We start from the raw sequence: 55,204 nt of genomic DNA, 5'->3' as shown, positions 1-55,204 counted from the left end.
GGTGCTGCACCGCGTTCTCGACGAGGTTCCACGTCGCGGTCGCGAGCAACTCGTCGGCGAACCCGGTCGTGCAGTCGTCGACCTCGACGTCGACGTCCGCGTCCGGGAAGCGCGCCTCGGCGCGAGCGCCGACCTCCTCCGCGACGTCGCCGACGTCGACCGGGCGGCCGCCGTGGTCGGTGTCCGAGAGGGTCCGGTCGACGCCGCGCACCCGCTCGCCGAGCGTCGCGAGCCGCTTCGCCGCCCGCCGGATGTTGTCGCCGTACTCGCTGAGCTGCTCGTCGCCCTCGTCGACGATGACGTCTGCGTAGCCGAGCACGACGTTCAGTTCGTTCCGGAGGTCGTGCCGGAGCACGCGGGTGAGCACGCGGAGCCGCTGTTCGTACCGGTCGTTCGTCGTCGTGTCCCGGAGCGTGACGAGGTAGCCGGCGACGTCCGGGTCGTCGAACCGGTTGACGCCGACGCCTTCGAGGGTGCGCCAGCCGCCGTCAGCGTGCCGCGCACGGAACGTCACCTCCACGCGTTCGCCGGGGTTGTCGAGCGCCTGCGCGAACGGCTCGGCGACGCCGCGTCGGTCGTCCGGGTGGACGTACTGCAACAGCGGGTCGCCCTCCATGTCGGGTCTCGCGTAGCCGAGCGCGCGCTCGACCGCCGGGCTGACGTAGTCGAGGTTGCCGTCCGCGTCGCTGACGACCACGATGTCGTCGGCGTACTCCACGTACGCCCGGTAGCGCCGCTCGGCGCGCCGCCGGTCGGTGACGTCGCGGAACGACAGCAGGCTGCCGTCGGTCCCGCCGGGCAGCGGTTCGCGCTGCGGTTCGAGCACCCGGTCGTCGCCGTCGTCGCCCGGAATCGTGAGCGGTTCGTCCTCGTCGACGCCGCGGCGGGTGAGCGCCGCTGCGTCGTCCGGCAGCACCTCGTCGGCCGGCGCGCCGACGTCGGCGTCGTCGACGTCGAAGGCGGCCCGCGCGGCGGCGTTCGTGTCGACGATTCGGTTCGCGCCGTCGACGACGACGACGCCGTCGCGCATCTGGTCGAAGACGGCGTCGCGCGCCATCGACTGCTCGCCGAACAGGGCGTACCGCCGCGACGCCGCGAACAGGCAGGCGGCGGAGACGGCGAGCGCGATCGGCGTGTGGTTGACGCCGAAGACGCCCGGAAGCGGTAGCCACCAGAGCGCCTCCGTCACCGTCGGTACCGCGCCGGCGACGAACAGCAGCGCGTACCGGCTCCGGTCGCGGCCGTTCGCGCCGACCGCGCCGCGAACGAGTAGCGCCGCGGCGAACAGACACAGCGCCGCTGTGTAGACGCCGTGAACGCCGAGCCACCGGCCGGGGACGAGCACCAAGACCGGCGTCCCGGCGACGTCGACGCCGCGGTAGCCGGCGAACACGAACCGCGGGAAGCCGAGCGCGGCGGCCGCGGTGACCGCCGGCTCGGCCGCGAGCAGCAGCGCGGCGCCGGCGGGGAGCGACCAGTTCGGACGGGTCTGCGTGACCACCAGGACGGCCCAGCACGTCGCCGTCGGCGCGCCGAGCGCGACCGCGATGCGCGCCCACGTGAGCTGTGCGGCCGGCGCCGTCGCGGTGAGGTGAAAGCCGTGCGCGGTGGCCCACAGCGCCGCCACCACCGCGGCGCCGCCGACGAGCAGCTGCGCCTCCGAGCCGTGGCCGCGGGTCGCGCGGTAGAGAACGGGCCCAATCCCGAGACAGGCGGCGCCGGCCAGAAACGAGCAGGCCGCGAGCACCGGAAGTGTCGGGAGGGCCACCATCGGCTGTCTGCGGTTACTGTCTACCCACCGGGTATAAACGCACCTCCAAAATTATCAGCCGAGATACCGGACCGCGGCGTCGGCGGTCGCGGCGCGCCGGCGCCGACGCGGCCGGCGGCTTACAGCCCGAGTTCCCGGCCGATGACGACGTGCTGAATCTCGCTGGTCCCCTCGCCGATCTCCATCAGTTTCGCGTCGCGGTAGAACCGCTGGGGCGCGAAGTCGGTGGTGTAGCCGTAGCCGCCGAGCACCTGCACGGCGTCCTCCGCGACCTCGCGGGCCGCCTCGGAGGCGTCGAGTTTCGCCAGCGCCGACTCGCGGGTGACCGAGTTGCCGGCGTCGTACTTCGCGGCGGCGCGGTGCGTGAGCAACCGGGCGCGCTCGGTCTTCCGGTGCATGTCGACCAGTTTGTCGCGGATGGCGTCGAACTTCGAGATCGGCTGGCCGAACTGCTCGCGGTCGCCGGCGTACTCCCTGGCGGCCTCGAAGGCGCCCTGCGCCAGCCCGGTCGACAGCGCCGCGATGGAGACGCGGCCGCCGTCGAGCGTCTTCATCGTCTGCGTCCAGCCGTCGCCCTCCTCGCCGAGCAGCCGGCTCTCCGGGACGCGGACGTCGTCGAACTGAATCTCGCAGGTCGGCGAGCAGTTCAGCCCCATCTTGTCCCACACCGTCGTCACCTCGAAGCCGTCGTCGTCCGGGTCGACGATGAACGTCGAGATGCCGTCGTAGCCCGCCTCCGGGTCCGTGACGGCTTTCACCAGCACCGAATTCGCGACCGACGCGTTCGTGATGAACTGCTTCGTCCCGTTGATGACCCACTCGTCGCCGTCGCGCTCGGCGGTCGTCTCCATGTTCGAGGCGTCCGAGCCGGAGCCGGGTTCGGTGAGCGCCCACGCGCCCATCCCGTCGCCCTCAGCGAGCGGCCGGAGCCACGTCTCCTTCTGCTCGTCCGTCCCGAACAGCTCGATAGGCTTCGAGCCGAGCGACACGTGCGCGGCGTACGACAGCCCGATGCCGCCCGACACCCGGCCGAGTTCCTCGGTGACGAGCGCGTACATGAGCTGGTCGCCGCCGAGCCCGCCGTACTCCTCCGAGACGGGGACCCCGAGCATGTCGAGGTCGGCGAGCTGGTCGAATATCTCCGCCGGGAACCGGTGGTCGTCCTCGACGTCCTGCGCGATCGGCGCGATTTCCGCCTCGCAGAACTCCCGGACCTGGTCCCGAACCATCCGGTGCTCCGCGGGGAGGTCGAACTCCATGGGCAAAACTTGCGGAACATCCATGATAAAGGGCGCGGAGTGTCCCCCGCGAATCCCTGTCGCTGCGTCGCCCGACGCCCGGGCGACGATTTAATGCGGTACGGCCCGAATTTCTCGGTAGTGGAGCTTCGCCGACTGGTCCGCGGCAGCGTCGACTGGCCGCGGCTCGAAGCCGTCGTCAGCGACCTCGGAGAGCGGTACGGCCGCGGCGACGCGCACGTCCGGTTTCTCGACGCCGACAACTGGCTGTCCACCCCGTTCGTCCTCCGCGCCGGCGACGAGGAGTACTTCGTGAAGGTCATCACGAAACAGAACTCGCTGGTGCACGCGCTGTTCACCACGGGCCGGAACATCGGCGCGTTCACCTCCGGCACGGAGGGCTTTTTCGAGCACTTCGGGACGCCGTACCAGATGGCGGAACACGAACTGGAGGCGACCGAGCGGATGCGCGCCATCGGTCTGAACGCCCCGGAGCCGGTCGAGGCGCTCGAAATCGACGGCCTCGGCGTCCTGGTCTTGGAGTACCTGCCGGCGTTCCGGCCGCTCGACGAACTGGACGCGGACCGCGAGCGGACGCTGGCGCCGGCGATGTTCGACGCGCTCGCGACGATGCACGAACACGGGCTCGCCCACGGCGACCTCCGCGCCGAGAACGTCCTGATTCTCGACGGCGACCTCTACTTCATCGACGCCACGAACGTCCGCGCCGACGGCCAGGAGGGCGCCCGACTGTACGACCTCGCGTGCGGGCTGGCCGCGCTCGCGCCGCTCATCGGCGTCCGCGACGCCGTCGACGCCGCGCTCACCGCCTACCCGACCGGGGACGTACTCGCCGCGCGCGACTACCTCGACTTCGTCGCCATCCGCCCCGACCACGACTTCGACGCGCCCGGACTCAAAGGCGAAATCGAGCGCCGCGCCGCCGCCGACGAAGACGCCGCAGACGCCGCGGACGCTGCCGCCGCAGCGACCCCCGCGGACGGCTTCGTGGACGGAACTACCGACGAGGGCAGCGGCGATGCAGCACCCAACCGCGACGACGACGTCGCCGACGAGCGTCGGAACGCCGACTCCGACGACGGTTCCCGGCCGACCGCGGGCGACGACAGCTGACGAAGGCGCGCCGCGCCGCCGGAGGCCACACCATCGTCGGTCCGTCGGTGTCGGGCCGATGACACGCCGACGTCCAGCGGGTGCTGCGAAACCACTCGGGGTCGCGGCGCGGTCCGACCGGCCGCGTTTCCCGCATCTATTTCACCTCCGCAGCGCAAGTTTTGCCCATGAGTTCAGGCTCCGACGGAGTGTTCCAACACTACATCGACGGCGAGTGGGTCGACGGCGCAGGCGCGGAGACGTTCGAGAGCGTGAACCCGGCGACGGGGGACGTGCTCGGGGAGTTCCGGCGCGGCACGGAGGCGGACGTCGACCGGGCGGTCGCGGCGGCCGACGACGCCTTCGAGGAGTGGCGGGAGCTCAGCCACATCGACCGCGCGGAGTACCTCTGGGACATCTACCACGAGCTGAAAGAGCGGCACGACGAGCTCGGCGAAATCGTGACGAAAGAGTGCGGCAAGGAGATCAGCGAGGGGCGAGCGGACGTCACCGAGGCGTGGCACATGGTGGAGTGGGCCGCCGGCGACGCCCGGCACCCGAAGGGCGACGTGGTGCCGTCGGAGATTCCGAGCAAGGACGCGTACATGCGGCGGAAGCCGCGCGGCGTCGTCGGCTGTATCACGCCGTGGAACTTCCCGGTCGCCATCCCGTTCTGGCACATGGCCGTCGCGCTCGTCGAGGGGAACACGGTCGTGTTCAAGCCGGCCGAACAGACGCCGTGGTGCGCGCAGATTCTCGCGGAGATGTTCGACGACAGCGGCATCCCGGACGGCGTGTTCAACCTCGTCCAGGGGTACGGCGACGCCGGCAACGCCGTCGTCGAGGACGACCGCGTGGACACGGTGCTGTTCACCGGCTCCGCCGAAGTCGGCCACGAGATCGCCTCGAAGGTCGGCGGCGAACCCGGGAAGCTCGCCGCCTGCGAGATGGGCGGGAAGAACGGCATCGTCGTCACGGCCGAGGCGGACCTCGACACGGCGGTCCACTCGGCGGTGATGTCGAGTTTCAAAACCACGGGGCAGCGCTGCGTCTCCTCCGAGCGACTCATCGTCCACGAGGAGGTCTACGACGAGTTCAAAGAGCGGTTCGTCGACGTCGCAGAGGACGTCGCGGTCGGCGACCCGCTGGACGAAGACACGTTCATGGGGCCGCTCATCGAGCCCGAGCACCAGCAGAAGGTGTCCGAGTACAACCAGTTGGCGAAAGACGAGGGCGTGAACGTGCTCGTGGACCGCGAAGCGCTCGACCCGTCGGAGATTCCGGACGGCCACGAGGACGGCAACTGGGTCGGCCCGTTCGTCTACGAGGCGGACCCCGACGCGGACCTGCGCTGCACCCACGAGGAGGTGTTCGGGCCGCACGTGGCGCTCATGAAGTACTCGGGGGACATCGAGGACGCGGTCGAGATTCACAACGACACGGACTACGGGCTGGCGGGCGCCATCATCTCGGAGGACTACCGCGAAATCAACTACTACCGCGACAACGCCGAGGTCGGCTTGGCGTACGGGAATCTGCCGTGCATCGGCGCGGAGGTGCAGCTGCCGTTCGGCGGCGTGAAGAAGTCGGGGAACGGCTACCCGTCGGCGCGGGAGGTCATCGAGGCGGTGACCGAGCGGACGGCGTGGACGCTGAACAACTCGAAGGAGATCGAGATGGCGCAGGGGCTCTCCGCCGACATCAAGACCCGAGACGAGTAGCTCCGAGACGAGAGTTCGGCTCCGTCGTCGTCGCCGGCGGCCGGTTTTTGTCGTCGCTGCCGGGGGTCCGTCTCCGTCGCTGCCGCTGCCGCTGTTCTTCGGTCGGTTCGGGAGGAAGGCGTCGCGTTCGTGCAGAACCGTGAGTCGGCGCGCCGGGCGGGAGTGGGAGCGGGAGTGAAGCCCGGCAACGCCGCGGTGGGCGGCCGGTCCGGCCACCCTCGCGGGGCCGACCCAGGTTCGCGTCGGGGCGTGGGGAGCCCCGGAATCCGCGGCACGGACCGGTTCGGACCCGGAGTGGGTTCGGGGGCAGCGCCCTGTGGGGCGCCGTCCCGGTGCGGAGGGGTGCCCCGCAATGAGACGGTTCGGGCCGCGGTACACGGAGGAGCACGGCACCGTAACTTCAACGTAGCGCCCCGATTTTCGCGGTTGATTCTCGCCGAGCCGCCGGTGTTTTCACGCCGACACGCGCAGTTCGGTGCATGCTCGACGACTTCTTCGACGACGCCGCACGGCGCGACTGGGAGGACGCCGAGGCCGCGACCGCCGGCACCGCCGCCGGCGAACCGCACCGAACCGCGGGGTCGACGCAGCCGACCGGGACGGTCCGGCTGGCGCTCGTCGGCTGCGGCGGCTACGCCCGAACGGTGTCGCTCCCCGCGATGCAGGCCGCCGACTACGCGGAGCCGACGGTCGTCGTCAGCGGCGACGCCGACAAGCGACGGCGCCTCGCCGACGAGCACGGCGTCACCGCCATCGGCTACGACGAGTACGGCGACGGCGCCGCGACCGACGAGTACGACGCCGTCTACGTCGCGACGCCGAACCGGCTCCACCTCCCGCAGGTGGAGACTGCGGCGGCACACGGCAAGCACGTCATCTGCGAGAAGCCGCTCGAAGCCACCGTCGACCGCGCCGAACGGCTGGTCGAGGCGTGCGACGCCGCCGGCGTGACGCTCATGACCGCCTACCGCGTCCAGACCGACCCGGTGACGCGGCGGCTCCGCGAGTTCGTGCGCGCCGGCGGCATCGGCGACCCGGTCCGGGCGTTCGGCGAGTTCTCCTTCTCGCTGCTCGGCGGCGACAGCGGCCCGGACCAGTGGCGCCTCGACGACGAACTCGCCGGCGGCGGCGCGCTGTACGACGTCGGCGTCTACCCGTTGAACACGGCGCGGTTCCTGCTCGACGACGACCCGGTCGCGGTGTCCGGGTCGACGCGGTCGTCCGGGGACGCCTTCGCGGACGTCGACGAACACGTCGACTTCACGGTCGACTTCGGCGACGCGGTCGGCCACTTCGCGGCGTCGTACTCCGGGCGGCAGCACGCCCACCTGTCGATTCACGGCTCGGACGGCCGGCTCACGGTCCGGTCCGCCTACCAGCCGAACGCGGCCCGCGAGGTCGAACTCGACACCGCCGACGGCCACGTCGAGTTCTCGGGCGTCGGCGTCGACGACGCGCGCGAAGAGTTCGACTACTTCGCGTACGCGGTGCTGACGGGCGCGGCCGTCGAACCCGACGGGGCGGACGGCCTCGTCGACATGCGGACGATGGCCGGCGTCTACGAGTCGGACGAGACCGGGCGTACCGTCGAACTCTGAGGAGACGGCCGCTGCTGGCCGGGTTCCGAAAGCGAGAGGCGAAAGGTGTGGCGGAGGCGGGAGGCGGATGCGCAGTGTCCGGCCACGATGGACCCCTGATCGTGGGGCGGACGATGCGCGGTGGCGGCGTGGTGGCGCGGAGTTGATTTCGCCGACTCACGACGAGAAAAGCGTCGGTTCGTCGGCACCAGTTGCTAGTGCGGTCTGCGTGATAAACCCTCCGGCACCGGCCGCCCGGCACTGGCCACCCGGAACCGACCTACTGCCGCCCCACCGCCGCCTCTCCGACCCCCTGCGACAGCCCGGTTCGGCCGCCGACCTCGGCGGGCCGGCCGGCCCGTCCCGCCGGACCTGCAACCCCTACCGCCGACGCAACATCTATACCGCCCCGACCGAACCATTCGGCCATGCCGCAGGTGCGCGCGGAGGCCCTGCTCGGCGGTGCGGACGAACTACTCGAAGAGCCGCGCCGCGTCGTCGACCCGAACCGGCTCGGCGACCCTGGCGACGTCCTCGGCGACGGCGCCCGGCTGGTCGCCGTCGAAGAAGTCCCGCTCGCACACCTCGACCTCGCGCCCGACGAGCGCGAGCGGCTCCCGCATCTCCTCGGTGATCGACGCACCATCTACGTCCACCACGTCGAGTAGCCGCGTCGGCGGCGCCGACCGCGGACGCGACGACGCCGACCGCCGGATGCTCGACTCCTTCGAATCGCCGGGGCGGTCGCGGCCCGCTTCTCCGTCAGTCGTCCCGCCGGTCGCGGAGCGCCGGGAAGTCGTCGCGGACGTCGTCGACGCGGCCCGGGTCGACGTCGGCGGTGACGAGCGTCGGGTCGTCGGCCGCCGAGGCGAGCGTCGTCCCCCACGGGTCGTAGACGGTGGACCGCCCGACCAGTTCGGCGTCGCCCTGTTCGCCGGCGCCGTTCACCGTCGCGACGTACCCGAGGTTCTCGACGGCGCGGGCGCGCGGCAGCGTCTCGAAGTGCTCCACGCGCGGATACGGCCACGCGCTCGGCACCACGGTGAGCGTCACACCGGCGTCGGCGAGCCGCCGGTACAGCTCGGGGAACCGGAGGTCGTAACACGTCGTCACGCCGACCGTGAACCCGCAGACGTCGGCGGTCTGCAGCGTCTCGCCGGCGGTGAGTAACTCCGTCTCCGCGGAGTCGTAGCCGAACAGGTGGTGTTTCCGGTAGACGAGTCGGCGGTCGCCCGCCGCGTCGAACAGCACCGCGGTGTTCGCCAGCCCCTCGTCCGCCGGAACGGCTTCGCCGGCGTCGGCGGACGCTTCGAGGTCCTCGACGACGCTGCCGGCGAGCAGCGCCACGTCGTTGTCGGCGGCGACGTCCCGGAGTTCGGTGAGCGTCGGGCCGCCGAGCGGCTCGGCCTGCCGGCTGTACGCGTCGAACGCGAAGTAGCCGACGTTCCACAGCTCCGGGAGCGCGACGAGGTCCGCGCCACGGTCGGCGGCCGCCTCCACGGCGTCGACGGCGCGCTCGCGGTTCGCCGCCGGCCGCGCCGCCTCGACGTCGAGCTGGGCGAGCGCGAGTTTCACGCGTCGAGCGCCTCCTCGAGCGCCGCTTTCAGGTTGTCGAACTCCGCCTCGAAGTTCCGCTCGAAAAAGCGCTCGACGCCCGGGAGCGACCCGTCGATGACGAACTCGTTCCGGAGCCGCGTCCGGCCGTCGTCCGTCGGCTCGACGACGTGTTCGCCGGTGACGCGGAACGCCTTCGACCGGCCGACGAACTTGACGTGCCGCGGCGGGTCGCGCTCCACCTCCTCGGTCTCGACGGCGATCGTGGACCGGACCATCGGCACCGGAATCTCGACGTGCCACGTCGCGGCGCCGTCGCCGTGGAGGTCGTAGCTGTCGACGACGCTGATCGCGCCGGCTCGTTCGGCGGGGTCGGCGATGAACGCCCAGACGTCCTCCGGCGACGCGTCGACGACGAGTTCCCGGCTCACCCGCACGGTCATTACTGCACCCGAATACGAACCGCCGGCGAAAAAAGCGGGGGGTTCACGGACGAGTTCAGGGGAGTTCGACGCGCCACGTCGTCGACCGGGCGCGCCCCCACTTTTCGATGTCGACCTCCTCGGACTTCTCGGCGAGCCGCGGCAGCCGGCTGCCGACCTGCTTCGCCGACAGCCCGATGGCCTCGGCGATGTTCTTCGCGCGGAAGTACTCCTCCCCGCGGGAGACGCTGTCGCGGAGGTACGCGACGATTCGTTTCTCCTCGTCTGTGTAGTCCGTCATCGCTTCTACAGTGAATTTGGTTCCCTGTGGCTTAACGCTTTACGCGTTCGAGCGCCGCTGTGACACTCCTGCAGGTCGACGTCGACGCCGCGTCGTGCGGCGGGTCGGCGTCGGCGCGGCCGGAGGCGTGCGGGCGCGGCTCAGGTGTCGTAGACGTGAATCGCGGTGACCGCCAGCACGGCGGCGACCATCGCGAGCGCGAAGCCCCACGCTTTCAGTTCCTGGGTCGCGCCGGCGAGCATCATGCCGGCGCCGACCGTCGCCGCGGCGCCGAACACGAGCGCCAGCCCGACGCTCTTGTCGGTCGAAACGGTGTCCGTGGCCATACGCGACGGTTCGCCGGTACGCACGTAGTTCTTCCGAAACCGCCAACCGCGCGAGCGACGCGCCCCGCCCGGGCGAGCGACCTTGTGCAGGCGACCCGGGGGGAGACAACCCGGGGCAGGCGCCCCCACCGGCCGACACCGCGTCTGTCGGACGGGAGTCGGCCGGCCGCCGACCGAGGTTGTCAGACTTAACTGCCGCCGGGCCGACCGTCCCCCAATGGCTGGGACACGCGGGCTCGCGAGAACCGTGAAAGTCGTCGCCGCGGTCGCCGTGCTGCTCGTCGGCGCCGTGGGCGGCGCGTACCTCCTCGGCGTCGTCGGCGCGCCGAGCGTCGTCGGCGTCCAGAACCGGTTCGGCGACGTCTCGGAGGAGCACACCGTCATCCGGAGCACCCTCGTCGTGAACAACCCGAATCCGGTCGGGGTTCGGCTCGGCGGCGTCTCGGCCGACTACGCCGTCTCGCTGAACGGCATCCGGATGGCGAGCGGGAGCAAGTCCGGGCTCGCGGTCGAACAGGGGAACTTCTCGGTGCCGTTCCGCACCCGGATGAACAACTCGAAGATTCCGGCGTGGTGGGTGAGCCACGTCCGAAACGGCGAGCACACGACGCTGCAGGTGGACGCGTCGGTGCACTCGTCGCTGCTCGGCCGGTCGTTCAGCCCGCAGATCACGCGCGACGTCAACACCAGCATCATCTCGGCGTTCCGGTCGTCGGAGACGCGGCCGCTGAACGCGAGCAGTCCGCTGGTGTCCGACCCGGTGTTGTACCTGAACCGGACGGAGGCGCAGTGGGGGACGGTCGACAACGACACGACCGAGGTCGAGATGACGCTGCACCTGTACAACCCGAAGTCGTACCCCGTGACGCTGTCGACGGTCGGCTACAACATCACGATGAACAACATCTCGATGGGCGGCGGCGAGGCGGGCGAACCCACGACGATTCCGCCCGGTGAGACCGTGGCGGTCCCGGCGACCACCGTCATCGACACGCAGAAACTCGACGAGTGGTGGGTGTCCCACCTGCAGCGGAACCAGGTGACGCAGCTCCGGGTCAGCTTCTATCTCGTGTTCGACCTGTCGACGGCCGGCGCCGGCGAGCAGCGCATCGACCTCACCGACGTCACCCGGACAATCGAGACGGACATGTTCGGAACGAAAAACGAGTCGGAGACCGGGACGTCCGGGTCGGCGGCGGCCGGGTCCGGCGGCGACGGAACCGCGACTGCGACGCCGTCCGGTGCGGGAACGGACACGCCGGCCGGGACGGCCGCCGGCGGCGACACCGCGACGCCGGGGACGACGCCGACTCCGACGCCGGCGCCGACCGAGACGCCGGGCGGCACCGCGACGCCGAGCGGCGGGACGACGACCACGGACGACGGATTGTTCACGGTCGACCGCTCGGGTCTGCAGTAGTCGCGGACGCCGACAACGCTTTAGGGACCGCGGTGTCACGGTGAGGTATGCCTCGGAGTATCTCTGCTCCTGGTCGAGTTCTCGGACGGTAACGTGACTGTCTCGACCGACACCGACGGTGACACGATTCTGGTCGACATCGACGGCGACGCCTGCGAACTGAGCAGGGACGCCGCCGCCGACCTGCAACAGGCGCTCGGCGACGCCCTCACGGAGCGCCGGGAGTTCTTCCGGACCGTCGGCGAGTACCGCGCGGACGGCAGCTACGTCGTCTCCCGGAAGGCCGCCGACTCCGCCGGCAACGCGAAGGTGTTCGACTCCTTCGAGGAGCTCCGCCGGCTGTACGACCGGCTCCCGTCGGAGTTCACCGCCGACGAAATCGGCCGGACCGGAATCACCGGCTCCCGGCGACACATGCTCGTCCGGCACTTCGCCGAGCACCCCGCGTTCGACTGCTCGATTCACCGCCGGAATCCGTTGACGGCGAGGAAAACCGCGTCGGAGTCCGACGCGGAGGAAGCGGAGGAGTAGGCGGAGGGACCGAGTTCGGCCGGCCTCGGCCGATTTCGGCCGAATCCGCCCGCGTTCGGCGGCTCTCGGTTCGGCGGTCCTGTGTTACTCGATGGAGACGTGTTCGTTCTCCTCGTTCAGCGCGAGGTTCGCGGCGACTTCGGCGATACGCATCGCGTACTGCGCCGTCTCCTGGAGGCTCACGAGCACTTCGCGTATCTGGAGGAGCTGCTGGTTCTCCATCTCGGGGAGGTCGTTGAGGATGTCGCGTTCGCGGTCTTTCAGTTCGCGGAACAGGAACTTCACCTCGATGGTGAGCGAGTAGTCGCGCTGCACCGCGGCGTCGACGGCCATCTCGGTGACCTCGTCGACCTGGTCGGTGAAATCGCGGATGCGGCGCATCGTCGAGTCGTCGATGTCGAGCGTGTTGTCGTCGGCTTCCAGCGCGATTTCGCCGATGTCCTCGGCGTTGTCCGCGATGAGTTCGAGGTTCTTCGCGATGGAGCGGTAGCCGATGAGCGGGAACCCGGAGTCGAGGCCGACGGCGCGCGCCAGGTTCGGGTTCTGGTAGGCGGTGAAGATGAGCCGGAGCAGCAGCACGAAGATCTTGTTCGCCTGCCGCTCGCGGTTCAGCGCGCGCTGGGCGAGGTCGGCGTTGCCGTGTGCGAGCGCCTTCACGGCTTCGCCGCGCATCGTCGACCCGGTGTTTTCGAGCCGCTTGAGGAGGTTGTCGAGCGTGAAGTCCTCGGGGTCGACCGAGCACCGGATGGCGATGTTCTCCGGGGTTTCCTCGATGACGCCGAGCCCCATCAGTTGCGTTTCGGCCTTGTAGACGGCGTTGATGTGGTCGGAGTCGAGCGCGCCCTCCTCGGTGGTGATGTTGATGACGCGCCGCCCGAGGACGTACTGGGCGAGGATGGCGCGTTCGAGCGCGTCGGCGTCGAGGTTGTCGGCGTGCAGCGTCGCCTCGGCGTCTTCGCGGCTCGCGGACTCCGGCAGCACCGTGAGCGTCCCCTTGCCGCCCATTCGGAGGGACACCTCGTCGCCCTTCTCCACGTCGTGTTCTTTCGCCCACTCAGCCGGCAGCGTCATGGCCAGCGTGGACGGCCCCAACCGCTGAACTTTCCGAGTCTCGACCATATCGGAGGGATGTGTCCATATGACCTTAACCTTGTCTCCGTTCCCATAATACACGTTTAGTGGGTGGGGTTACCACGCCGGATTCGGTCGGTTCTGGTCGAGCGGAGGAGCTGGGAGGGGAAACGAGCAGCGCGGAAGGGACGAGCAGCGCGGAAGGGACGAGGAGAGGAGAGGAGAGGAGAGGAGAGTGTGGCGCGGTCGGTTCGCGGCGGGTCAGACGATTTTCATCATGCGGCGCTCGAACTTGCCGACTCTGACTTTCACCCAGCCGCGGAGCCGCTCGTCGAGTTCGGGGTCGTCGGTGTCGACGCGGAGCGTCCGGATGTCGTCGAGTTTCGCGCGGGAGGCGACGACTTCGATGTCGCAGCGGCGAATCACGGCCGGAGAGAGCTGCGGGTTGCCGCGGCCGAACACGAAGCCCTGTCCGCCGATGGGCGAGACGACGATGACGTTGTCGTCGCCGAGCGCGTCCAGGATTTCCTGTTCGGTGGCGTCGGCGACGAGGAGGTCGCCGCCGCGGTAGACGTCGACGCCGATGGCGGTGCCGTCAACGCCGAGTTCGTCCTTGACGGCGCCGACGGTCGACCCGGGGCCGAGCACCCACGTGGTTTCGGGCCGCGACCGGATTTCGGCGGCGACGCCTTCGGCGAGCGACTCGACGGTGCCGCTCGCGGTCTGTTTCGACGACTGGAGCTGTTCGGCGACGGGGACGGACGCGACGGCGCGGAGCTCCGGGTGGACGTCGCCCTCGCGGTACCGGTCTTCGTCGATGTCGAGCACTTCGCGGCGCTCGGTCCGGTCGAACGTCGCGGCGACGACGGCGGCGTCTTCGGGCGAGACGGCGAACACCGACGAGTACACTTTCACGCCGGCGGGGACGCCGAGCATCGGCGTGTCGGTGCCGTCGAGCGCGTCGGCGACGTCAGCGGCGGTGCCGTCGCCGCCGACGAACAGCACGAGGTCGACGTCGGCGTCGACGAACGCGGTGACGGCGCGGCGGGTGTCGTCGGCGTCCGTGTCGATGGCGGCGCCGGTGTCGTCGCCGCTGTCGTCGGGAGTTCCGAGGACGACCGGGTCGAAGCCGGCGGCGCGCGCGACCGCGGCGCCCATCGGTTCGCCCCAGGTGAGCAGGTCGGCGTCGGGGGCGTGGTCGGCGAGCGCGTCGAGCGCGCGGCGGGCGCGGTCGGGGGCGCGCGGCTCGGCGCCGCGGGCGCGGGCTTCGGCGACCTTGTCGTCGGTGCCTTTGAGGCCGACGCGGCCGCCCATCCCGGCGACGGGGTTGAGCAGAAACCCGATTCGCATGTCGGTACCCGGGGCGGGCAGCCGGAAAAAGGCCGCCGATGCCGGCGGGCCGTCGCCGCGGCCTCGCCCTCCCCAGCCGGCTCCGGCGCTCCCTCGCTGCGCTCGGCCGCGCCGCCGCCCCTCGCGCGTCCGCGGCCGTGACACAGCACGGCCGCCGCGCGCCACCGCTGGTGCCACGGCCGCCGTGTGCCGCCACAGAAGCCGCGGTGACGGGTCGGCGAGGCCGGCGGCCGTGAAATCTGTCGACGCGGTCGGCGCCGGGCTACTGCGCGGCGGCGTTCGCGCCGGACTCTGGGTGGTGGTCGCCGGCGACGAACCTGAAGGCGACGGCGGCGACGAAGACGGACACGACCGAGAGGACGATGAAGGCGTCGTACAGCGGGTCGGCGATGAGGCCGCGTCGCCGCCCGATTTCGGCGGCGGCGACGGAGATGGAGAGTCGGCCGGGAACCGCCGCGGCGAGCAGCGCCGTGGTCCGGCGGTCCGTCCCGGTGAGCGCGCCGCCGACGGCCGCGCCGACGACTTTCAGCCCGACGCCGAGCGCGACGACGGCCGCGAGCAGCAGCACGGCGTCGACGTCGGTGAGCGGCGGGACGTTCGCGCGCATCCCGACGAAGAAGAAGAACACCGGCGCGACGAGGCTGACGACGGGCCGCATCTCCGCCTCGACGGCGTGGCGCTCGTCGGTGAGTTCGCCGATGAGGAACCCGGCGAAGAAGCCGCCGAGCACGGCGTGGACCCCGACCGCCTCCATCAGCCACGCGACGGCGACGGCGAACAGCACGCCGACCTTCGTCGGGGACGCGCCGAGTGAATCCGGGAGGGCGCGCTTGACCGGCCCGACGAGGTACCGCGGAATCACGACGAGAAACGCGGCGAGCGCGACGCTCACGGCGACGGAACCGACGACCGGGGTCTCCGACGTCAGCGTGATACCGTACGCGAGCGCGACGACCGAGAGGATGTCGTTGAGGACGGCGACAGCGAGGATGAGCTGGCCGCGGTCGGTCGAGATGTAGCCGAAGTCCTCCAGCAGCGGGTAGACGAGCCCCAGCGAGGTCGTGGAGACGGTGACGCCGACGAGGAAGCCGGCGAAGTGTCCGAGCCCCATCGCGAGCGCGAAGCCGGCGCCGCCGAGGAACGGCAGCACGAACGTCAGGAGACCGAGAACGGCGACCTGTCGGGGGCGCTGCCGGAGCGGCTCCGTGTCGAGTTCGACGCCGGCCTCGAACATGATGAGCAGCAGCCCGAACGACGCGAGGCTGACGAGGAAGTGGTAGCCGTGCATCCCCGGGCCGACCACGCCGAGGACGGAGCCGAACAGGATTCCGGCGAGGATTTCGGCGACCAGCACGGGGACGTCGAACCGTTCGAGGAAGCCGAGCGCGTAGCTCGTCCCGTACACCAACAGCAGCGCCGTGACGAAGCCGAAGGCGAGTCCCATACGGGTCCGCCTGACGGCTGAGCGCTCCTAATGGGCGAGTGATTCCACGGAGTCGCGGACGCCCCGCCGGACCCCGGCAGCGAGAGACGGCGCCGCCGCTGTCCGGTCGGCCGTCGAAGAAACTGAGTTGTGGGGGTTCTGCGCCGATTACAGGACGCTGATGTTGAGCGCGTACGGCCACGTCGTGTTCGCGAGCGAGAGGAACACGAGCGCCGCGCCGAGGATGATGACGTTCTTCTGGAACTGCGTCATCTGGTCCTGCTTCTGGTCGTCGGGGACGGCCCAGAAGTCGTGAATCATGACGGCGGAGACGAGCATGAACAGCGCCACGGCCCCGGACGCCAGCACCGGCAGGACGCCGAGGACGATGCCCAGTCCGCCGAACGCGAGCATCCCGCCGGAGAAGGCGGCGCTGAGACGGGGAGCCGGGACGCCCTTCGCCTCGGCGTAGCCGGCGTAGTTGTCGAGCGCCTGGAAGTGCCCGAGACCCATGTACGCGACGACGAGTCCGAAGAGGACTCGGCCGAGCAGGAACGCGACGCCTGCGCCTGCGCCCGTGAACGCCGATGCACCCTGAAGGAGTGTTGTAAGTTCCATCGCCCCCTGACCTACACGAGTCACTCACTTATCTGTTTGCCGACACCACGGTTACCGGGTGACACCGGTGTTACTCCAGACTGACGGTACGGTCGGTCTCGTGAGATAGTCCATCTCGCCACAACGTCTCGAACTATTTACACGAATCGGGGCGTACGTCGACGCAGGTCTCCAGATGTTCGAGTTCGTCACGCAGATACGGTCCCACCCGATTCGGTCTGCGGCGCCCGTCGTGGCGCTCGCCGGGCTGGCGCTGAGCTACTATCGGCTGAAACTCCGGAAGCGAGGGCCGCTCGCCGAGGTGTGGGAGCGGGTCAGGAAGACGGTGCTGCCGCCGCTCGACGACCTGGCGCGTCGGCTCGGCGTCGGCTACGCCGCGTACACGCTCGGCGAACGAGAGTACGCCGGGACGCTCTCCGTCCCCCCGGAGAAAGCCGAACGGCTCCTGTGGCAGGCCGGGTTCCGCCGGAACCCGCTCGCGGCGTACAAGACGCTTCCCGACGGCACTGCCGAACTCGGGTCGTGGGTCTATCGGGACGGCCTGCTCGCGACCCACCAGACCCACGTCGTGCTGTTCCCCGCGGAAGCCGACGGACAGACCCGCGTGTTCGCCCACCGCGAATACTCGGCCATCAACCCGGCGACGGCGCTCGAACACTTCCGCGGACGCGGCTACAGTCCGGAGGAGGGCGAAGCGGTGGTGCGAGGGAAACTCGGCTCCACACACTGGGTGCACGACGAGGAGCCGACGGCCGACGACGACCGGTACGGCCGCTGACGCCCGCCGGAGATTCGTGGACTCCGGCGGTGCGTCACGAATCGTGCCGAACCTTGCCCCTGTCGGCCGTCCCGTCGCGCATGGCTCTCCGACTCGCACCTGCGTTCCTCACGGCGCCGAGTTCGTTCATCGACCGCTCCGTCGACTGGGGCTCGTTCGACTTTCTGCGCTGGTCGACGGAGACGTACGAGTACGACCCGGACGACTGGAACGGGCTGAAGAACACGGTTCGGCCGGTCGAGCAGGTCATCCGGTCCGGTCGCGGCGACTGTGAGGACTACGCGCTCGTCGCGCTGTCGTGGCTGCACGCGACCGTCGACGCCGGCGACGTCGGCCTCGCCGTGCTGTACACGCGGGAGGTGCCGCCCACCGGACACGTCATCGCGTTCGGCCCGGAGCGAACGTTCTCCTCCGGCGTCGTCTGCGACGGGACGCTCGAGCAGTACCTCCGCGGCTCCCGGTACGACGTCATGTTCACGAACACGCTGTAGCCGTCGGTCCTGACCGTGGCCGAACCGGTCGGTCCCGACCCGGCCTGACCCGACCGTGCGCTTAATACGCCCCGGCGAAGTTCACCGGTCGAAGACGATGGCACTCCGGGACGTCATCCGCGACATGGAGAGCCGCGAGAAGCGGCTGACGGTGTTCGACCCCGACTCCTCGGCGGTCGTCGACGACCTGCGCGACTACTTCGCCTCCCAGCAGGTCGACGTCGTCGTCGGCAGCACGGACAGCGACCTCTCGGGCTACGCGGTGCTCTCGGACGACGCCGGCGACGTTCTCACCGCGGTCGACCTCGACCGGCTCGACGGCGACGCGACCGCCGGCGTCGGCGAACCACGGCCGTTCTCCCCGCTGCTGGAACACCTCGACGACACGACGTTCTCGTCGTACAGCATCGACCAGATGGTGGCGGCGTCCCGCGAGATCGAGGACCGCGCGTGGCGCGTCGGCAGCGGGCAACTTCACGCCGGCTTCCAGACCGCGACGGCGCTCTCGCGGCAGGCCGACGTCTACGAGACGCTCGCGAAGAAGCCGCTCGACATCCACGTCTACTGTGCGCCGTCGACCGAGTCCCCCGGTATCGACAACGTCAGCGTCCACGAGGCGGACACGGCGGAACTCCGCGAGGTCTGGTTCGTGGTGTTCGACGGCGGCGGCGACCTGTCGAACGCCTGCGCGCTGCTCGCCGAGGAGTGCCCGGGGGAGGACCGGCGGTTCTCGGGGTTCTGGACGTACGACTCCCTGCTGATTCGCGACGCGCTCGAACACCTCCACGAGCGGTACCTCACCGCCGCGTAGCACCTCGCCGCCGCGTGCGGTTTCTGTGCGTGCGGGCCGCGCGAGACGCGTCGCTCGCGGACGGTTTGGTTACCGCCGCACTTCGAAACCGGTGACGCCGGTCGGCTCGCCGTACTCGACGTCGACGTCGGAGACGGACGCGGCCGGACTTCCCGTGTGACACCACTCGATCATCGTCTCGACGTCCGAACGCGGCCCTTCGAAGACGGCTTCGACGCGGCCGTCGTCGAGGTTCTTCACCCAGCCGTCGACGCCGTGTTCGCGGGCCGTGTCCCTCGTGTTCGCGCGGTAGAAGACGCCCTGGACTTTCCCGGACACGTACACGTGTGCGCGGACCCGGTCGGCGTCGCTCTCTCCGTCGTCGCTGGCGGCATCGCCGTCGTCGTCGCGGCTGCTCATACCTGACGGTTCGTCCGGCGCAGGGAAAACCCGACGGTCACTGCAGTCGCTCGCCTCGGACCCGGCGACCGTCGGTGATTTAAGTAGCGGACAGGCGGCGAGGGCGTCTCGCGGGGCTGTGTTTCCCGAGAGCGTCCCGCCGCACAACCGCGTGCGCCCTCGGGCGAACGTCACGTCACGGCGGTCCTGCCCGCGTCCTCCGATTTGAACGTTCGGCCGTTCGGCGGGGGGAATCGTCTGCGACGTCGGATGAACCGTCCGCGAGGCCGGGTGAGCCGTTCCGCGACGGCGACGCATGTTCCGTTCGCTCGGGTGCGCTGACGACGCAATCGGTTCCGTGGACCACCGGGCGTTTCGGGCCGCGCGGGACCGAGGGAGTCTTGGGCGTCGCGGTGGAGGAACCGGTATGGATCTGTTCGGCACCGCCGGTATCCGGGGGAGCGTGGAGAGCCGCGTCACGCCGGAGTTGGCGCTGGACGTGGCGCGCGCGGTCGGCGCGGCAGCGCGGGAGGCGGGCGACCGAGAGTTCGTCGTGGCGCGGGACGGCCGCGTGACGGGGCCGGCGCTCGCGGCGGCCGTCGAGGCCGGCCTCGAATCCGCCGGCGCCGACGTGGTTCGGCTCGGCCAGCTCCCGACGCCGGGGCTCGCGTACGCCTCCCGGGGCCGGCGCGGCGTGATGCTCACGGCGTCGCACAACCCCCCGACGGACAACGGCATCAAGCTGTTCGTGGACGGCGTCGAGTACGCGGAGACCGCCGAGACCGACGTCGATCGACGCGTCGCCGCCGGGACGCCGCCGGCGGCGTGGGACGAGTGGGGCGACGTCGAGGCGGCTGACGCGCTCGACGCCTACCGCGACGCCGTCGCGGCGTACGCCGCGGCGTTCGGCTCGTCGCCGGACGACCTCCGCGTGGCCGTCGACTGCGGCAACGGGATGGCGTCGGTGGCGACGCCGCAGGTGCTCCGCGAACTCGGCGCGGACGTCGTGACGCTGAACGCGAACGTCGACGGCCACTTCCCGGGCCGCGAGTCGAAACCGACGCCGGAGTCGCTGACGGACCTCCGCGAGTTCGTCCGCGAGGGCGCGGCCGACTTCGGCGTCGGCCACGACGGCGACGCCGACCGCATCGTCGTCGTCGATGCCGACGGCGACGTCGTCCACGAGGACACCGTCCTCGCCGTCCTGGCGGCGCACTACGTCCGCGTCAGCGACGCGGCGGACCCGGTGGTGGTGACGACGCCGAACGCGTCCGGCCGCATCGACGAGCAGGTCGCTGCCGCCGGCGGCCGCGTCGAGCGCGTCGCGCTCGGCTACCTCCACGACGGCATCGCGTCGGCCCGAGACGGCGGCGGCGACGTCGTGTTCGCGGCGGAGCCGTGGAAGCACGTGCACACGCGGTTCGGCGGCTGGATAGACGGCGTCGCGTCCGCGGCGGTGCTGACGCGGCTCGTCGCCGCCGAGGGGCTCGACGGCCTCCGCGAGCCGGTGACGGAGCGCCCGTACCGGAAGGTGAGCGTCGACTGCCCGGACGACGCGAAAGCGGCGGTGATGGAGCGGCTCGACGAGGCGCTCCCCGAGGCGTTCCCCGAGGCGTCCGTGAACACCGACTACGGCGTCCGGCTGTCGTTCCCGGACGACTCGTGGACGCTGGTCCGCCCGTCCGGCACCGAGCCGTACGTCCGCGTGTACGCCGAGAGCGACGACGTCGACGCGCTCGTCGACGACGTCGTCTCGGTCGTCGAATCCGCGGTTTCCGGCGAAACGTCCGGCTGACGCTGGACGTGTCTGGAGTCGGGAACGTCGAAAGCCGACGATTTTAACCGCGTTTGCGTCGGGAGTACCAGCATGGACCGGAACTTCAATCGGCGCACGTTCATCAAAGGCACCGGAGCGGCGGGGCTCGCGGGCCTGGCCGGCTGTTCGGGCGGCCCGGACGAGTCCACGCCGACCGAGACCAGCGACGACGGCACCAGCACCACCACGACGTCCGACGGCGGCTCCGCGGGCGGCTCCGCCACGGTCAACGTCGGCATGGTGTACGCGACCGGCGGCCTCGGCGACGGGTCGTTCAACGACCAGGCGCAGATCGGGATTCAGCAGGCCGCCGAGGAGTTCGACGTCAGCTACGACGAGTCCCAGCCCGACTCGGTGTCGCAGTTCGCGCAGTACCAGCAGCAGTACGCCCAGTCCACGAACCCGAACTACGACCTCGTGAGCTGCATCGGCTTCCTGCAGGCCGACTCGCTCTCGAAGACGGCGCCCGACTACCCGGACCAGGACTTCATGATCGTCGACTCCGTCGTCGACGAGCCGAACGTCCGGTCGTACACGTTCGCCGAACACGAAGGCTCGTTCCTCGTCGGCCAGCTCGCCGGCATCCTGACGACGAAGTCGTTCTCGGCGGGCAGCGGCTCGACGCAGTCCGACTCCACGAACGTCGGCTTCGTCGGCGGCGTGAAGTCCTCGCTCATCCAGAAGTTCGAGGCGGGCTACAAGGCCGGCGTGAAGTACGCGAACTCCAACGTCGACGTCGCGACGAGCTACGTCGGCTCGTTCAACGACCCGTCGGCGGGGAAGGAGGCGGCGCTCGCGATGTACAACTCCGGCGCCGACATCGTCTTCCACGCGGCCGGGAACACCGGCACCGGCGTCTTCCAGGCGGCCCAGGAGAAGGGCCGGTTCGCCATCGGCGTCGACCGCGACCAGTCGAAGACGAAGCCGGACTACGCCGACGTCATCCTCGCGTCGATGGTGAAGCGCGTCGACACCGCCGTCTACAACGCCGTGAAAGCGCAGGTGAACGGGAACTTCCAGGGCGGCACCTCGGTCAGCCTCGGTCTCGCCGACGAGGGCGTCGCAATCGTCTACGGTCAGCAGCTCGGCGCCGACATCTCCTCGTCCGTGAAGTCCGAAATCGAGGCGTCGATGCAGGCCATCATCGACGGCGAAATCAGCGTCCCGACGAACCCGAACCAGGTCTCCGGCTGAGCCGGAGCCACGGCGCCGCGCCGCCGACGCTTCTCACGTTTTCTTCCCCGGCGAGCCGTCGCGCCGGCGGCGCGGCGCGCTGAAACGCGTCGTTTATGCCGATACCGGTGAAAGCCGAACCTGAATGACTGAGGCCGTCCGCCTCGACGGGATCACGAAACGCTTCCCCGGAGTCGTCGCGAACGACGACGTGACGCTCTCCGTCGAGCAGGGGACGGTCCACGCCCTGCTCGGCGAGAACGGCGCCGGGAAGACGACGCTGATGAACGTACTGTACGGCCTGTACGAGCCGACCGCAGGCGACGTGTACGTGAACGGCGACGGGCTGGAACGCGACGAGGACGGCGAGTACGTCGACGCCCCCCGCCGGTTCGACTCGCCGCGCGACGCCATCGACGCCGGCGTCGGCATGATTCACCAGCACTTCATGCTCGTCGACCCGATGACGGTCGCCGAGAACATCACGCTCGGCAACGAGCCGACGAAGTGGGGCGGGCTCGCCATCGACCGCGACGCCGCCCGAGAGGAGGTGCTCGAACTCTCCGAGCGGTACGGCTTCGACGTCGAACCCGACGCGACGGTCGCCGACGTCTCCGTCGGCGTCCAGCAGCGCGTCGAGATCCTGAAGGCGCTGTACCGCGGCGCCGACGTCCTCATCCTCGACGAGCCGACCGCCGTGTTGACGCCGCAGGAGGTCGAAGACCTGTTCGCGGTCCTCGACGAACTCACCGACGCCGGCAAGACCATCATCTTCATCACCCACAAGCTCGGCGAGGCGCTGGAGGCGGCGGACGAAGTGACGGTGCTGCGCGACGGCAGGAACGTCGGCTCCGTCGAGACCGCCGACACGAGCCGCGAGGAGCTCGCCGAGCTCATGGTCGGCCGCGAGGTCGTCCTCGAAACCGACACGCCGCCGGCGACCCCCGGCGACCCGGTGCTGTCGGTCGACGGCGTCTCCGCCGAGGACGACCGCGGCGTCACCGCCGTCGACGACGCCTCCTTCACGGTGCGGGAGGGCGAAGTGTTCGGCGTCGCCGGCGTCGACGGCAACGGCCAGTCCGAACTCGTCGAGGTCGTCACCGGCCTCCGCCGCCCCGAAGCCGGCAGCGTCCGGCTCCACGGCGACGACGTCACCGACGACTCCCGCCGGGAGCGCACCCGCGCCGGCATGGCGTACGTCCCCGAGGACCGCCAGGAGCGCGGGCTCGTCATGGACTTCGACCTCGTGGAGAACGGCGTGCTCGGCAGCCAGCACGACCCGCCGTTCGCCCACGCCGGCCGCATCGACTGGGAGTACGCCGCCGAGCACGCCGCCGACGTCATCGACACCTACGACGTCCGGCCGCCGGACCCCGGGGCGGACGCGAAGTCGCTCTCCGGCGGGAACCAGCAGAAGTTCATCGTCGGCCGCGAGTTCGCCCGCGACCCCGACTGCATCGTCGCCTCCCACCCGACCCGCGGCGTCGACATCGGCTCCACCGAGTTCATCCACGACCGGCTCATCGACCTCCGCGACGACGGGAAGGCGGTGCTTCTGGTCTCGTCGAAACTCGACGAGGTCCGCGGGCTCTCCGACCGGCTCGCCGTCATGTACCGCGGCCGCGTCGTCGACGTCGTCGACCCCGACGAAGTCACCGAAGAGCAGCTCGGCCTCCTGATGGCCGGCGAACGCCCCGACGACGTGCCGAGCATCCGGACCGACGCGAACGCGGCCGCAGACGGGGCGGAGGAAGCGGACGGGGCGGACGCGGACGGCGCCGACGCCGCCGGGGAGACGCCCGGCACCGACGCCGCAACCGCCGGAGGTGACGACAATGAGTGACGACCCGTCGTCGGGCGAGGAGGGCGCCCCGGAGGGCGGGCCGGAGTCGACGGTCCGGGCGCGGGCGCTGTCGTGGCTCGACCGGCTCGCGGAGGCGTCCGCGACCGAGCGGCTGCTCATCTCGACGTCCGCGCTGGTGCTGTCGGTCGTCATCGGCTTCTTCCTCGTGCTGGCCGCCGGCCGCATGACGACCTGCGACGCCGCGGCGACGACGTACCTCGGCGTCGGCTTCTGCTACGACCCGATTACGGTGTACGACAAGCTGTTCCTCGGCGCGTTCGGGAACCTGCTCGCGAACCCGCTGAACGGCCAGTTCGCGACGACGCTGTCGGAGGCGACGGTGCTGGTGTTCACGGGGCTCGCGGTCGCCGTCGCGTTCCGCGCCGGCGTGTTCAACATCGGCGGGCAGGGGCAGATGGTGCTCGGCGCGCTCGCCACCGCAGTCATCGTGTTCGCCGTCTCGCCGCTCGTCTCCGGCGTCGTCGGAACGCTGCTGCTCGTCCCGTTCGGGCTGCTCGTCGGCGCCGTCGTCGGCGGCGTCTACGGCGCCATCCCGGGCGCGCTGAAGGCGTACGCCGACGCCAACGAGGTCATCACGACCATCATGCTGAACTTCGTCGCCACGTCGGTCGCGCTGTACCTCGTCCAGGACCACTTCAAGGACCCCGAGAGCTTCGCGAACCAGACCCGGACGCTCCCCGAGTACGCGCTGTTCCCGAAACTGGTGTTCCCTGAGCGCGCGTCCGTCTCGCTGTACGCGACCGCGTTCGCCGTCGTGCTCGCGCTCGCCATCGCCTACCTGCTCACCCGGACGAGCGTCGGCTACGACATCCGGACGAGCGGCCTCCAGCCCGACGCGGCGGAGTACGGCGGCGTCGACGCCGCCCGCACCGTCGTCACGTCGATGGCGCTGTCGGGCGCGATTGCGGGGCTCGGCGGCGCCGTCTACGCGCTGATGGTGCTCGGGAACTTCCAGACCGGCGTCCCGGACTACGGCTTCGACGGCATCACCGTCTCCATCCTCGCCGGCAACAACCCGGTCGGCGTGCTCGGCGCGGCGCTGCTGTTCGGCGTCCTGAAGTCCGGCAGCATCGTCGTCGACGTCTCCACGAGCGTGCCGCCGGAGCTCGTCGGCGTGCTCCGCGGACTCATCGTCCTGTTCGTCGCGATGCCGGAGTTCTTCCGGATGATCGGGAAACGGCTCAACCTCGGTGACGGCGTCGACGGCCGCGGCCCGGCGGCGACCGACGGAGGTGAGTCGGGATGACCGACCTGCGCGACCGCGTCGGCGTGCTCGTCGCCGGATTCGTGTTCGCGGTGGTCGCGACGACGGCGCTCGTCGGCCTCGCGTTCCCGGGGACGCCGTTCGGCGCCTTCACGGCGACGCTGGCCGCCGTCCTCGGCGTGCTCCTCGAGGACTCGACGCTCGCGGCGGCGCTCCGGCTGTCGGTCCCCATCGCGTTCGCGGCGCTCGGCGGCATCTTCGCGGAGAAGTCGGGCGTGTTCAACATCGGCCTCGAAGGGCTGCTCATCGTGTCGGCGTTCGCCGGCGTCTACGTCACCGACGTCTCCGGCAGCATCTGGGTCGGCGTCGCCGGCGGCGTGCTCGCGTCGACGCTGCTCGCGGCGCTGTTCGCGGTCGTCTGCATCCGGTTCCGCGCCGACCAGATCATCGCGGGGCTCGCCGTCTGGCTCATCGCGCTCGGGCTCGCGCCGTTCGTCTCCCAGGTCGTCTACGGCAGTTCGAACACGACCAGCGTCCAGACGTTCGAGGCGATTCGGGTGCCGGTGCTGTCGAAGATTCCGTTCTTCGGCGCGCTGTTCGACGCGTCGCCGATGGTGTACCTGATGTTCGTCGCCGTCGCGGCGTCGTGGTGGACGCTGAACCGGACGACGTTCGGCCGGTGGGTGCGCGCCGCCGGCGAGAACCCGAAGGCGCTCGACACCGCCGGCGTCGACGTGAAACGCGTCCGCTACGCCGCGGTGCTGCTGTCCGGCGTCCTCGCCGGCGTCGGCGGCGCCGCGCTGTCACTCAGCCTCGGCCAGTTCACGGGGAGCGGCCCGACGATGGTGAACGGGAAGGGGTTCATCGCCATCGTCGCGTTCCTGTTCGGGAACTACAACCCGGTCGGCGCGCTGCTGTCGACGATGCTGTTCGCCGGGCTGGACGCGCTCCAGCTCACGCTGCAGGCGCGCGACGTCGTCGCGATTCCGAAGCCGCTCGTCCGCACCATCCCGTACGTCACAGTGGTCATCGTGCTCGCGCTGTTCGGCCGCACCCGGACGCCGGACGCGGCCGGCGAGCACTACGAGTCCGGCGAGGAGTAGCGCGCCTCACTCCCCGTCGCCTCGCGTCCGGCTCTTCGCCGCCCCGCGTCCCTCCGAATCACGCCGCGTCGCCGGCGCTGTGTCGCTCCGCGCCGCCTCGACTCTCTGCCGCGGAATCCGTCGGCTCGGCGCCGACGGAACTGCCGGGTCGAATAACGAGTTTTTTGCCGCGCGGCGAGTGAGAACCGGGTAATGACTACGCACGAACCCGACATCGCGGTGGTGGGCGCGGGCACCGCCGGCTGCTACGCGGCGGCGACCGCCGCGAACGCGGGGCTCGACGTCGTCGTCGTCGAGCGGAAATCCGCGGAGGAAGCCGGGCACATCGCCTGCGGCGACGCGCTGAAGGGCGCGGACGCGTTCCCGGAGGCCATCCCGAAGTCGGAGATCGAGCCGGCGTTCACGAACACCGGGGTCACGCACGGCCGCTTCGAGATTCCGAGCGAGGACACCGTCCTCGAAATCCCGGTGCCCGGCGAACTCGCCGTCATCGACCGGTGGGAGTACGGCCGCCGCATCATCGACGGCGCCGAGCGCCGCGGCGTCGACTTCCACTACGACACCGTCGTCCAGGACGTCACGCAGACGGACGACGGCCGCGTCACCGGCATCCGCGGGAAACGTGACGGCGAGGTCGTCGAGTACGACGCCGACGTCACCATCGACGCCGCGGGCGCGCTCTCGATCCTGCAGGACAACGCCGACCTCGACGCCGCGACGTTCGACACGAACGTCTCGTACTCGCAGTTCTGCTCTGCGTACCGCGAGGTCGTCGAGGTGCCGGAGCCGGTCGAGTGGACCGACGCGCTCGTGTTCAAGCCGACGCGGACCGCCGCCGGCTACGTCTGGTACTTCCCGCGCACCGACACCGAAATCAACGCCGGGCTCGGCTTCCAGATGACCGAAGAGCCGATGAAGCTCGTCGAGGACCTCAAACAGGACCTCCGGGACCGCCCCGAGTTCGAGGGCGCCACCGTGAAGGACAAACTCGGCGCGGCGCTGCCGACGCGCCGCCCGTACGACTCGGCGGTCGCGCCGGGGTTCATGGCGGTCGGCGACGCGGCCGGCCACGTCAATCCGACGACCGGCGGCGGTATCGCCGGCGCCGCCTACGCCGGGAAGTACGCAGCCGAGCAGGCCGCCAAGGCAATCGACGCCGGCGACGCGTCCGAGGAGATGCTGTGGCGGTACAACGAGCGCGTCATGGACCACTTCGGCGCGCGCTACGCCGCCCTCGACGTCTACAACATCCTCGCCACCGCGGTCGACGTCGACGACCTGATGGGGCTGCTCGCGTCGCTCCCCGGCGAGAAGCTCGCGGAGGCGCTCTACTCCGGGACGACGTCGATGGGGCCGCGGCTCGCCGCCCGCGTCGCCCGCGACAGCTACGGCTACTGGAGCCAGATCTGGGACTTCTACAAGGCGAAGCGCGCGGCCGACGACCTGCTGAGCCACTACCAGCGCTACCCGAGCCGGCCGTCCGCGCTCGGCGCGTGGCAGGACCGCCGCGACGACCTGCTCGACCGCGTCTACGACGTCACCGGCGCCGACCCCAAGTACTGACCACGCGGCGACCGGCGGCGACGACGACTTCTCACAGTTTCCCTCCGTCTCGACGGCTGCGTCTGCAGCCTCGGCTGGACGCTGCTCCGTCGTCGCGACGAAAACGGAGAGAAACCGGGTGTGTTGCGGCGTCGACGGCTACGGCTGCTGTTCGGCGTCGACGGCGTTACGGCCGCTGTTCGGCGGCGGCGAGCACGGCGTTCGAGAGGAGGCCGACGCCGATGTCGAGCGACTCCTCGTCGACGTCGAACGTCGAGGTGTGGTGGCCGCCGGGGTGGTCGGTGCCGACGCCGACGTAGGTGGCGTAGCCGCCGTTGTTCTGCACCTCCTGCATGAGGTAGGTGGCGTCTTCGCTGCCGCCGAGCGTGTCGCGGTCGAGGACGGAGTCGACGCCGTCGACGTCGGCGGCCGCGTCGGCGACGATGTCCACGAGTTCCTGGTCGGAGGTCGCAGACGGGGCGCGGCCGAGCCGTTCGGTCGTCACGTCGACTTCGTGCATGTCGGCCGCCGACTGGAGGACGGTTTCGGCTTTCTCGTCCATGTACTCCATCAGCTCCGTGGTTTCGCCGCGGACCTCGCCCTCGACGAACGACTCCTCGGGGATGATGTTGGTGGCGGTGCCGCCGCCGACGAGGCCGGCGTTCACGCGGGTCGCGCCGTCGGCGTGCCGCGGAATCCCGTAGAGGTTCTGGATGGCCGCTGCCATCGCCTGCACCGTGTTCTTCCCCTGCTCGGGGTGGCCGCCGGCGTGGCTCGGCTCGCCTTCGAACTCGGCGAGGAAGTGCGAGACGGCGAGGAAGCCGTCGACGCCGGCGACGACCTCGCCGGTCGGGTGGTCGAGGCCGACGTGCGCCGCGAACAGGTAGTCGACGTCGTCGATGAGTTCGGAGTCGGCCATCGGCTTGCCGCCGACGATTTGCTCTTCGCCCGGCTGGAAGAACACCTTCAGCGTCCCCTCGAAGTCGGACGCGAGAATCTCGTCGACGACGCCGACGCCGAACGTCGCGTGCGCGTCGTGGCCGCAGGCGTGCATCCAGCCGTCGTGCTCCGACCGGAACGACGCGTCGACCGGGGCGTGCGTCTCCTCGTCGGCCTCCGTGATGGGGAGCGCGTCGATGTCGACGCGGACGCCGACCACCGGGCCGTCGCCGCGGCGAACCACCGCGACGGCGCCGGTGTAGCCGCCCTCGATTTCGGCGAGCACGTCCTCGCGGGCGCCCTCGTCGCGGGCGCGCTCGAACCACTCGGCGAGCTCGTCGTCGTCCGGGACGTTCATCCGCTCGGAGCCGAGGATGTCGGGGCCGTAGTGGAGTTCGTCGAGGTCGCGGGTCTCCAGTTCGTCGACGAGGCGCGCGGTCGTGTAGAACTCACACCACGCCGGCTCCGGGTGTCGGTGGAGGTCGCGGCGGAGCTGCACGAGGTCGTCGTGTTGCACTGCGAGGCTCATAGCCGGCGTTCGTCGCCACACCGGATAAAGGGAGTCCTCGCGGCGAACCGGACCGACTACCGGCGCGCGTCTCCGCGGGCCGTCCGCCGCCCGTGAACCGCCGCGGCTCGGGCGAACGCTTACCGCGGTCCCCGCCGAACTTCGGCCGTGAAACGAGATTCGACCGGTGGCTCGGAGCAGACGCCGGAGCCGGCCGCGAACCGAGGCGTGACGCGCCGGGACGCCCTGCGGCGTGGCGCGGCGCTGGGCGGCGCGGTCGTCGGGACCGCCGGGCTCGCGGGCTGCGTGTCCGCGCCGGCCGACGCGCTGCTGGCCGAAGGGTTCGAGTCCGACGTGGACTGGGAGACGGCGGCGAGCATTGGGCCGGAGGAGCCGCTGTCGGCGTTCGACTGGCGGATTCAGCGCTCCCGGTCGCAGGCGGCGACCGGCGAGTGGAGCCTCGAACTGTTCACGGAGGGCGACCACGACGACGGCACCGCGTGGGCGACGACGACGCTGACGCCGCCCGCGGACGCGTCGTCGTTCTCGGTGTCGTTGCAGGCGTGGAGCGCCTCCGAGAGCTTCAACGCCCTCCGCGACCTCGTCGTCCTGCTCGGCCCGGAGCAACCGACCGACGAGAGCAGTTTCCCGTCGCCCGGCGAGAACACGTCGTCGACGCCGGGCGCCCCGGCCGGCGGGCCCCACGAACCGCTGCACCTCGCTGACGGGTGGCGCGAGTACGGCTTCGACTGGCGGCCCGAGACGGTGCCGGAGACGCTGCACTTCGCCGTCGGCGTCTCCGTCATCTGGGAGGCCGACGCCGCCCACTACGTCGACGACGTCGAGATCGCGGCGTCGACCGACGCGTCGCGGTAGCGCTACTCCTCGTCTTTCATCCGGACCGTCAACACCGGCTGGTTCGCGGTGCGGACGACGCGCTCGGTGACGGAGCCGAGCAGGTAGCGGTCGAGCCCCTGCCGGCCGTGGGTTCCCATGACGATGAGGTCGACGTCGTGGTCGTCGGCGTAGTCGAGGATGGAGCGGTAGGCGGTGCCGGACGTCACTGTTTCGACGACCTCGACGTCGGCGTCGCGGGCGGCCTCGGCCACCTGCTGGACGGCGTCTTCGCCCTCCTCTTCGAGCGCCTCGACGACGACCTGGCTGCCGGCTTCGAGCGTCGAGTAGGCGGTGGCGTCGACGACGTACAGCGCGTGCAGCGTCGCGTCGAACCGCTCGGCGACCGTCACGGCGTGCTTCACGGCGGCGTTGGCGGCGGGGCTCCCGTCGGTCGGCACGAGAATCTCGTCGTACATCTCGACCCGACGTTTCCGTGAGAGCGGAATAAAACCGGTGGCCGTCTCCCGGTTCGCGATAGGCCGATCGGTCCCTCCCCCGCGACGCGCCCCTACGCGTCGGTTCGCTCCGCCTCCGCGGCGGCGTGGGCTTCGCGGACGGCGTCCTCGCAGGTGCGGAGCGCGTCGTACCGCTCTTCGACGTCGTCGATGCCGACGGTCTCGACGACCTCCCACGCGCCGCCCATGAACCGCAGCCCCTTCACCCACGAGTCGGTCGCGAGCAGCAGGCCGTCGGTGTCGCCGTCGTCGTCGACGGCGACCGCGAGTTCGACGCTGTCCGCCCGGTTCAGCGACGCGACCTCCGCGTCCGAGAGCGCTCGCCCCGGAAGCGACGCGACAAGTGACATGGCCGACCGAAGGCGGTCGGCGCGAAAGAGCGTGTCGACTCGCCGGGCCGGGCGTGGCGGCCCGTGGCGGCGCCCGGCGGCCCGCGGCGACGCTCGTCGCGCCCGGAACCGCCACGCGCTCGGCGCGAACCCGAAGACATACTACCGCGGCGGCGACACGGCCCGGTATGTCACGCGGCGACGAGGCGGACGCGGGCTCGACCGGCCGCTTGGGCCGCGTTGACCGCGTCGTCGTCGCCGTCGCGGTCATCGCGCTGGCGGCGCTGGCTGCGCGGCTGCTGTTCCTCGGCGCGCGGCCGTTCCACTGGGGGGAGGGCCGCGTCGGCTACTGGACGCTGCGGTTCCTCGAAACCGGGGCGTGGGAGTACCGCCCCGTCGCCGGCGGTCCGTTCCTGTACGTCGTCGGCCGGTGGTGGCTGTCGGTGGCGCCGCCGACCGACGCGGCCGCCCGCGTCCCGGTCGCGGTCGTCGGCGGCCTGCTGCCGCTTGCCGCGCTGCTGTTCCGCGGGACGCTCCGCGACGACGAGACCGTCGCGCTCGCCGGGGTGCTCGCAGCCGACCCGCTGCTGGTGTACTACTCGCGGTTCCTCCGCGGCGACGTCCCGGCGGCGGCGTTCGGCCTCGTCGCCGTCGGCGGCGTCGTCCGGTTCCGCGACACCGGGAGTCGGCCGGCGCTGTACCTCGCCGCCGCGTCGTTCGCGCTCGCGCTGTCGGCGTCCGGCTTCGCCGTCGCCTACCCGTTCGTCTGGCTCGCCGCGGCGCTGCTCGTCGTCGACGAGGCGCGCGTCCGCGGCGCGCCGCGGGAGGCGCTCAGCACCGTCGGCGCGGCCGGCGGCTGGCTGGTCGACCGCGTCACGCCGCTCGCCCGGTCGCTGTTCGTGTTCCTCGCGGTCGTCGTCGTGTTCTTCGCGCCGCGGGCCGCCGCCGGCGGCGTCGGACTGAACCGCCCCGCGACGATTCCGACCGCGGTGGTCCGCGCGCTCGTCGCGTCGCCGAAGAAGTTCGCGCAGGTCCACGTCGCGTTCCGGCTCGACCCCGGCGCGCCGGCCGGCCCGGCGTTCATCCCGGTGGTCGCGGGCTACGCGTCGACGCTCGTCCACACGGCGTGGCCGATGCTCGTCGCGGCGCTCGTCGGCTTCGCGCTCGAACGGTACCGGCGAGACACCCGGAGCGTCGTCGCGTTCGGCGGCTACGCGGCCGGCGTCGGCCTGCTCGTCTTCCCGCTGTCGTCGATGCGCGCGGAGCCGTGGACCGCCGTCCACGTGCTGCCGTGGCTCGCGCTCCCCGCCGCCGTCGGCGTCGCACGGCTCGCCCGCGGCGTCCGCGGCTACGTCGCCCGCGGCCTCACCGGCGCCGACACGTCCGTGAACCCGGCGCGGGTCGTCGCGGCGCTACTCGTCGTCTCGGCCGTCGGCGCCGGCGTCGGCACCGCGGTCGCCGGCGCGTACGCGCCCGCACAGCCCGGCTCGCCGTTCGCGCAGTTCGCACAGCCGAGCGACGACCTCGACCCGATGCTCGACGCCGCCGAGCCGGTCATCGCGGCGAACGTCGACGGCGCGGACGTCGCGTACGTCGGCGACCGATTCGACACCGAGCGGGAGTACGCGCAGCCGCCGATTCCGACCCGCGACCAGAAGGCGTGGGGCGCGCGGCTCCCGCTGCAGTGGTACTTCGAGCGCGCCGACGCCGACGTCACCAGCGTCCCGTCCGTGACGTTCATCCCCGGGGACGCGCCGCCGGTCGTCGTCACGACCCCGGAGCGCCGCGTCGCGGTCCACGAGGCGCTCCCCGAGTACCGGCAGTTCGACCTCCACCTCGGCCTCTGGGACCGCAAAGTCGTCGTGTTCGTCGCGCCGCAGTAGCCGGGTCGCCGTCGCCGACGGGCCGTTCTCGGTCGGCCGCCGACAGCATCGCCGCCGGCCGTTTCGGCCGGCCGTTCGGTGCCGTCACCGGGACGGTGAAGTACCGCGAGGCCGGAGCGCCGTCCGTGAACGTCGAACTCGCGATGCGGGCCGCGCTGGTGCTGGCCGCGCTGGTCGCCACGGCCGTCGGCGTCTGGCTCGACCGCAGCAGCCGCCGGCACCGCGATCGCGACCGCGCCGCCCGCGGGCCGGCCGCCGCCCGCGCCGCGCCGCGACGACGGTTCCTGCTCGGCGTCCCGTGGGGGTCGCTGACGACGGTCGCCGTCGTCGTCGCGGTGTACCTGTTCGTGCAGGGCGGACTGGCGCACTGGTACAACCCGGTCGTCATCCCGTTCCGGGCGTGGTCGTACTTCGCGCCCCTCGGCATCCTCACCGCCGGAGTCACCCACGCCGGCCCCGGCCACCTGCTCGGGAACGTGTTCGCGACGCTCGTGTTCGCGCCGCTCGCCGAGTACGTCTGGGGGCACTTCCCGGACCGGCGCGGCGCCGAGGCGTTCGGCAGCCTCCGAACGAATCCGTACGTCCGGGCGTTCGTGCTGTTCCCGGCGGCCGCGCTCGCCGTCGCGGTGCTCACCGCGGCGTTCGCCGTCGGCCCGGTCATCGGCTTCTCCGCCGTCGTGTTCGCGTTCGCCGGCGCCGGGCTGCTCTACCGGCCGTTCACGGCGGTCGTCGCGCTGTCGGCGTCCAACGTCGTCGACGTCGCGTACTCCGCGCTGCAGAACCCGGTGACGGTCGCGTCGGGCCGCGCGGCGTACATCACGCCGTGGTGGTCGAACATCGCGATACAGGGGCACGCGCTCGGCCTGCTGACCGGCGTGCTGCTCGCCGGCTGGCTCGCGGCCCGCCGCGGCGACGACCTCCCGCGGCCGCGCCGGCTCCTGGTCGGCACCGTCGTCTTCGCCGTCTCCCAGTCGCTGTGGGCGGTCTACTGGTTCCGCGGCGGCGAGACGTACGTGCTGTACCGCGCGGTCGGCCTGACGCTCGTCGTGGGGCTCGCGGTGCTTGTCGCGGCGTTCGCCGCCGGCCGGGACGCCGACCCGGTCGAGACGCTCCGCGCCGCGGCCGCGTCGCCGACGCCGCGCCGCGTCGCCGTCGCGCTCATGCTGGTGTCGACGGCGGCGCTCGCCGGCCCGGCGATTCCGGTGAACCTCTACGCCGTCGACGACGAGCCGCTCCCCGGCGACCCGGTCGAGGTCCGCGGCTACCAGGTGACGTACGCCGAGAACGTCGAGGACGGCATGGTGTCGGTCGTCGACGTCAGCGCGTTCGGCGAGACGACCACCGTCAACACCTCCGGCGTCATCGTCCGCAACCCCGACCGCGCCGTCTGGACCACCGCCGTCACGAAGGGGAGACTCGCGTTCGCCGGGGAGGCGACCGTGGTCGTCGGCGGCCTCGGCTGGCGCGAGACCGTGACGGCGACGCGGCGCGGCTGGACGCCCGTCGGCAACGCGACCGTCTACCGGGTCCGGGTCCGCCACGGCTCCGTCGGCCGCGTCGCGTACGTGTCGCCGAACGCGACCGCGGAGCCCAGAATCGGCGGCCGGACGGTGACGGTCGCCGCGAACCGCTCCGGGTTCAGCCTCGTCGTCGCCGGCGGCGCCGACGGCGTCGACACCGCGGTCGCGCCGATTCCCGAGCAGAACGAGACGGTGACGGCGGGCGGCCTCCGGTTCGTCCGCGACGGCCGCGCCGTCTTCGCGGTCACCGCCGACAACGAGACCCGGGTCAGAGTCGCGAACCGGGAGACGTACCGCGGGAACTGAGCGGCGCCGGCGTCCGTCTCAGCGCCCGTGGCCGCGTCACTGCCACTCGATTCTGAACACGTCGGCGTCGATGTCGCGTCGCTCGCTCGTCTGGTGGTCGAACTGCCTGTCGAGGGTGAGCGTCGCGCGGAATGCGTCGGTGACGTCGCCGCCCTCGTCGTCGACGAACGACTCGACGAACGACTGGCTGCCGGCGTTGTGGACGGAGTAGGAGACGTCGGCGAGTTCGGCGGCCGTCGCGAGGAACGCCCGGTCGGCGTGTTCGTTCCCGGACTGCGCGCCGAACGGCGGATTCATGAGCACCGTGACGGGGCCGTCGAAGCGGTCGCGGGCGAGCGGCGGCCGGGTCGCGTCGCCGTTCACCCAGTGAATCGGGGTGCGCGCCCCGACGCGCCGCTCGTTCTGCGCGGCGACGTCGAGCGCGCCGCGGTCGAGTTCGACGCCGACGACGCGGCCGGCGCCCCGCAGCGCCGCGCCGAGCGCGAACATCCCGGTGCCGGCACCGAGGTCGACGACGGTCCGGTCGGCGACGTCGCCGCGGAGGTCCGCGAGGTGGACGACGTGCGCCGCAACGTCGGCCGGCGTCGGGTACTGTTCGAGCTCCGCCGTCGGATCCTCGAACCCGGCGACGACGGCGAGCTTTCCTTCGAGTGCCTGTCGGCTCACGGCGCTGTCACGTCAGGGGTCGACGGGTCCCTGCACCGTGAGGCTGACGCCTTCCCGTTCGGCTCGCTCGGCGAGGGCGGCCAGCGCCGGCTCGGCCTTCGCTGGGTTGGCGACCTCGTCCGCGACGACCGTCACCTCGCCGGCGCCGAGGAACGACGCGGCCCGGACCAGTCCGCGGAGCCGGTCGGCCTCCTGCTGGGTGTCCAGCGAGCAGTCCTCCTCGAAACACGCGGTCACCCGCAGCCCGGCCGGGTGGTAGCCCTCCGCGGCGAGGTCGGCTTTCAGGTCGCGGAGGTGTTCGGGCGCCGTCGACTCCAGCGCCGCGGCGTCCAGCGTCACGGCCTCCACGTCGGCCGGCTCGCTCGCCGCCACGGCCCGCTCCACGCTCGTCGTCGCGCTCGTACTCATGGTTACCTCCGAATATAGTGTGGTAATACAAAAGAGTTGGTAAATGCGCCATAGTAATTCCCCGTCGCGGTGGGGCGGTGAGTTGTTCGGGAGTAGCGGGCCGGTCGCGGCCGGCGAGCCGAGCGGAGCGGCGGGCAGAACGAGCCGTCGCGGCGACCGATTGCCGCCGGAGACGGGGGACATGGCTGTCGGTTCGACCGGACCCGGGTATCGCCGGAAAATCCGTGATGCGGCGGAGGAGTCCGACGGATTCGACGACCCGAACGACCCCAAGGTTTACATACAATCGGGGTCACAAAACTTATTAATGGAAGGTCCGAGCCGACAGCGACAGCGGGAGGCAGGCGAGTCGGAGAAACAGTCGGACGAGCAGGTGACGTGTCCGGAGTGTGGGTCGGACGAGGTCGTCATGGACGCGGACCAGGGGGAGTTAGTGTGTGACGACTGCGGGCTGGTTCTGGACGAGCGACAGATCGACCGCGGCCCGGAGTGGCGCGCGTTCAACCACTCCGAGCGCCAGTCGAAGTCCCGCGTCGGCGCCCCGGTCACGGAGACGATGCACGACAAGGGGCTGACGACCACCATCGACTGGAAGGACAAAGACGCCTACGGCCGGTCGCTCTCCTCGGAGAAGCGCAGCCAGATGCACCGGCTGCGGAAGTGGCAAGAGCGCATCCGGACGAAGGACGCCGGCGAGCGGAACCTCCAGTTCGCGCTCTCGGAAATCGACCGGATGGCGTCCGCGCTCGGCGTCCCGCGGTCGGTCCGGGAGGTCGCCTCCGTCATCTACCGACGCGCGCTCAAGGAGGACCTGATTCGCGGCCGCTCCATCGAGGGCGTCGCCACCGCGGCGCTGTACGCCGCCTGCCGCCAAGAGGGAATCCCGCGCAGCCTCGACGAAGTCGCCGAGGTCTCCCGCGTCGAACAGAAGGAGATCGGCCGGACGTACCGCTACATCTCCCAGGAACTCGGCCTCGAACTCAAGCCGGTCGACCCGAAGCAGTTCGTCCCCCGGTTCGCCTCCGCGCTCGGCCTCAGCGAGGAGACGCAGGCGAAAGCGACCGAAATCATCGACGTCTCCGCCGAACAGGGCCTGCTCTCCGGGAAGTCCCCAACCGGCTTCGCCGCCGCCGCCATCTACGCCGCGTCGCTGCTGTGCAACGAGAAGAAGACGCAGCGGGAAGTCGCCGACGTCGCGCAGGTCACCGAAGTCACCATCCGCAACCGGTATCAAGAGCAGATCGAAGCGATGGGCTTCCGCTGACCCGGCTCAGGAACCGCCCACCTCGACCGCCACCGAACCGCGCCGTAGTTTCTCTCCGCGTCCGTCGGCTCGCTCGAATCCGTCCGTGTCGTCCGTTCTCCCGGTCCGTCCGCGCCGCTCGCCGGTCAGTCGTCGCGCTCCAGTTCGTCCAGAATCGGCCGGACCTTCGGCTGGAGTTCGTCCCACTCGTCGGCCGGGTCGCTGTCGGCGACGATGCCGTTCCCGGCGAACAGCGTCGCGGACGTGTCGCCCGCGAGGCCCGAGCGGATGCCGACCGCGAACTCGCCGTCGCCGTCGGCGTCGAACCAGCCGACCGGGGCGGCGTACCAGCCGCGGTCGAACGTCTCGGTCGCCCGAATCGTGGCGAGCGCCTCCTCGAGCGGGAGGCCGCCGACCGCCGGCGTCGGGTGAAGCGCCTCCACCAGCGTCAGGACGTGCGTGTCCTCGTGCAGCGTCGCCTCGATGGGCGTCCGGAGGTGCTGGATGTTCGAGAGCTTCCGGAGCCCCTGCTCCCCCTCCGTCACGTCCCCGTACGTCGAGAGCTGCTCGCAGATGGTTTCGGCGACGACGCGCTGTTCGTGCTGTATCTTCTCGCTGTCCAGCAGCGACCGGGCGTGTTCGGCGTCCGCCTCCGGCGTCTCGCCGCGCGGCATCGACCCGGCGAGCGCCTCCGTCCGGACGGTGCGGCCGTCCCGCTCGACCAGTTGCTCCGGCGGCGCGCCGAAGAAGCCGGCGGCGCCGGTCGGCTGCACGAGGAACCGGTAGCAGTCGGGGTACGTCCGGCGGAGCCGTTCGAGCGCGTCCGGGATGTCGACCGGCGTCTCCAGGTCGACGTCCAGCGCCGTCGCGAGCACCACCTTCCGGAGTTCGCCGGCGCGGATGCGGTCGACGACGCGGGCGACCTGGTCGGTCCAGTCCGCCCGCGACGTCCGCCACGTCGTCGACGCGACACCCGGCTTCCCGCCGCTCGGCCGCATCATCGGCAGGTCCGCGAGCGACTCCCGCGCCGCAGTCAGCGCCGCGTCGGCGTCCGCGGCGTCGACGTCGTCGCCGTAGCGGTTCACGGTCAGCCACGTCGCGTCGTCGCTCCGCGTCAACTGCACCGCCGGCAGCACGAACGACGACGCCGGGAACCCCGCCCAGCCGTCGCGACGCTGTCGTTCGCCGTCTCGGCGCTGCTGCTCGTCGGCGTCGGCGCGGTGGTCGCCGCGGAACGCGAGGCCACCGAGGACGCGGGGCCGGGTCGCGGCGGGGCCGTCGTGGTCGACGTCGTCGAACAGCGTCGCGGCGGCGTCGCGGAGCGCGTCGAACCGGTCGGGGCCGTCGCAGACGAGCCGCGCTGCGGCGCCGGCGCCGACGAGTTCGAGGCCGGCCGGTGAGGCCCAGTGGACCCGCGGTGTCCCCTGCGCGGAGAGGAACGCGCGGTACGAGACGTCTGACACCTCACAGCTCCGGCTGTGGAGCGACGCGTCGGGGTCCGGTCGCGTCGCCCGCGGCTCGCCCTCCGACTGACTCATTGGTCGACGTTCGCCGAGCACTCCCTTGACGGCTCTGGTTCCGGTCGTCCGCTCAGCTGTACCGCTCTTCGTTCCACGGGTTCGCGGAGTCGGAGTAGCCGCGCTTCTCCCAGTAGCCGCGCTCGTGGTCGGTGAGGAACTCGACGCCCGTCACCCACTTCGCGCCCTTGTAGGCGTACTTGTGCGGCGTGACGACGCGCAGCGGGCCGCCGTGGTCCGCCGGCAGCGGGTCGCCGTCGTACTCGTAGACGAACATCACCTCCTCGCGCATGCACGTCTCCAGCGGCAGATTCGTCGTGTAGCCGTCGAGTGCGTGGAACATGACGTGTTCGGCGTCGTCGTCGACGCCGACCTGCGCGGCGAGCTCCGGGAACGTGACGCCGGTGAACTCGCAGTCGAACTTCGACCAGCCGGTGACGCAGTGGAAGTCCTGCCGCTGGGTCGTCGACGGCAGCTCCGTGAACGCCTCGTAGCCGACCGAGAACGGCTCGTCGACGGCGCCCCACGCCTCGAACTCCCACGTCTCCGGGTCCCAGCTCGGCGTCCCGGACTTCGACAGCACCGGGAACCGGTCGGTCCGGCGCTGCCCCGGCGGGAGCCGCTCCCCGCCGAACTCCTCGTGGAGGTCGGTGACGTCCGTAACCATGCTCGAACGTCGGTGCCGCGCTCACCAAAGGCTATCGACTTCGGCGACCACCCGGAAATTAGGCGATTAGCGAAGAACTGTTCCGGTGGCTGAAACCCGATACCAGGAACCGTGAATAATGGTTGTGCGCGGGCGAAACCACCCCCGAAGCCTTTTTATACGAACCCCTGGAAGCCTCCGGTAATGCCGAAAGTCGAAGTCACCATCCCGGAGCACCTCGAGATGCAGATCGCACAGCTCGTCGAGCAGGGGGAGTTCGTCAACCGCGAGGAGGCCATCGAGGACCTCATCTCCACCGGAATCAAGGCGTACAAGACCAGCGGCCCGCAGGAGGAGGAGACGGAGCCCGGGTTCGAAGAGGACGGCATGATGGGCCACGAAGACGAGTACGTCTTCTGACTCGGCGACCGGCTGTGCGGTCAGGTCCCCGCCGATTCCGGGGTCTCGGCGCCTCCCCCGCGGGTGCGCCGTGGTACGCCCTCCCCAACAACGCTTAAATCACGGAATTACTTACGCACGACCATGCACAAGGACGAGCTCCTCGAACTGCACGAGCAGATGGTGCTGATCATGGAGTACTTCAGCGAACGCGAGGACGTCGACGAAGCGCTGTTCGAACCGTACCACGGACTCAGCGTCGACCCCTCGCACGTCCACAAGTCCAAGAGCGAACACAAACACGCCGTGTTCGTCCTCGGGAACGCGCTCGCCGCCGCGATGTCCGAAGACGAGTTCTCCGACGCCGGCCGCGTCGGCAAGCGCATGGCCGAACTCGCCGACGACGCCGAATCCCGCATCTGAGATGGCCGTCACCGTGGAGCCGGCCGAAGACCTCGACGTCGTCCACCGCGTCACCCGCGCACACCGGCTCGCGACGCTGCTCGACGAGTCGGTGCGGCTCCCCGTCGTGAACTACCGCGTCGGCGTCGACGCAATCGCCGGGCTCGTCCCGGTCGTCGGCGACCTGCTCGCCGCCGCCGCCTCGCTGTTCATCGTCTTCGAGGCGTACCGGCTCGGCGCCCGCCGCACGACGCTCGCACGGATGCTGCTCAACGTCGGCGTCGACGCCGCGGTCGGCTCCGTCCCGGTCGTCGGCGACCTGTTCGACGCCGCCTGGAAGGCGAACGTCAGGAACGCCGACCTGCTCGAACGAGACGTCCTTGGCCGCTGACCGACGACGCCGCTCGACGGTCCCGCTGCCGGTTTTGCTCTCCCTCTGACCCGGTTCGTCAGTCCCAGAAGCTCTGCGTCCGGGCGTACTGGCGCTCCTGCTGGAGAATGTCGCGGTAGAAGTCGTCCTCGTCCTCGCGGAGTTTCCCGATGATGCGGGCGGCGTTGTGCGGGCCGACGCCGCGGGCCGCGAGCGCGATGACGGCCTGCTTGCCGTGCGCCTGCACGAGGTTCGACGCGCGGAACGCCTTCTCGGTGAGTTTCCGCTGCTCGTCGTCTTTCTCCTCGGCGCGAACCGCCTTCACGGCGTCGTCGTCCCACGGATTCAGCGCCGCGATTCGGGTGGACTCACACTCGGGGCACTCGGGCTGGTCGCGGACCCGCCGGACCTTCGTGGTGTGCCGCCAGTCGCGGCAGTGCATGCACAGCAGAATCACCCGGTCGTCCATGATGCGGTCGCGGATGGTCTCGATGACCGACGCGTCGGCGTTCTCCGGGACGAGGAACTCCCTGCCGGAGGAGTTCCCGCCGGTGCCGATCGGGGTGCGTTCGCGGGCCGCGACGACGTCGACGTCGCCGGACTGGACGTCCGCGAGCAGCGCCGCCGTCTCCTCGACGGCGAGTTCGGTGTGGAACACCTCGCGGACCGCCTCGTCGAACACCGGCGTGTCCTCAAGCGCCGCCAGCAGCCGGTCCCCGCCGAACCGCTTGTTGCCCTGGTAGCGCTTCAGCGCGCCGAACTTCGCGGCGACGTGCGTCAGCGTGAACTTCAGCGTGTCCGACCGCTTCAGCGCGAGTTCGAGCAGCGCCTCGACGTGCGCCGGATCCGTCTCCTCGAGCACCTCGATGACGGTGCCCGGGTCGACTGACCCCGGCACCTCCAGTTCGACGCGGTACGGGTCCGCCTCCATCCCGACCGACGACCCGGTTCGCTGGCCGATGAGCGCGGACAGCAGGCGGCCGAGCGTCCGGTTCACCTTGTGGCCGTACGCGGCGTTCACGGCGACGGTGCGTCCCTGCCCTTCGACGACGATGCGGCGGTCCGTCGGCATCGGCGCGTCCGCCTCCACCTGCCGGGACACCTGTTCGAGGCCCGCTGCGGCGGTCCGTTCGTCAGCCGGGTACCGGCCCGCGAACTCGCGGGCCACCGACTGCTCGTCGCCGCCGCCGGCGAACTGCGGTTCGGCGACGCGACGCATCTCTCCGACCTCGGCGGCGACGTCGCGCGGCACCGGAATCTCCTGGCCGGTCCACGACGGCACCTCGCCGGCCGGGTCGGCGATGGGCGCGACGTTCACCTCGCTCTCGTCGTCGTCGATGTCGTTGATGCGCCACATCTCGCCGCGCTGGATGAACACTTCGCCGGGCGCCGCGAAGTTCACGACGAACCGCTCGTCGAGCGTCCCGATCTGCCGCCGCGAGGAGATGTCGTAGACGTCGTACGTCTCCTCGTCCGGAATCATCGAGAGGTTCCGGTAGAAGTAGCGCCACGTCCCGCCGGAGGACTCGATGACGTCGCGCTCCTCGTCGAGCCACAGCAGCCGGTTCCCGGCGAGTTCGCGGACGACGTCGCGGAACGCCGGTTCGGTCAGGTCGGCGAACGGGTAGGCGTCCGTCACGAGTTCGTACGCCTCGCGGGCGCCGACTTCGCCGTCGTCCATCAGCAGTCCGACGACCTGGTTCGCGACGACGTCGAGGCTGCCGTGGTGGATGCCGGACTCCTCGACGTCGCCAGCGGCGGCGCGGCGCGCGATGGCGAGCGCCTCCAGCGTGTCGTCCGGGTTGCTGGTGACGATGGTGCCGTGGGAGGTGCGGCCGCGTCGGTGCCCGGCGCGCCCCACGCGCTGGAGGAGGCGTGCGACCTCGCGCGGCGAGTTGTACTGGACGACGTGGTCGACGCGGCCGACGTCGATGCCGAGCTCCATCGACGAGGTACAGATGAGGCCGTCGACGTCGCCGGCTTTGAACGCCTCCTCGACCTCGATGCGGGCCTCCTTCGACAGCGACCCGTGGTGGACGCCGACCGGTTCGTCGAGCGCCTTGAACCGCGACCCGAGCGCCTCCGCGGTCTGCCGCGTGTTCACGAACACCAGCGTGGACTCGTGCTCGCGGACGATGTCGCGGATGACTCTGACGTGGCCCGCGATTTCGGGGTCGGTCGCGAGTTCGCCGGCGAGCCGGTCGTCCTCGTCGGTGACGTCGGGCGAGACGACGTCGAACTCGACGTCGCTGCCGGCGTCCACCTCGACGATTTCACAGCGCCGGTCGCCGGTGAGGAACTTCCCGACCTCGTCGGGGTCGCCGACGGTCGCCGACAGGCCGATGCGCTGGTAGCCGCCGGCGAGCCGCCGGAGCCGCTCCATCGCGATTGTCAACTGCGCGCCGCGCTTCGACGCGGCGAGTTCGTGGACCTCGTCGACGACGACGTGCCTGACGTCCGCCAGCGCCGCGCGCAGTTTCTCGCCGGTCAGCATCGCCTGCAGCGTCTCGGGCGTCGTCACCAGCACGTCGGGCGGGTCGTCTGCCTGCTTGCTGCGCTGGTAGTCCGTGGTGTCGCCGTGACGGACCTGCACGTCGAGGTCGAGGGTGTCGCCCCACCAGTCGAGCCGCTCGCGCATGTCGCGGTTCAGCGCCCGCAGCGGCGTCACGTACAGCGCGCCGATACCGTCGGGCGGGTCGTCGGCGAGCGCGTCCAGCACCGGCAGCATCGCCGTCTCCGTCTTCCCGGTTCCGGTCGGGGCGATGACGAGGGCGTTCTCGCCGGCGGCCAGCGGCGGGATGGCGCGGCGCTGCGGCTCCGTGGGCGTCGTGAAGCCGCGTTCGGAGAGCGCCGACCGGACCGCGCCGCCGAGCGACGCGAACGCGTCCATCCCGTCCGGCGTCGCCGATTCACTCATTACCCGTGCTAGCGACGCGACGGCCATAAGGCCCGCGCTCCCGCCGATTCACGCGGTCGTCGCCCCGGAGCGCGTACTCTCGGCGGAGCGTGTTACTCTCGACTGACGGCGATGTTCTGCACGGGGCCGCCGCAGTCGCGACACGCGCCGGGGTTGCTGCTCGCCGCGTGTCGGGCGCCGCACGACACACACTCGAACAGCCCCTCCGAGGCCGAGTACGGATCGATGTTCACAGTTGGCATGTTGGGGGTTAGCACTATCCTGATGATAAACTCTTCTCCGACAATACTTCTACAATCACGGTATCCTTATACTAGTTATATTTAGGAAGTGCTGTTCTATCGGAGAAGATTGGCATACCGTAAATTTCAGTCTGGGGGTCGCGTCGTTCTTCGGGCTCGCGTCGACGGAGTCGCTCCCGCGTCGGCCGGAGTTCGTTGTTGGCTAACTGTCGGTTTGAGTGACCAGCCAGCCGTTTCGCGTTTCTGCGCCGGGGGGCGTGACGAGAATCGTCGTCGACGCGTCGACCAGTTCGGTCTCCCCGTAGGCGCGGAGTTCGTCGAGACGCGCGACGGTCCGGCGCCACCCCCGGTCCGTCGGCTGGGCCAGTCCGACCGGGGCGTCGCCGTCGCGGTTCGCCTCCAGAACGGCGCACGCCCGCTCGAACACCGGTCGCCGCGCCGGCCACCGCGGCTCGGTGAGCACGACGCCGAACCCGGCGTCCGTGACGGCGCGGAGGCGCGTCTCGACCGCTTCGGGTGAGGACTGGCGGCCGGAGAGCGCGACGGTCGCGACGGCGTCGCCGAGCGGAGCGCCGAATCGCGCGGCCGCGGAGTCCGCCGCCGAAACGCCGGGCACCACCTCGACGGTCGGCGGTTCGTCCTCCTCGCTTCGGCCGCCGTCACCGCCCACGGCGTCGAACACGCGAGCGACCGCCGCGTTGACCGCGCTTCCCTGCGCCGGAATCAGCGCGACGCGGCGCCCTGCGGCCGCCCGGTCGACCGCCGCCCGAGCCGCCTCGGCGGGGCTGTCGGAGTCGGTCGCGTACTCCTCGTCGACGCGGTCCCGGATTTCAACCGGGACGTCGTCGAGCCGCCCGCGGTCGCCGACGATGACGTCGGCGTCCAGCAGCGCCTCCTGCGCTCGGACCGTCATGTCGGCGTGGCTTCCCGGGCCGATGTCGACGACCGTCAGGTCGCCGCTCGTGCCGTCCGGCCGGGCCGCCGCGGCGTTTTCGCGTTCGACGCGTCGGTCACGGTCTGCGGTCACAGGCTCTCCTCCACCGAGGACCGACCGGCGTCGTCGACTCCGCGCCGCCTCCGTCGACGGACCCGGTCGTCGCCGCGGTTCGCGTCCGGTTCATGCGGCCTGCTCCGCCCGCGTCGGCAAAAGCCGTGGTGGCCACGAGCCGTGCGCACACGTGGCACGGACGTCGGTCCGGTGGCGGCGACGCTACAGCAACTCGGTTTCGACCAGGTCGACGGCGTTGTCGGCCGCGCCGACGGAGGCGAGGTACGCCGCTCCGGTCGCCGCCTTCGCCACCGCGGCGGGTCTGCCGCGCAGGACCGACGGGCCGACCTGCGCGACGGAGCCGTCACCGACGCTCACCAGCCAGCCCGGGACGTCGAACCGGAACTGGTCAAGCCGCGGGGCGAACCCGTCCGCGTCGCCGCCGTCCGCTCCGAGCGCGTGCTCGACGAGTCGCCCGACGTTCTCCGCCGCCGTCTTCGCTTCCCGCGTCGCCGCGGCGGCGCTCGCCGGGACGCGCTCGCCGTCCGCGTCGACGACCGTCGCGGCGTCGCCGAGCGCCAGCGTCGACTCGGTGAGCCGGAGGTCGCCGCGGACCGTCGGCCGCTCCCGGTCGACCGCGGCGTCGCCCTCGATGCCGCCGGTCCACACCAGTTCGTCGTAGCGGAGCGTGCCGGCGTCGGTTTCGAGCGCGTCCGCCCGCGCCCGCTCGATTGTCGTGCCGGTCTCCACGTCGACGCCGCGGTCTGTGAGTTCCTCGCGGACGGCGTCGCTGAACCGCGCCGGGAACGACGGCGCGACCTCCTCGCGCTGTTCGACGAGAACGACCTCCGGCCGGTCGGCGGCGTCGACGCCCTCTTCGCGGACGAGCGCCGCAATCTCGCCGGCGGCCTGAATCCCCGAGAGGCCGGCGCCGCCCACCACGACCCGGCCGCCCGTCTCGCACAGCACGCCGACGCCCTCCCGGATCGAGGCGGCGTCCGCCAGCGACTTCAGCGGCGTCGCGTGCTCGCGGAGGCCGTCGATGCCGTAAAACGCCGTCTCGGAGCCCAGACACAGCGCCCCGACGTCCCACGAAGCCGTGTCGCCGCCGGCCAGCGCCGCTTCTCCGGCTTCGGGGTCGACGTCGACGACGCGGTCGTTGACGAACGACGCGCGGCTCAGCACGTCCGCGATAGGGACGCTGATGACGTCGGCTGCGCCGGGCCGCCTGATGACGCGGTGGAGTTCGTGGACGAGGACGTGGTCGGCGCCGTCGTTCACGAGCGTGATGTCGGCCGCGGCCGGCAGCCGTGATTCGAGCAGGCGAGTCAGCGTCAGCCCGGCGTAGCCCGCGCCGAGAACGACGACGTCCATGAAACGGGGTTCGGCGAGGAGCGGAAAAGGCGTGTCGGCGACGTGCACGCGAACGTTCAAACCGGAAGCCGCGGCCAACGCCGCTATGCTGTGACGCCGGCCTCGCGGCGTCTGCGGGTGCGCGGCGACGCGCCGCGAGGGACGGACGCGCCGCCTGTCAGCCCTAGAACAGCGACTCCGACTCGCCGAGCACCTGCGCCGGCCCGCCGACCTCCCAGATGTCGGTGTCGACGCCGACCGCTGAGATGCGCTCCTCCACGTCGTCGGCGTGCGCGGCGGGCGTGTTGACGTAGACCGAGGCGCCCGTGTCGGTCGAGAAGTACACCGGGACGCCCTCCTCGCGGAGTTCGCGGACCGCGTTGAACACGGCGATGGTTTCGGGCTGCCAGTACACCCAGCCTGCCGGCCCGGTCATCGTCGTCGCCGTCAGCGACAGCGAGTCCTGCTCGGCGAGCCCGAACACGCCGTCGAAGTCGCCGGCGCGGAGCTCGTCGCGCATCGTCTGGAGCTGCTCGTGGACGTGCGCCAGCCGCGCCTGGAACATGTGGCTCGCCTCGGCTTCCTTGTGCGCCTGCTCGGTCTCCTTGTACGACGGCACCAGCGCCGTGACGACGCGGAGGTCCTCCTCCGGGTCGAAGCCGTCGTCGCCGACGCCGACGTCGAGCCGCTCCGACCGGCAGTCCTCGTCGTTCATCCCGGCGTACAGATACGAGTACGCACCGGTGACGGCGCGCGCCGCCGACGACGAGCCGCGGCGCGCGACCGTCGAGATTTCGGGCCGCGTCATGTCGAGCCCCGCGGCTTCGACGAGCGCGGTCGCGAGCGCGGCGAACCCCGACGAGGACGACCCGAAGCCGACGTTCGACGGGAACGAGTTCTCGGACTCGACGCGCACCGCGTGGTCGATGTCGGCGACGTCGCGGACGTGGTCGACGACGTGCCGGACGCGTTCGGCGCCGCGGCCGGAGACGTCCTCGCCGCCGATGCGGTACACGTCGTCGTCGGCGCCGCCGTCCGGCTGCCACTCCACGGTCGTCGTCGTCTTCGACGGCGCCGTACAGAGGCTGATCGAGTCGTGATACGGGAGCCGCAGGTCCGGGTCGCGCATCCCGTGGTACTTCACGAGGCCCTGAATCGGGTGCGCTTTCGCGGTCGCCTTCATACCCGCCGAACGGGCGGGGCGGTGGTTAGTCGTTCCGGATGCCGCCGTCGCCGCTACTCGTAGCTGTAAAAGCCCTGCCCGGTCTTCTTCCCGAGGTCGCCGGCGTCGACCTTCCGCTTGAGCAGGTACGCCGGCTTGTACCGGTCGCCGAGCTCCTCGTGGAGCGTCTCGGAGGCGTCGAGACAGACGTCGAGGCCGATGTGGTCAGCGAGTTCGAGCGGCCCCATCGGGACGTTCGTCCCGAGCTTCAGCCCCCTGTCGAGGTCGGTCTTCGAGGCGACGCCCTCGTCGAACGCCCGGATGCCTTCGTTTATCCACGGCATCAGGACGCGGTTCGTGACGAACCCGGGTTTGTCGTCGCTCTCCCACGTCTCCTTGCCGAGCGCCTCGGCGAAGCCGTGGGCGAAGTCGGCGACGTCGCCGTCGGTCTTCTCCCCGACGACGACCTCGACGCCTTTCATCACCGGCACCGGGTTCATGAAGTGGAGGCCGACCACGAGCGGCGCGCGGTCCGTCGCGGCCGCGATGGTCGTGATGGACAGCGTCGACGTGTTCGTCGCCAGCACGACGTCGTCGTCGGTCACGTCCGCCAGGTCGGCGAAGACGTCGCGTTTCACGTCCATGTCCTCGACCGCGGCCTCGACGACGAGGTCCGCGTCCGCGAGGTCAGCGAGGGCGGTCGTCCCCGTGATGCGGTCGCGGACGGCCGCCGGGTCGTCGTCGAGTTCGCCCTTCTCGTCGAGCCGCGACAGCGACGACTCGATGGCGTCGAAGCCGCTGTCGACGTACTCCTGTTCGATGTCGCGCATCACCACGTCGTAGCCCGCGGCCGCGGCGACCTGCGCGATGCCGTTCCCCATGGTGCCCGCGCCGACGACGCCGACCGTCTCGATGGCTGAAAGTCCACGCATACCCGCCGATGCCGCCGCGTGAACCGTAAGCGTAGCGGGACGCCGTCAGCGCGGCCGACCCGCCTCTATACTGTTTAGTCTGTTACTTCTCTCACCGAAAATTTCCTCGTTCGGCGCGAGAATACCCAGCGGGCGCGGACTGTCAGACGAATTATTCGGCGCTGATAGCGGGCACAGAAACGTTAAGGAGGCGTACGCCAATCGTTCGGCGAGAGGTGCACCCCGTGTCCGAGGAGGAGCCATCACCCACTGACCTCAAACACGTCGGCCCCGCGACGGCGGCCATCATCGAGGACGCCTCGTTCACCGCCGCCGATGTCGACGCCAAGACCGTCTCGTTCAGGATGCTGCTCGACGCCGGCGTCAACCCCGGGGTCGCCGCACGCATCCGCCGGGAGCACTCGCTGTCGTGGTCGTTCGAGTCCGAGGACAGCGAGGACCTGAAGCGGCGGTCGTCGCAGGTCCGCGGCTTGGGCGACGACGAGCGCGCCTGGGTCGCCGCCTCCTCGGGCGACTGGGAAGACACCGCGGCCGAGAGCGACGACGACGGCGAGGCCGCCTGGGTCGCTGCATCGACCGACGGGGAGGTCACTCCCGAAGCCGACGGGTCCGGCGACCCGGTCGCCGCGGAGTCGGCGTGGCAGCAGCGCTCCCGGCCGACGCCGGTGACGGCGCTCGACGGCGTCGACGAGGACACCCGCGACGACCTCGCCGAGGCCGGCATCACGTCCGTCCGGTCGCTGTCCACGGCCGACCCCGACGAGGTCGCGGACGCGCTCGACCGCGACCACGACCGCGTGGCCGCTCTCCGCGACGAGGCCGACGACTACCTCGGCTGAGACGCGACCGCGCCGGCGACGTACGGCCCGTCTGGGTCCCGGATTCGTCGGGAACTCTCTTGATTCTGAACTGTCCGCTCGTTCTCGAATCCGTCGTCGTCGGCGCCGCTGTGAGTGACTATTCGGTTTTGAGTTAATTTCGTGTCGGCATCCACCACACAATTTATGTGAGGCGGGCGCCGAGCGGCGAACACGATGCTCCCCGACGCGGCCGACGCCATCACGCGGGACGGCAAGGCGCTCATCCTCGCGTACGACCACGGCCTCGAACACGGCCCGGTCGACTTCGAACCGAACCCGGCGACCGCCGACCCCGAAGCGGTGTTCGACCTCGCGACGCACGACGCCGTCACCGCACTCGCGGTGCAGAAAGGCGTCGCCGAGGCGTACTACCCCGCCTACGAGGACGACGTGACGCTGCTCGCGAAGCTGAACGGCACCTCGAACCTCTGGATGGGCGAACCGGACTCCGCGGTCAACTGGTCCGTCGACCACGCCGCCGAACTCGGCGCCGACGCCGTCGGCTTCACGATGTACGGCGGCTCGAACAACGAAATCGAGATGGCCGAGGAGTTCCGCGACGCCCAGGAGGCCGCCCGCGACAACGATATGGGCGTCGTGATGTGGTCGTACCCGCGCGGACAGGGGCTGAAAAACGACACCAGCGCCGACACCATCGCGTACGCGGCGCGGCTCGGCCTCGAACTCGGCGCCGACGTCGCGAAGGTGAAGTACCCCGGCTCCGGCGACGCGATGCAGCACGCCGCGGACATGGCGGGCCCGACCAGGGTCGTGATGTCCGGCGGGTCGAAGACCGACGACCGGTCGTTCCTCGAAACCGTCGAAACCGCGGTTCGGAACGGCGCCGACGGGCTCGCGGTCGGCCGGAACGTGTTCCAGCGCGACGACCCGGTCGGCATCCTCGACGCGCTGGAGGCGGTCATCTTCGACGGCGAAACCGCGGAGGAAGCCGTCGCACACACCTCCCAGCGCGCCGTCGCGGATGACTGAGCGGGCGCCCGTCGACGTCGTCGGCGACGTCCTCGACGCCGTCGCCGCCGCCGCCCCCGAAATCCGCGACGGGCTCCCGGGGCGGCGCCGCCACATCGACGACACGAACCCGTCCGGCGAGACGGTTCTCGCGGCCGACGACTTCGCCGACGACCTGCTGGAGCGGCGACTCACCGCCGTCGACGGCGTCGGCGCGTACGCCAGCGAGGAGCGCGAGTCCGTCGTCGACGCCGGCGACGGCGTCTCGGTGACCTGCGACCCGCTCGACGGCTCGTCGAACCTGAAGTCGAACAACCCGATGGGGACCGTCGTCGGCGTCTACGACGCCGCCCTCCCGGCGTCCGGCCGCGACCTCGTCGGCGCCGCGTACGTCCTGTTCGGCCCGGTGACGACGATGGGCGCCGCCGTCGACGGCGAGGCGACGGAGTACCTCGTCGACGACGGCGTCCGCGACTCGCTCGGCGCGCTGACCATCCCGGACGACCCGACCGTGTACGGCTTCGGCGGCCGCGTCCCGGAGTGGCCGGGCGACTTCGCCGCGTACGCCGACGCCGTCGAATCCGAACTGAAACTCCGGTACGGCGGCGCCATGGTCGCGGACGTCGCGCAGGTGTTGACGTACGGCGGCGTGTTCGCCTACCCGGCGCTCCGATCGGCCCCCAACGGAAAGCTCCGACTGCTGTTCGAAGGCGCCCCGATGGGCTACATCGTCGAGGCCGCCGGCGGCCGGTCGTCGGACGGCACGCGGTCGCTGCTCGACGTCGACGCCGACGACCTCCACCAGCGCGTCCCGGTCCACCTCGGGAACGCCGACCTCGTCGACCGGCTGGAGTCACGGCTGGACTGACGCCGGACTGTTCGGCCGGAATCGACAGACCCACCGTTCCCGAGCCGCGACACCGGGTAATGAGAGACCGCTACAAGGCGCTGATGCTGCGCTGTTTCAAGGACGGCATGGACATCGTCGACGAGTACAACCAGTGGTGTGAGGAGGCGTTCGACGACGCGTCCCCGGTGCCGCCGCAGGCGGTGCCGAAGGTGGCGATGATGCTGTACCAGAGCCGAATCATGGACGGCTGGGGCGGCGACGGCGGCTTCGACATCCCGGAGTTCGACGACAAGATGTTCGACTAGCCAGGCCGAAGCGGCGAGGCGTCGCCGCGAGCGACGCGGACCCGCGGTTTCAGTCGTCTCCGGCGGCCACGTCGGCGTCGACGGTGCCGACGCGTCGCTCGAAGAAGTCGTCGAGCAGTTCGAGGCTCCTGAGCTTGTCGTCGATGTCGGAGGAGCCGTGCCCCTCCTCGCCGAGTTCCTCGTACTCGTAGTCGTCGCCCGCCTCGTAGCCCGCGTCGTCGAGGGCGTCTCGGAAGATGCGCGCCTGCGAGACCGGCACCCGGCGGTCGTTGACGCCGTGGACGACGAGGAGCGGTGCCGCGAGGTTGTCGACGTGCGTCACCGGCGACCGCTCCTCGTACAGCGCCTCGTTCTCGTCGGGTTCGCCGAGGTACTTCACCATCAGTTCCGAGCGGAAGTGCGGCATGGTGTTTTCGGCCATGTCGAACAGGTCCGAGACGCCGACCCACGCGACGCCGGCGTCGTACAGGTCCGGGAACTGCACGAGCTGCCAGTAGGCGGAGTAGCCGCCGTAGGAGCCGCCGTAGACCACGACTGCGTCGTCGTCGAGCCAGTCGTACTCGGCGAGGACGTGCTCGGCCGCGGCGGCGACGTCGCCCTGCTCGGCGCCGCCCCAGTCGTCGTACAGCTCCTCGACGAACTCGCGGCCGCGGCCGGTGGAGCCGCGGTAGTTCACCTGCAGCACGGAGAAGCCGCGCGACAGCAGGAACTGCGTCCGGTAGCCGAACGACAGCGTGTCGCGGTGACGCGGGCCGCCGTGAGGGTTGACGACCAGCGGCGACGGCCGCTCGCCGGAGTCGTAGAAGATGGCGCCGATTTCCAGTTCGTCGTACGGGTCGTGGTCCACGGCGCGCTGCGGCGTCTCCGGCACGCCGTCCGACTCGACGGTGAAGTACTCCGCGTCGGCGAAGTCGTCGGGCGAGAACGGGCCGTACTCGGCGTCCAGCACCGTCTCGTACTCGTCGGCGTCGAGGTCGTACGCGAGCAGTTCGGGCCGTCGCGTCGGCGTCGTGTGCTGAATCAGGACGCGGCCGTCCGCCAGCGGCGTGTCGTCGGCCAGCGACGCGACGCCGCCGGGCAGGTCGAGTTCGCGCCCCTCGCCGGAGTCGACGTCGTAGACGACGGGGACGGCCTCGGCGTCGCGCGAGCGCGTCGCGAGGAATCGGTCGCCGCCGGGGAGGAAGAACGCGGGCGTCTCCTCGAACTCGCCGCGGCCGAACCACGTCACCTCGTCGGCGTCGAAGTCGTAGACGCCGCAGCGGCCCTTGTCTGGGGTGTTGTCGGAGACGAGCAGCGCGTCGCCGTCGGGGTGCCAGTCGGCCGGCGCCGCCTCCGCGCCGGTCTCGCCGATTTCGAGGTTCCGCGGATTCTCTCCCTCGACGTCGTCGCCGGCCGCCGGCCCGCTCTCCGTGGCGCTCCGCGCCACGCTGGCGACGAACACGTCCGCGTTGTCGTAGTCGTCCGCGGCGTTCGTCATGAACGCGAACCGGGTGCAGTCGGGCGACAGCTCCGCGGTCCAGACGGCGCGGTCGGAGTCGGTCAGCTTCGTCGTCTCGCCCGACGGGAGGTCGTGGCGGTAGACGTTCATCTGGCCGTCGGCGTTCGAGCCGACCAGCAGCGTCTCGCCGTCGTCGCCGACCGACTGGAGCGTGACCTGCCCGTCCATCTCGACGACCGGTTCGGCGTCGCCGTCGCGGTCGATGACGTACAGGTCGTTCTGCTCGTTGCCGGCCTCGTCGCGGTGGAAGAAGACGCGGTCGCCGTCGGCGTCCCACGAGAAGCCGTGGCGTGCGTCCTTGGGTACCTGGCCGTCGGACCACTGCTCCAGCGCACCGGTGTCGGGGTCGAGCAGGTACAGCTGGTTGCGGCCGTCGATGTCGTAGTACAGCGCGACCTCGTCGCCGTCCGGAGTCGGCGCGGGGTGGGCCATCGTCGGCAGCTCTGCGAGGGCTCGGAGGGTGTCGTCTGCGGTGTCGGTCACACCGGACGGTTCCGCCGCGGAAACTTATGTGTACTCAGAACGGATTTTCTGATAGCGATCTGAACTGTCCGGCGGGGCCGCGGCTCGGGCCCGGGGCCGACTCGGCATGGAAACACCTTTCCGCAATTCTTGCGCAGCAACGATTATGAAGGTCCACGTGGGCGCCGACGCCACGGCGGAGGAGGCGGGCGCCATCGCGGAGGCGCTCGCCGAACACTTCGGAGTCGACATCGAGGTGTACGCCGGAGCGGAAGCCGGCGACGGCGACCCCGCCGCGTCGGCGTCGCCGCCGGAGCCGGAGTACCCGCTCGACGACGACCTCGGGCCGACCGACCGCGAAGCGTCGCTCCGGGAGGAAATCCGGGACATCCTGGAGGGCGGCCCGGAGAAGTACAGACAGCGGCTCCCCGACCAGGGGAAGCTGTTCGTCCGCGACCGCCTCGACCTGTGGTTCGGCGAGGACGGCGACGGCGGCCCCGGCGACGCCGACCGCGAGGGCGCCGCCGCCGGCGTGAAATTCGAGGACGGGAAGTTCGCGAACTTCGACTCGTGGCACCCGAACAGCCCGGACGTCGACGAGTACGACGAATCCGACCGGGTGCCCGCGGACGGCCTCATCACCGGCGCGGCGGAGTTCGAAGGCCGCGACCTCCACTTCATGGCGAACGACTTCACGGTGAAAGCCGGGTCGATGGCGGGCCGCGGCGTCGAGAAGTTCCTGCGGATGCAACAGCGCGCGCTGAAGAACGGGAAGCCGGTGCTGTACCTGATGGACTCCTCGGGCGGCCGCATCGACCAGCAGACCGGGTTCTTCGCGAACCGCGAAGGCATCGGGAAGTACTACTACAACCACTCGATGCTGTCGGGCCGCGTCCCGCAGATCTGCGTGCTGTACGGCCCCTGCATCGCCGGCGCCGCCTACACGCCGGTGTTCGCGGACTTCACCGTGATGGTCGAGGGGATGTCAGCGATGGCCATCGCGTCGCCGCGGATGGTGAAGATGGTGACCGGCGAGGAGATCGACATGCAGGAGCTCGGCGGCCCGGACGTCCACGCGAAGTACAGCGGCAGCGCCGACCTCGTCGCCGAGGACGAACAGCACGCCCGCGACCTCGTCGCGGAGCTCGTCACGTACCTGCCCGACAAGGCCGGCGAGAAGCCGCCGAAGAGCGACCCGAAGCCGCCGACGTACAGCCCCGACGGCATCGACGAACTGATTCCGGAGGCGCCGAACCGGCCGTACGACGTCCACGACCTCATCGAGCGCGTCGCCGACGCCGAGTCGGTGTTCGAACTGAAATCGGCGTACGGCCCCGAAATCGTGACGGCGTTCGCCCGCATCGACGGCCGGCCGGTCGGCGTCGTCGCGAACCAGCCGACCGAGCGCTCGGGCGCCATCTTCCCGGACGCCGCCGAGAAGGCCGCCGAGTTCATCTGGACCTGCGACGCCTACGAAATCCCGCTGCTGTACCTGTGTGACACGCCCGGATTCATGGCGGGGTCGCAGGTGGAGAAGGACGCCATCCTCGAGAAGGGGAAGAAGTTCATCTACGCGACGTCGTCCGCGACGGTGCCGAAACAGACCGTCGTCGTCCGGAAGGCGTACGGCGCCGGCATCTACGCGATGGGCGGCCCGGCCTACGAGCCCGAATCCGTCATCGGGCTGCCGTCCGGCGAAATCGGAATCATGGGGCCGGAGGCCGCCATCAACGCCGTCTACGCGAACAAGCTGAACGACATCGACGACGAGGAGGAGCGCGCCGCGAAGGAGGCGGAACTCCGCGAGGAGTACCGCCGCGACATCGACGTCCACCGGATGGCGAGCGAGGTCGTCATCGACGAAATCGTGCCGCCGTCGTCGCTCCGCGACGAACTGGTCGCCCGGTTCGACTTCTACGCCGACATCGAGAAGGACGTCCCCGACAAGAAACACGGCACGGTTCTGTAGTGGAAGCCGGGACTTCGTGGGAATGACCCGTTCTTTCTGCCGTGTTTCTCGGTGCTTTGTGCGGTGAATACTTCCGGCTCATCAACGCATCCCGATACCCCCTCTCTCCCGGACCCTACGCGTCGTTCCCGGCGGTATCGTTTTGTTTCACTGAACAAATCTGTGTACGATGCCGGAGGAACCGAGCCGCGCCGACGAGTGGGCCGAGTCGATACAGAACACCTACCAGAATCGTGCGACCGCAAGCACCGGGGACGCATTACAGGACGTCGCGGATGCGGTCGGGGATGTCGTGACTCCGGTTCAGCGACCCGAATGGGGGCCGGAACTCGGCGGGGAGCGGCCTCCCGAACTCTCCGCGGAGTTCGCGATTCGGGTTGGGGCAGAGGCGACACCGTCGACCGAGTTCGACGTCGAGTCGGTCCGGACCGCCGCGAACGAGCTCTTCGAGACGCTTCAGTTGCTGGCGACTGGCGTCGACGCGATTTCAGCGGCTGGCGACGCCGCCGCAGCCGACGCCGGCTCCGCGCTCTTCGACGGCATCAGGCTGCTCCAGCTCGACGTCGACCGGTTCGAGCAGACGGTGGTCGATTCGCTTCCGGAGCGACTCGCG

52 protein-coding genes and 1 pseudogene (2 of these 53 running past the window's edge) are annotated in these 55,204 nt (G+C 70.7%); 28 read left to right on the top strand and 25 right to left on the bottom strand.

The features are described from left to right. On the bottom strand, positions 1–1,771 hold the 5' portion of the coding sequence (locus ACQUS7_RS12490) for a PAS domain S-box protein (protein ID WP_435147431.1). It extends 428 nt beyond the left edge of the window; 1,771 of the gene's 2,199 nt are visible here — the first part of the coding sequence; it begins with the start codon at positions 1,769–1,771; its stop codon lies beyond the left edge, outside the window. A 119-nt stretch (positions 1,772–1,890) separates the two neighbouring features. Next, positions 1,891–3,030 (bottom strand): acyl-CoA dehydrogenase family protein, encoded by a 1,140-nt coding sequence (locus ACQUS7_RS12485; protein ID WP_435147429.1) that lies wholly within the window; start codon positions 3,028–3,030, stop codon positions 1,891–1,893. 120 nt (positions 3,031–3,150) lie between these two features. On the opposite strand from ACQUS7_RS12485, the pseudogene ACQUS7_RS12480 reads away from it, so the two are divergent. The 4 genes and pseudogenes from ACQUS7_RS12480 to ACQUS7_RS12465 form a co-directional block, all read left to right on the top strand. Continuing rightward, a pseudogene (locus ACQUS7_RS12480) lies at positions 3,151–3,954 on the top strand (RIO1 family regulatory kinase/ATPase domain-containing protein); the annotation flags it as partial. A 356-nt stretch (positions 3,955–4,310) separates the two neighbouring features. After that, complete coding sequence (locus ACQUS7_RS12475) at positions 4,311–5,843, top strand: aldehyde dehydrogenase family protein (protein ID WP_435147427.1); 1,533 nt, start codon at positions 4,311–4,313, stop codon at positions 5,841–5,843. A gap of 479 nt (positions 5,844–6,322) precedes the next feature. Then, positions 6,323–7,441, top strand: a complete 1,119-nt coding sequence (gfo6, locus tag ACQUS7_RS12470; RefSeq protein ID WP_435147425.1) for a D-xylose 1-dehydrogenase Gfo6 — start codon at positions 6,323–6,325, stop codon at positions 7,439–7,441. A gap of 407 nt (positions 7,442–7,848) precedes the next feature. Further along, positions 7,849–8,088, top strand: a complete 240-nt coding sequence (locus ACQUS7_RS12465) for a hypothetical protein (protein WP_435124953.1) — start codon at positions 7,849–7,851, stop codon at positions 8,086–8,088. A 94-nt stretch (positions 8,089–8,182) separates the two neighbouring features. Here ACQUS7_RS12465 and ACQUS7_RS12460 read toward each other — a convergent pair whose 3' ends face one another. The 4 genes from ACQUS7_RS12460 to ACQUS7_RS12445 all read right to left on the bottom strand — a co-directional run bounded on the left by ACQUS7_RS12460 (position 8,183) and on the right by ACQUS7_RS12445 (position 10,023). Next, entirely contained in the window at positions 8,183–8,995 is an 813-nt protein-coding gene (locus ACQUS7_RS12460; RefSeq protein WP_435147423.1) for a carbon-nitrogen family hydrolase, read from the bottom strand. Next, entirely contained in the window at positions 8,992–9,417 is a 426-nt protein-coding gene (locus tag ACQUS7_RS12455) for a CoxG family protein (RefSeq protein ID WP_435147421.1), read from the bottom strand. The genes ACQUS7_RS12460 and ACQUS7_RS12455 overlap by 4 nt, the downstream gene beginning before the upstream one ends. Positions 9,418–9,472: 55 nt before the next feature. After that, a complete protein-coding gene (locus ACQUS7_RS12450) occupies positions 9,473–9,697 on the bottom strand; it encodes a DUF7123 family protein (protein WP_435124958.1) in 225 nt (74 codons plus the stop codon). Between the two features lie 140 nt (positions 9,698–9,837). Further along, on the bottom strand, positions 9,838–10,023 hold the full coding sequence (locus ACQUS7_RS12445; protein WP_435124960.1) for a DUF7525 family protein: 186 nt from the start codon (positions 10,021–10,023) through the stop codon (positions 9,838–9,840). A 217-nt stretch (positions 10,024–10,240) separates the two neighbouring features. On the opposite strand from ACQUS7_RS12445, the gene ACQUS7_RS12440 reads away from it, so the two are divergent. Next, positions 10,241–11,443, top strand: a complete 1,203-nt coding sequence (locus ACQUS7_RS12440) for an LEA type 2 family protein (protein ID WP_435147418.1) — start codon at positions 10,241–10,243, stop codon at positions 11,441–11,443. A 159-nt stretch (positions 11,444–11,602) separates the two neighbouring features. After that, on the top strand, positions 11,603–11,974 hold the full coding sequence (locus tag ACQUS7_RS12435) for a DUF7528 family protein (RefSeq protein ID WP_435126101.1): 372 nt from the start codon (positions 11,603–11,605) through the stop codon (positions 11,972–11,974). 84 nt (positions 11,975–12,058) lie between these two features. Here ACQUS7_RS12435 and ACQUS7_RS12430 read toward each other — a convergent pair whose 3' ends face one another. The 4 genes from ACQUS7_RS12430 to ACQUS7_RS12415 form a co-directional block, all read right to left on the bottom strand. Continuing rightward, positions 12,059–13,093: a PhoU domain-containing protein gene (locus ACQUS7_RS12430; RefSeq protein WP_435124965.1), complete on the bottom strand. Its 1,035-nt coding sequence runs from the start codon at positions 13,091–13,093 to the stop codon at positions 12,059–12,061. Between the two features lie 213 nt (positions 13,094–13,306). Continuing rightward, positions 13,307–14,395 carry an ATP-NAD kinase family protein gene (locus ACQUS7_RS12425; protein ID WP_435147416.1) on the bottom strand — a complete coding sequence of 363 codons (1,089 nt, stop codon included), beginning with the start codon at positions 14,393–14,395 and terminating at the stop codon, positions 13,307–13,309. Positions 14,396–14,657: 262 nt separating this feature from the next. Then, entirely contained in the window at positions 14,658–15,839 is a 1,182-nt protein-coding gene (locus ACQUS7_RS12420; protein WP_435147414.1) for a cation:proton antiporter, read from the bottom strand. A gap of 147 nt (positions 15,840–15,986) precedes the next feature. Continuing rightward, entirely contained in the window at positions 15,987–16,436 is a 450-nt protein-coding gene (locus tag ACQUS7_RS12415; RefSeq protein WP_435124973.1) for a DoxX family protein, read from the bottom strand. A gap of 175 nt (positions 16,437–16,611) precedes the next feature. Here ACQUS7_RS12415 and ACQUS7_RS12410 point away from each other — a divergent pair, with 175 nt between their 5' ends. The 3 genes from ACQUS7_RS12410 to ACQUS7_RS12400 all read left to right on the top strand — a co-directional run bounded on the left by ACQUS7_RS12410 (position 16,612) and on the right by ACQUS7_RS12400 (position 18,516). Next, positions 16,612–17,214 carry a hypothetical protein gene (locus tag ACQUS7_RS12410; protein WP_435124975.1) on the top strand — a complete coding sequence of 201 codons (603 nt, stop codon included), beginning with the start codon at positions 16,612–16,614 and terminating at the stop codon, positions 17,212–17,214. Between the two features lie 80 nt (positions 17,215–17,294). Then, a complete protein-coding gene (locus ACQUS7_RS12405; protein ID WP_435124977.1) occupies positions 17,295–17,705 on the top strand; it encodes a hypothetical protein in 411 nt (136 codons plus the stop codon). Between the two features lie 97 nt (positions 17,706–17,802). Beyond that, entirely contained in the window at positions 17,803–18,516 is a 714-nt protein-coding gene (locus ACQUS7_RS12400; protein ID WP_435147411.1) for a DICT sensory domain-containing protein, read from the top strand. Between the two features lie 69 nt (positions 18,517–18,585). Here ACQUS7_RS12400 and ACQUS7_RS12395 read toward each other — a convergent pair whose 3' ends face one another. Continuing rightward, entirely contained in the window at positions 18,586–18,915 is a 330-nt protein-coding gene (locus ACQUS7_RS12395; RefSeq protein ID WP_435147409.1) for an acylphosphatase, read from the bottom strand. A gap of 406 nt (positions 18,916–19,321) precedes the next feature. Between ACQUS7_RS12395 and ACQUS7_RS12390 the strand changes: the two genes are divergently transcribed. The 6 genes from ACQUS7_RS12390 to ACQUS7_RS12365 all read left to right on the top strand — a co-directional run bounded on the left by ACQUS7_RS12390 (position 19,322) and on the right by ACQUS7_RS12365 (position 27,617). Continuing rightward, positions 19,322–20,689 (top strand): phosphomannomutase, encoded by a 1,368-nt coding sequence (locus ACQUS7_RS12390; protein ID WP_435147407.1) that lies wholly within the window; start codon positions 19,322–19,324, stop codon positions 20,687–20,689. Between the two features lie 72 nt (positions 20,690–20,761). Continuing rightward, positions 20,762–21,904 carry a BMP family lipoprotein gene (locus ACQUS7_RS12385; RefSeq protein WP_435147405.1) on the top strand — a complete coding sequence of 381 codons (1,143 nt, stop codon included), beginning with the start codon at positions 20,762–20,764 and terminating at the stop codon, positions 21,902–21,904. A 124-nt stretch (positions 21,905–22,028) separates the two neighbouring features. Continuing rightward, entirely contained in the window at positions 22,029–23,726 is a 1,698-nt protein-coding gene (locus tag ACQUS7_RS12380; protein ID WP_435147403.1) for an ABC transporter ATP-binding protein, read from the top strand. Next, positions 23,719–24,993 (top strand): ABC transporter permease subunit, encoded by a 1,275-nt coding sequence (locus ACQUS7_RS12375; RefSeq protein WP_435147401.1) that lies wholly within the window; start codon positions 23,719–23,721, stop codon positions 24,991–24,993. The genes ACQUS7_RS12380 and ACQUS7_RS12375 overlap by 8 nt, the downstream gene beginning before the upstream one ends. Continuing rightward, on the top strand, positions 24,990–26,054 hold the full coding sequence (locus tag ACQUS7_RS12370; protein WP_435147399.1) for an ABC transporter permease: 1,065 nt from the start codon (positions 24,990–24,992) through the stop codon (positions 26,052–26,054). Before ACQUS7_RS12375 ends, ACQUS7_RS12370 begins: the two co-directional genes overlap by 4 nt. 192 nt (positions 26,055–26,246) lie before the next feature. After that, positions 26,247–27,617, top strand: coding sequence for a geranylgeranyl reductase family protein (locus tag ACQUS7_RS12365; protein WP_435147397.1), 1,371 nt, complete (start codon positions 26,247–26,249; stop codon positions 27,615–27,617). 166 nt (positions 27,618–27,783) lie between these two features. Here the strand turns inward: ACQUS7_RS12365 and ACQUS7_RS12360 are convergent, their stop codons facing one another. Next, complete coding sequence (locus ACQUS7_RS12360; RefSeq protein WP_435147395.1) at positions 27,784–29,064, bottom strand: amidohydrolase; 1,281 nt, start codon at positions 29,062–29,064, stop codon at positions 27,784–27,786. A 147-nt stretch (positions 29,065–29,211) separates the two neighbouring features. On the opposite strand from ACQUS7_RS12360, the gene ACQUS7_RS12355 reads away from it, so the two are divergent. Further along, a complete protein-coding gene (locus ACQUS7_RS12355) occupies positions 29,212–29,919 on the top strand; it encodes a hypothetical protein (RefSeq protein ID WP_435147393.1) in 708 nt (235 codons plus the stop codon). Between the two features lie 2 nt (positions 29,920–29,921). Here the strand turns inward: ACQUS7_RS12355 and ACQUS7_RS12350 are convergent, their stop codons facing one another. After that, positions 29,922–30,356 (bottom strand): universal stress protein, encoded by a 435-nt coding sequence (locus ACQUS7_RS12350; protein WP_435125004.1) that lies wholly within the window; start codon positions 30,354–30,356, stop codon positions 29,922–29,924. Between the two features lie 92 nt (positions 30,357–30,448). Further along, positions 30,449–30,745, bottom strand: coding sequence for a hypothetical protein (locus ACQUS7_RS12345; protein ID WP_435125006.1), 297 nt, complete (start codon positions 30,743–30,745; stop codon positions 30,449–30,451). A gap of 167 nt (positions 30,746–30,912) precedes the next feature. On the opposite strand from ACQUS7_RS12345, the gene ACQUS7_RS12340 reads away from it, so the two are divergent. Together ACQUS7_RS12340 and ACQUS7_RS12335 are read left to right on the top strand one after the other, a co-directional pair. Then, complete coding sequence (locus tag ACQUS7_RS12340) at positions 30,913–32,607, top strand: flippase activity-associated protein Agl23 (protein WP_435147390.1); 1,695 nt, start codon at positions 30,913–30,915, stop codon at positions 32,605–32,607. A gap of 125 nt (positions 32,608–32,732) precedes the next feature. Then, the gene (locus ACQUS7_RS12335; protein ID WP_435147388.1) at positions 32,733–34,433 is read left to right on the top strand and encodes a rhomboid family intramembrane serine protease; all 1,701 of its coding nucleotides are present in this window, start codon (positions 32,733–32,735) and stop codon (positions 34,431–34,433) included. A 36-nt stretch (positions 34,434–34,469) separates the two neighbouring features. Here ACQUS7_RS12335 and ACQUS7_RS12330 read toward each other — a convergent pair whose 3' ends face one another. Both ACQUS7_RS12330 and ACQUS7_RS12325 read right to left on the bottom strand, forming a co-directional pair. After that, positions 34,470–35,099, bottom strand: coding sequence for an METTL5 family protein (locus tag ACQUS7_RS12330; protein ID WP_435147386.1), 630 nt, complete (start codon positions 35,097–35,099; stop codon positions 34,470–34,472). A 12-nt stretch (positions 35,100–35,111) separates the two neighbouring features. Beyond that, positions 35,112–35,507 carry a hypothetical protein gene (locus tag ACQUS7_RS12325; protein WP_435125013.1) on the bottom strand — a complete coding sequence of 132 codons (396 nt, stop codon included), beginning with the start codon at positions 35,505–35,507 and terminating at the stop codon, positions 35,112–35,114. Positions 35,508–35,814: 307 nt separating this feature from the next. On the opposite strand from ACQUS7_RS12325, the gene ACQUS7_RS12320 reads away from it, so the two are divergent. Then, positions 35,815–36,771 (top strand): transcription initiation factor IIB, encoded by a 957-nt coding sequence (locus tag ACQUS7_RS12320; RefSeq protein ID WP_435147384.1) that lies wholly within the window; start codon positions 35,815–35,817, stop codon positions 36,769–36,771. A 125-nt stretch (positions 36,772–36,896) separates the two neighbouring features. Here ACQUS7_RS12320 and ACQUS7_RS12315 read toward each other — a convergent pair whose 3' ends face one another. Next, positions 36,897–38,288, bottom strand: coding sequence for an isochorismate synthase (locus ACQUS7_RS12315; protein WP_435147382.1), 1,392 nt, complete (start codon positions 38,286–38,288; stop codon positions 36,897–36,899). A gap of 52 nt (positions 38,289–38,340) precedes the next feature. Further along, positions 38,341–38,934: a sulfite oxidase-like oxidoreductase gene (locus ACQUS7_RS12310; RefSeq protein ID WP_435125022.1), complete on the bottom strand. Its 594-nt coding sequence runs from the start codon at positions 38,932–38,934 to the stop codon at positions 38,341–38,343. Positions 38,935–39,117: 183 nt separating this feature from the next. Between ACQUS7_RS12310 and ACQUS7_RS12305 the strand changes: the two genes are divergently transcribed. The 3 genes from ACQUS7_RS12305 (at position 39,118) to ACQUS7_RS12295 (ending at position 40,105) form a co-directional block, all read left to right on the top strand. Continuing rightward, positions 39,118–39,333 (top strand): ribbon-helix-helix domain-containing protein, encoded by a 216-nt coding sequence (locus ACQUS7_RS12305; protein WP_435125025.1) that lies wholly within the window; start codon positions 39,118–39,120, stop codon positions 39,331–39,333. A 123-nt stretch (positions 39,334–39,456) separates the two neighbouring features. Next, the gene (locus ACQUS7_RS12300) at positions 39,457–39,735 is read left to right on the top strand and encodes a UPF0058 family protein (RefSeq protein ID WP_435125027.1); all 279 of its coding nucleotides are present in this window, start codon (positions 39,457–39,459) and stop codon (positions 39,733–39,735) included. Position 39,736: 1 nt separating this feature from the next. Further along, positions 39,737–40,105, top strand: coding sequence for a DUF4112 domain-containing protein (locus ACQUS7_RS12295; protein WP_435147379.1), 369 nt, complete (start codon positions 39,737–39,739; stop codon positions 40,103–40,105). A gap of 58 nt (positions 40,106–40,163) precedes the next feature. Here the strand turns inward: ACQUS7_RS12295 and ACQUS7_RS12290 are convergent, their stop codons facing one another. The 6 genes from ACQUS7_RS12290 to ACQUS7_RS12265 form a co-directional block, all read right to left on the bottom strand. Beyond that, on the bottom strand, positions 40,164–43,001 hold the full coding sequence (locus tag ACQUS7_RS12290) for a DEAD/DEAH box helicase (RefSeq protein ID WP_435147377.1): 2,838 nt from the start codon (positions 42,999–43,001) through the stop codon (positions 40,164–40,166). Positions 43,002–43,093: 92 nt separating this feature from the next. Then, complete coding sequence (locus ACQUS7_RS12285) at positions 43,094–43,243, bottom strand: rubrerythrin-like domain-containing protein (protein WP_435125035.1); 150 nt, start codon at positions 43,241–43,243, stop codon at positions 43,094–43,096. 202 nt (positions 43,244–43,445) lie between these two features. Beyond that, positions 43,446–44,270, bottom strand: coding sequence for an SAM-dependent methyltransferase (locus tag ACQUS7_RS12280; RefSeq protein WP_435147374.1), 825 nt, complete (start codon positions 44,268–44,270; stop codon positions 43,446–43,448). Between the two features lie 183 nt (positions 44,271–44,453). After that, positions 44,454–45,605: an NAD(P)/FAD-dependent oxidoreductase gene (locus ACQUS7_RS12275; protein WP_435147372.1), complete on the bottom strand. Its 1,152-nt coding sequence runs from the start codon at positions 45,603–45,605 to the stop codon at positions 44,454–44,456. A 163-nt stretch (positions 45,606–45,768) separates the two neighbouring features. Next, positions 45,769–46,767: a phosphomevalonate decarboxylase MvaD gene (mvaD, locus tag ACQUS7_RS12270; RefSeq protein ID WP_435147370.1), complete on the bottom strand. Its 999-nt coding sequence runs from the start codon at positions 46,765–46,767 to the stop codon at positions 45,769–45,771. Between the two features lie 53 nt (positions 46,768–46,820). Further along, positions 46,821–47,678 (bottom strand): 3-hydroxyacyl-CoA dehydrogenase family protein, encoded by an 858-nt coding sequence (locus tag ACQUS7_RS12265; RefSeq protein ID WP_435125043.1) that lies wholly within the window; start codon positions 47,676–47,678, stop codon positions 46,821–46,823. A 215-nt stretch (positions 47,679–47,893) separates the two neighbouring features. On the opposite strand from ACQUS7_RS12265, the gene ACQUS7_RS12260 reads away from it, so the two are divergent. The 4 genes from ACQUS7_RS12260 (at position 47,894) to ACQUS7_RS12245 (ending at position 50,662) form a co-directional block, all read left to right on the top strand. Then, positions 47,894–48,517 carry a DUF7409 domain-containing protein gene (locus tag ACQUS7_RS12260; RefSeq protein ID WP_435147368.1) on the top strand — a complete coding sequence of 208 codons (624 nt, stop codon included), beginning with the start codon at positions 47,894–47,896 and terminating at the stop codon, positions 48,515–48,517. Positions 48,518–48,712: 195 nt separating this feature from the next. Continuing rightward, a complete protein-coding gene (locus tag ACQUS7_RS12255; RefSeq protein WP_435147366.1) occupies positions 48,713–49,528 on the top strand; it encodes a class I fructose-bisphosphate aldolase in 816 nt (271 codons plus the stop codon). Continuing rightward, entirely contained in the window at positions 49,521–50,375 is an 855-nt protein-coding gene (locus ACQUS7_RS12250) for a class 1 fructose-bisphosphatase (protein ID WP_435147364.1), read from the top strand. Before ACQUS7_RS12255 ends, ACQUS7_RS12250 begins: the two co-directional genes overlap by 8 nt. 59 nt (positions 50,376–50,434) lie before the next feature. Continuing rightward, the gene (locus ACQUS7_RS12245; RefSeq protein ID WP_435125053.1) at positions 50,435–50,662 is read left to right on the top strand and encodes a hypothetical protein; all 228 of its coding nucleotides are present in this window, start codon (positions 50,435–50,437) and stop codon (positions 50,660–50,662) included. A 49-nt stretch (positions 50,663–50,711) separates the two neighbouring features. On the opposite strand, the gene ACQUS7_RS12240 is transcribed toward ACQUS7_RS12245, so the two are convergent. Further along, the gene (locus ACQUS7_RS12240) at positions 50,712–52,643 is read right to left on the bottom strand and encodes a S9 family peptidase (protein WP_435147362.1); all 1,932 of its coding nucleotides are present in this window, start codon (positions 52,641–52,643) and stop codon (positions 50,712–50,714) included. A gap of 145 nt (positions 52,644–52,788) precedes the next feature. On the opposite strand from ACQUS7_RS12240, the gene ACQUS7_RS12235 reads away from it, so the two are divergent. Beyond that, on the top strand, positions 52,789–54,591 hold the full coding sequence (locus tag ACQUS7_RS12235) for an acyl-CoA carboxylase subunit beta (RefSeq protein ID WP_435147360.1): 1,803 nt from the start codon (positions 52,789–52,791) through the stop codon (positions 54,589–54,591). Positions 54,592–54,760: 169 nt separating this feature from the next. Next, positions 54,761–55,204: the 5' portion of a hypothetical protein gene (locus ACQUS7_RS12230; RefSeq protein ID WP_435147358.1), read on the top strand. The gene runs 177 nt beyond the window's last position; 444 of the gene's 621 nt are visible here — the first part of the coding sequence; its start codon is at positions 54,761–54,763; its stop codon lies beyond the right edge, outside the window.

Origin of the sequence: Halobaculum sp. P14, from assembly GCF_051195155.1 — an archaeon.
GTDB lineage: Archaea > Halobacteriota > Halobacteria > Halobacteriales > Haloferacaceae > JBNTKA01.
The sequence above is the reverse complement of the archived record's forward strand: the minus strand, read 5'-3'. Positions and strand labels throughout refer to the sequence as shown.

Excerpts from the sequence above, each read along its gene's own strand:
- ACQUS7_RS12485 (WP_435147429.1), bottom strand. The coding sequence starts at position 3,030 with ATGGAGTTCGACCTCCCCGCGGAGCACCGGATGGTTCGGGACCAGGTC.
- ACQUS7_RS12475 (WP_435147427.1), top strand. The coding sequence starts at position 4,311 with ATGAGTTCAGGCTCCGACGGAGTGTTCCAACACTACATCGACGGCGAG.
- gfo6 (WP_435147425.1), top strand. The coding sequence starts at position 6,323 with ATGCTCGACGACTTCTTCGACGACGCCGCACGGCGCGACTGGGAGGAC.
- ACQUS7_RS12465 (WP_435124953.1), top strand. The coding sequence starts at position 7,849 with ATGCCGCAGGTGCGCGCGGAGGCCCTGCTCGGCGGTGCGGACGAACTA.
- ACQUS7_RS12455 (WP_435147421.1), bottom strand. The coding sequence starts at position 9,417 with ATGACCGTGCGGGTGAGCCGGGAACTCGTCGTCGACGCGTCGCCGGAG.
- ACQUS7_RS12450 (WP_435124958.1), bottom strand. The coding sequence starts at position 9,697 with ATGACGGACTACACAGACGAGGAGAAACGAATCGTCGCGTACCTCCGC.
- ACQUS7_RS12445 (WP_435124960.1), bottom strand. The coding sequence starts at position 10,023 with ATGGCCACGGACACCGTTTCGACCGACAAGAGCGTCGGGCTGGCGCTC.
- ACQUS7_RS12440 (WP_435147418.1), top strand. The coding sequence starts at position 10,241 with ATGGCTGGGACACGCGGGCTCGCGAGAACCGTGAAAGTCGTCGCCGCG.
- ACQUS7_RS12430 (WP_435124965.1), bottom strand. The coding sequence starts at position 13,093 with ATGGTCGAGACTCGGAAAGTTCAGCGGTTGGGGCCGTCCACGCTGGCC.
- ACQUS7_RS12425 (WP_435147416.1), bottom strand. The coding sequence starts at position 14,395 with ATGCGAATCGGGTTTCTGCTCAACCCCGTCGCCGGGATGGGCGGCCGC.
- ACQUS7_RS12420 (WP_435147414.1), bottom strand. The coding sequence starts at position 15,839 with ATGGGACTCGCCTTCGGCTTCGTCACGGCGCTGCTGTTGGTGTACGGG.
- ACQUS7_RS12415 (WP_435124973.1), bottom strand. The coding sequence starts at position 16,436 with ATGGAACTTACAACACTCCTTCAGGGTGCATCGGCGTTCACGGGCGCA.
- ACQUS7_RS12410 (WP_435124975.1), top strand. The coding sequence starts at position 16,612 with ATGTTCGAGTTCGTCACGCAGATACGGTCCCACCCGATTCGGTCTGCG.
- ACQUS7_RS12405 (WP_435124977.1), top strand. The coding sequence starts at position 17,295 with ATGGCTCTCCGACTCGCACCTGCGTTCCTCACGGCGCCGAGTTCGTTC.
- ACQUS7_RS12400 (WP_435147411.1), top strand. The coding sequence starts at position 17,803 with ATGGCACTCCGGGACGTCATCCGCGACATGGAGAGCCGCGAGAAGCGG.
- ACQUS7_RS12395 (WP_435147409.1), bottom strand. The coding sequence starts at position 18,915 with ATGAGCAGCCGCGACGACGACGGCGATGCCGCCAGCGACGACGGAGAG.
- ACQUS7_RS12390 (WP_435147407.1), top strand. The coding sequence starts at position 19,322 with ATGGATCTGTTCGGCACCGCCGGTATCCGGGGGAGCGTGGAGAGCCGC.
- ACQUS7_RS12385 (WP_435147405.1), top strand. The coding sequence starts at position 20,762 with ATGGACCGGAACTTCAATCGGCGCACGTTCATCAAAGGCACCGGAGCG.
- ACQUS7_RS12380 (WP_435147403.1), top strand. The coding sequence starts at position 22,029 with ATGACTGAGGCCGTCCGCCTCGACGGGATCACGAAACGCTTCCCCGGA.
- ACQUS7_RS12375 (WP_435147401.1), top strand. The coding sequence starts at position 23,719 with ATGAGTGACGACCCGTCGTCGGGCGAGGAGGGCGCCCCGGAGGGCGGG.
- ACQUS7_RS12370 (WP_435147399.1), top strand. The coding sequence starts at position 24,990 with ATGACCGACCTGCGCGACCGCGTCGGCGTGCTCGTCGCCGGATTCGTG.
- ACQUS7_RS12365 (WP_435147397.1), top strand. The coding sequence starts at position 26,247 with ATGACTACGCACGAACCCGACATCGCGGTGGTGGGCGCGGGCACCGCC.
- ACQUS7_RS12360 (WP_435147395.1), bottom strand. The coding sequence starts at position 29,064 with ATGAGCCTCGCAGTGCAACACGACGACCTCGTGCAGCTCCGCCGCGAC.
- ACQUS7_RS12350 (WP_435125004.1), bottom strand. The coding sequence starts at position 30,356 with ATGTACGACGAGATTCTCGTGCCGACCGACGGGAGCCCCGCCGCCAAC.
- ACQUS7_RS12345 (WP_435125006.1), bottom strand. The coding sequence starts at position 30,745 with ATGTCACTTGTCGCGTCGCTTCCGGGGCGAGCGCTCTCGGACGCGGAG.
- ACQUS7_RS12340 (WP_435147390.1), top strand. The coding sequence starts at position 30,913 with ATGTCACGCGGCGACGAGGCGGACGCGGGCTCGACCGGCCGCTTGGGC.
- ACQUS7_RS12325 (WP_435125013.1), bottom strand. The coding sequence starts at position 35,507 with ATGAGTACGAGCGCGACGACGAGCGTGGAGCGGGCCGTGGCGGCGAGC.
- ACQUS7_RS12320 (WP_435147384.1), top strand. The coding sequence starts at position 35,815 with ATGGAAGGTCCGAGCCGACAGCGACAGCGGGAGGCAGGCGAGTCGGAG.
- ACQUS7_RS12315 (WP_435147382.1), bottom strand. The coding sequence starts at position 38,288 with ATGAGTCAGTCGGAGGGCGAGCCGCGGGCGACGCGACCGGACCCCGAC.
- ACQUS7_RS12310 (WP_435125022.1), bottom strand. The coding sequence starts at position 38,934 with ATGGTTACGGACGTCACCGACCTCCACGAGGAGTTCGGCGGGGAGCGG.
- ACQUS7_RS12305 (WP_435125025.1), top strand. The coding sequence starts at position 39,118 with ATGCCGAAAGTCGAAGTCACCATCCCGGAGCACCTCGAGATGCAGATC.
- ACQUS7_RS12300 (WP_435125027.1), top strand. The coding sequence starts at position 39,457 with ATGCACAAGGACGAGCTCCTCGAACTGCACGAGCAGATGGTGCTGATC.
- ACQUS7_RS12295 (WP_435147379.1), top strand. The coding sequence starts at position 39,737 with ATGGCCGTCACCGTGGAGCCGGCCGAAGACCTCGACGTCGTCCACCGC.
- ACQUS7_RS12290 (WP_435147377.1), bottom strand. The coding sequence starts at position 43,001 with ATGAGTGAATCGGCGACGCCGGACGGGATGGACGCGTTCGCGTCGCTC.
- ACQUS7_RS12285 (WP_435125035.1), bottom strand. The coding sequence starts at position 43,243 with ATGCCAACTGTGAACATCGATCCGTACTCGGCCTCGGAGGGGCTGTTC.
- ACQUS7_RS12275 (WP_435147372.1), bottom strand. The coding sequence starts at position 45,605 with ATGGACGTCGTCGTTCTCGGCGCGGGCTACGCCGGGCTGACGCTGACT.
- mvaD (WP_435147370.1), bottom strand. The coding sequence starts at position 46,767 with ATGAAGGCGACCGCGAAAGCGCACCCGATTCAGGGCCTCGTGAAGTAC.
- ACQUS7_RS12265 (WP_435125043.1), bottom strand. The coding sequence starts at position 47,678 with ATGCGTGGACTTTCAGCCATCGAGACGGTCGGCGTCGTCGGCGCGGGC.
- ACQUS7_RS12255 (WP_435147366.1), top strand. The coding sequence starts at position 48,713 with ATGCTCCCCGACGCGGCCGACGCCATCACGCGGGACGGCAAGGCGCTC.
- ACQUS7_RS12250 (WP_435147364.1), top strand. The coding sequence starts at position 49,521 with ATGACTGAGCGGGCGCCCGTCGACGTCGTCGGCGACGTCCTCGACGCC.
- ACQUS7_RS12245 (WP_435125053.1), top strand. The coding sequence starts at position 50,435 with ATGAGAGACCGCTACAAGGCGCTGATGCTGCGCTGTTTCAAGGACGGC.
- ACQUS7_RS12235 (WP_435147360.1), top strand. The coding sequence starts at position 52,789 with ATGAAGGTCCACGTGGGCGCCGACGCCACGGCGGAGGAGGCGGGCGCC.